Below are 42,131 nucleotides of genomic sequence, written 5' to 3'. Positions count from 1 at the left end.
TGGCCACGGTGGGGTTGATTTCCAAGGATATTCACTAGTAGAGTAAACTATTTCCCTTTCGTCTTTCTTTTCCCAAAGCCCCTTACCCCGCCCCAGCACATCACCGAGTATTTTCTCAACACTCCAAGTCACGGTGGTTGAGACAAGAGGGTTTGTATATTTAATGCTTATGAGCATGTTGAAAGCCGTCATTGTGGGTCTGATGTAATCCCAGTTGTGGAAATAGCCAAAATGAGTTCCTAGTGTTATACCTTTTTTCGGAGTTACTTCCCCCATATTATACTCCATGAGACATCATCAGTTGCACGCTTATACACCACCACCTTTTTAAACCTCCCATCGAAGAGCCGAGCATGGAGCTGTTTTACCGCGTGAGCTTTCAGGAAGTGGTGGCGGATGCGTTGATGCTCGTTGAGGAGCGCGAGCTGTCTTCGAAGCATGCCCTTGAGAGGGTCTTCAAGAAGGTGTCCGGCAGAGACAGGGACAAGGCGCGCGGCTTAGCTCACGCCTACGTCTTCGAGATAGAGAAGTGGAGAGCGAAGATAGACTTCATAATCAACTCCGTGCTTAAAGGCTCGACCGTTGAAGACTTAGACCCCTACCTCGCTAACCTCCTCCGCATCGGGACGTTTGAGATACACTTCCGGAAGGTTCCGCCGGCGGTGGCGACCGACTCAATAATCCGCGTCGTCAAGGAGCGCTTTGATTTCTCTCGCGCCAAATTTGTAAACGCTCTGATGCACTCGATAGAGAAGTTCGACGTCGATAAAGCGTTGAAGAAGTTGAAGGAGAAGGACAGAATCGAGTGGCTCTCAGTTAGGTTCTCCCACCCCCGCTGGTACGTGGAGTACGCCATCGACCTCCTCGGCTACGACGAGGCGGTAAGGCTCCTCCTCAGCAACAACAGGCCGCAGCGCTACTACGTCAGGGCCAACACGCTGAAGACGGACGTTGATTCCCTTAGGGACTACCTTGAGGAGAAGGGTGTTAGAACCGCCCTGACTCCCGTCCCGGACGTGCTTAAGGTGCTCGAATACAAAACTCCGGTCACGAGGCTTGACTGGTACAAGCAGGGGAAGTTCGTGATTCAGGACCTGGCGAGTGCCTACGTGGCCCATGTTTTGGCTCCCGAACCAGGTGAGAGGGTTCTTGACTTGGCCGCCGCCCCTGGCTCAAAGACCTTCCACGCGGCGGCGCTGATGGAGAACCGGGGCGAGATAGTTGCGGTGGATTATTCCTACGACCGCTTAATGAGAATGAAGGAGAAGATGAAGCTTTTGGGAATCAGAAACGTCAGGCTGGTCCACGCCGACGGCCAGAGCTTCAGGGACAAGGCCAAATTCGACAAAATAATCCTCGATGCCCCGTGCTCAAGCTCCGGAACCTACCGCCAGTTCCCCGAGGTGAAGTGGAGGTTTGAAGAGGAGAAGATCAAGCGCATAATCAGCGTGCAGAGGAACATGCTCCGCAACGCCTACGAGAACCTCCGCGACGGCGGCGAGATGACCTACTCGACCTGCTCGATCAGAATCGATGAGGACGAGGAGAACGTGCTCTTTGCAGTCAACAGGGTCGGGCTTGAACTGGTAGACTATCCCTTCGGCTGGGGTGATGGGGGCTTCCTTGAAATCGGCGATAGGGTCTTTCGCGCATGGACGCACAGACACGACTGCAACAGCTTCTTCATTGCAAAGATGAGGAGGGCGGATTAACCGCCCCCAAGCTCCTTCATGGCATCCAGGAGCATGTTAACCGCATCCCTTTCCATGACGTACGCCTTCCTCACCAAGTGAAGCCTCGGGTACGTTGGTATCGCTCCCCAGACCCGGAGCTTTATGTCGTCAAGGTTGTCCGTATGCCATGCCTCCATCATCATCCGGGTCGCGTTCTCGTGGAGTTCCTTTGCCAGGGCCAGGGTCTCGTTATCGACCCCGGCGGCGCTTGCGTTGGCGTAGACCCCATCGAAGTCGTCGTGAAGCCTGAAGAAGTACAGTGTCCACACCTGGGCGATGACCATCATGCGGTTGTATATGAAATAGGCAGGTGGAACATCGAACTTGAGGTCATCTATCAGAACCGCCGTGTCAACGATGCTGTCGCCCTCATCTCCGACCTCCAGAACCAGGGTTATCTTCTCGCCCTGGTACTGGGAGACATCAACCTTGGCCACGTATATCGAGCTCATTCTCCACAGCACAACGCCATCCTGTCCGTTGATGGACGTCAGATATGGCTCGATTGGGGTTATGTAGGGAATCGTGCCGTTGAGTATCGTGGCGGCGACCTTTTTGGTGCCATCCGGGAAGACCACGTAAGCGTAGAAAAAGTCGTTGTACGGGGAATAATCGTCCGAGACCATCCTCCAGCGGAAAGACAGCTCCTTGGCCCCGTAGGGTACTTCGAGGGTTATCTCAAGTCTGGCGACGTCGTATATGTCTTCCCCGGTTACCGGGTGCCCTCCCGGTATGGAGAGGCCGCCCACGTTTTCCACGTCATACGTGCTCCCCTGCGTGACGTACCTTGCATCGCCGGAGCTTAGGATCACATAGGAGTCTCCCTCAATCGGAAAGCCGAGAAGCGGCTTCGTGGTCACCAGGATCTGCTCCTCAACCCCCCTGAACTCAGCACCGACCAGCGAATTCTGGAAGTTGGAGTTTAGGATGGCCTTGGCCGCATTGGTCGCATCCCTCGTAATGACCGTCCCGTAGGTGGCCCCAACGTATCCCAGAGAGACAACACTACCCAAAACCAGCAGGAGGGCCAGGGCCACCAGAACTTGCCTTTTTTCCACTCTGACCTCACCCTATTTTGATGTACGCCCCACAACTATTTAAATATTTTCAAGAAATTTTGGCAATTATCCGAAAGAATCCCAAGATGATCACAGCGGCTTCCGTTTGACGGGTCCTCCAGGCTCTTCCTCCTCAAAGATCTCGGCGGTGAAGCGGTAGACCCTCGTATCCTTATCAAGCCAGCAGTCGGGCGGAAGACCAGCCTTCCAGCAGGTCTGGGACAAAAACTCCTCCTCGTCCCAGCCCCACTCTACCGGCACCTGTGGGAGCAGTAAGCCTGAGTAAATGCCCTTCTCGATTATCAGGCCGTCCCTGCCCACCTTTATCTTCATCGGTCTCTCCTCCGGCGGGCCCTCGATTAATTCTGGTGGCGTCAGGACGCTCACTTCAATAACCAAGTCGTTCAGTTCGCTCTCTCTCACGGGCGGGAAGCGCGGATCGTCGACGGCGGCGTATATCGCCGCCTTTATCGTGGCCTCAACTAGCGGGTAGATCGGTAGTGGAAATCCAATGCATCCCCTGAGTGCCATCTGCGGGGGAGCATGACGCCTGTTGATGGTCACAAAAACGCCCATCTTCTCCCACAGCTCGGGGGGCGTGTCCTCGGGCGGTTTTATCGTCCTGCCGTTTTTAACGTACTCCTCTATGGCTCTTCTCGCGAGCCTGACGAGGAACTCTCCCCACTCATCCCGGATTTTGTACATTCACCTCACCCATGACCTGTGTATTGGAGGATTGTTATTTATCTTTCCCGCAAAGCTTAAAAAATTGCCGAAAAAAGTTAAGTCGGGTGTCGAAGATGGTGATAGTTGAGTTCGTTATCGTGCCCCTCGGTGAGAAGAGTCTCAGCAGGTACGTCGCCGAGGTGGTAAAGCTTTTAGAGAGGAAAGGTGTTAAATACCAATTGACACCGATGGCAACTATAATGGAGGTTTCAACCGTAGGGGAGGCTTTCGAGATCATAGAGGAGGCTCACGAGCTCATGTTCAAACTGGGGGCGGAAAGGGTTTCAACCACGGTAAGAATCGACGACAGGCGCGACAAGCGGGTTCATATGGAGGACAAGGTGAAATCAGTCCTCGAAAAGGCCAGGGGTGGTTGAGATTAAGGCCCTGATTCTCGCTATAGACCGCGATGACGACTTCGGAGAAAAGGCGGGTGTTGAGGGGCCCGTCATAGGGAGAGACGCATGCGTTGATGCAGCCCTAAAGCTCAGTCTGGCCGATCCAGAGGACAGCGATGCCAACGTTGTTTATGCCGCGGTTAAGCTCTACGACAGCCTGAAAGAGAGCGGGGATTTTGATGACGTCCAAGTGGCCCTCATAACCGGCCATCCAAAGGTGGGAGTAAAAAGCGACCTAGAGCTGGCCAGACAGCTTGAGTTGGTTCTTGAGAGGTTTCCAGCCGACGGCGTGATCACCGTAACCGACGGGGCAGAGGACGAGCAGATATTTCCAATAATAACCTCAAAGGTCCCCATAATAAGCTCCCACAGGGTAGTTGTCAAGCAGAGCGAAGGCATAGAAACGACGTACTACATCATCTACCGCTACTTGAGGGAGATACTCAGCGACCCGGAGGTCGCAAAGGTAGTTCTTGGGATTCCGGGAATGATACTCCTGCTCTATGGTATCGCAAGGCTGATAGGGGTCTGGTATCCGGACAGCGTCAAGATAGTCTCCGCCACGATAACTGGGACAATACTCCTCCTCATAGGCGGGTACTTCTTTACCAAGGGCTTCCGGTTCAACCTCAGGGAGACCATCGCAAAGCAGTTCGTATTCATAATCTCGGTGGTTGCCGGCGTCCTCATAATCAGCGGCGGCGCCATAAACGCCTACTTCCGGCTTGAAGAGTACGCAAAGGAGATAATAGGTGGATGGCCCGGGACACCGCTCTTGGCGACTCTCATCTACATAAACGCCATAGGCGCCCCGTTGATAATAGGAATATCAGTGATGATAATGGGAAAAACCATACAGGCCTACCTCCGGAAGGACTACCACATCTGGTACTACGTCTCGGCCCTGCTCCTGATGCCCGCGCTGTGGATAACGATAGACCTGACTACGAGGTACGCAATGGCCATACTCACTATATCCGACATAGACGTCTTTGCAAAGCTCCTCATAGCTATCGCCGACGTTGCCGTGGCGATTCTGGTTGGGATATACATGAGAGGAAAAGTTAGGGGATGGGAGAGAGTTGAAGCTGGAGCAAGCGCTTGAAGAGTATGAGAAAAAGAGAAAGAGGGCCGAAAAAGAGGTCGAGAAGATAAGGAAGAAGTACAACAAACGCCTGGAAAAGAAAATACGGGAGGTTCTGAAGAAAATAGACGCGCTGGAGAAAAAAGAGGTTCCCAAAAAGGTCGACGATAATATCAGAAAAATAGTCACGGCGGAAAAGAAGAACTACGTCACCGCGCTGAGGAACGCGCTGAGCAGTATAGATGACATGGACGAGCTAGGAAAGCGCCTTCCAGATCTGGCCAAGCTCCACGTGGGGCACGGGAAGTACCTCCTGATAATATTCGAAAAGGACGTTTATGCCATAAACCGACTGCTGAAGGAGCTGAACGAGGATTACGTGAGCTACTACAACGAGTTGAGCAAAAAGGGCCTGCCAGACCTCAGGCTGAAGGAAATCCTCCGGGAAGAGGAGGAAACCCGGGAACACATACAGCAAATTGAACGGGAAAAGCAGGAGCTTGAAAGGAAACTAGAAGCAAAGAGAGAAGAACTTAATGAGCTCTACAGCAGACACGGGCTTCGGGAGCTTGAAGAGGACATAAAGAGCCTTTCTTCATCGCTCCGGAGTGCCGAGATGGAGGTTCGCTCAAAGGCGTCAAAGCTCCAGAAGCCCATAAAGAGGATGCGCCTCCACGAGCCGATAGCCGACGAGCTAATAAAGGACAGCGGGGTTGCCCTCAGAAAGCCAGACGAACTCATATCCCTGCTCCAGAGGATATACCCGAGGCTGGAGGGCAAGTACAAAAAAACCGCCCAGTGGCTGGTAGAGAACCTCAAGGAGAAGTCCGAGGCTATCAGACGGGATAAAGAAAGGCTCTCAGAGCTTGAGAAGAAAAGAGACGAAATCATAGCCCGAGGAGAAGCCAAAAAGAAGGAGATGTGGGAGCTTAAGCGCCTCATCGAAGAAAGGGAGGCGGAGATACGAAAGCTCAGACGCCAGCTGGAGCACCTTGAAAAGGAGCTGAAGGACGGCCTCGCGAAACTTGAGGAGATACTCGGGCAGAAGGTTGAGCGATAGGTTTATGAATTAGGCTTCCCTAATTCTTTCGGGTGGTGAGCATGTTTAAAGTTGACAGACTGCGCTTCGGAACGGCTGGAATACCCATCTCAACTCCAAAGCGCTCAACGCTGGACGGGATAGTCCATGTGAGAAACCTCGGCCTCGATGCCATGGAGCTTGAGTTCGTCCGGGGAGTCAACCTCAAGCCGGAGCTGGCGAAGAAGATAAAATACGTCGCCAGAAAGCACGATATTCTGCTGACCGCCCATGCTCCGTACTACATCAACCTCAACGCTGCGGAGAAAGCCAAGGTCGAGGCCAGCAAGAAGAGGATAATCCAGAGTGCGGAGAGACTCCACCAGGCCGGAGGCTGGAGCGTAGTCTTCCACGCCGGCTACTACCTCAAGCAGGACCCCGGCAAGGTTTACGAGAAAATACGGGGGGAGATTAAGGACATCGTAAAGAACCTTCAGGATCGGGGCATCGAGGTCTGGGTAAGACCCGAGCTTACCGGCAAGCCCACCCAGTTCGGAGACCTTAGGGAGCTCGTGAAGCTCAGCGAAGAGATTGAGATGGTTCTGCCAACGATAGACTTCGCCCACTGCCACGCCAGGAACGTGGGGAAGTTCAACACGGCGGAGGAGTGGCGCGAAATGCTGAGCTTTATGGAGGACAGGCTCGGCAGGGAGGCCCTAGACAACATGCACATCCACATAAGCGGCATAAACTACACATCGAAGGGCGAAAGGAACCACCTGAACCTTCAGGAGAGCGACATGAACTGGGAAGACCTCCTCAGGGTTCTAAAGGAGTTCAGGGTCAGGGGCGTGGTCATAAGCGAGAGCCCGAACATCGAGGGAGACGCAATCCTGATGAAAAAGAAATACGAGGAGATACGGGTTTAGGCCTTCTCAACCCTCCCGTATCTCTCCATGATTTCCACGAGCCTATCAACCGGAAGGGCGTACCTCACATGTCCGTTTCTCCCCTTCATCGTCTTCGCCTGGAGGAGAGAGTTTATTATCGCCTCCTCGGTGGCCTCGGCCGTCCCAACGAAGAGCCTGTTCAGGGCATCGTCGGAGAGGAAACCTATTGAGTGCACTTCCTTCCCCCGTGGGACCGTCTGTGCCGTCGAGAATGCCAGAACGATGTCGCCGCTGCCGTTGTACGCGTAGCCGCCGGTTCTGGCAAGGCCCACAACCGCCCTCTTTGCGAGCCTCCCCAGCTGGCGGGACGTCAGTGGGGCATCTGTCGCGACCACTATGGATATGCTCCCGCCGAGGGAAAGACCCCGCCCCGGATAGTCCCTCAGCTCGTGACCAACGGGAACCCCGGCAATGGTTAGGTCCTCCCTCTTGCCGAAATTGCTGAGAACCAGAGAGGCAACGGTGTATTCCTCACCCCCTATCTCAACAACCCTCGATGACGAGCCTATCCCACCCTTGAACTCGAAGGCGCTCATCCCTGTTCCGGCGCCAACGGAGCCCTCTTCGAAATCAAGCGAAGCCTTCTTGACCGCCTCGAAGACGTGCTCCTTCCTCACGGCGCATCTCTTGATGTCATTCAGGTAGCCGTCGTTGCACTCCATGACGAGGGGATTAACGGAGATGGCCGAGGGGTTCTGCTCGGCCCAGAGGTCTATAAGGGCATCCGCCACGGTGTAACCGCTTAGGGTGCTGGTCAGGGCCACGGGCGTCTCAATGTAACCCAGCTCCTCGACTTGGGTAAAGCCTATCGGCTTGGAGAAGCCGTTCATGACGAAGGTGGCTGAGAAAAGTCTCTCCTCGTAGGGATTTTTTACCGGTGGCAGGAGAACGGTAACCCCTGTTCTGATGTCTTCCCCCTCGATTATCGTTGAGTGGCCGACCTTGACCCCCAGGTCAGCGATGGAGTTCCTCTTTCCGCGGGCATAGCGGCCGATTTTTATCCCAAGTTCAGGAGCCTTCATGGTATCACCAACCCCCCTACGCCCTCTGGCTTTTAGGGTTTTGGAGGCAATTTTCATGCTGGATTAAAAATCCACCGAATATTTTCTGCTTCCAATTACTACTTATCAAAGTTTGTAGTGGTATAATTCGGTTATTACGAAGAAAAGTTTAAAATGTATAAACGTGCGTCCAATACGGTGATTCCATGGGCTGGCGTAGGTTTGCTACCTTTGTCTTGATTGTACTTTTCCTTGGAATGACAGTTAGTGGAGCTAGTGCGACTGCGAACCTCGTCAATCTACCCACCAACAGCACAGTGAAGCTTCCGTCAGGATTCAACCCAGAGGGAAAACCCGGAGACGAGGTACAGCCGCAAGTAGGCCCAATACTCATCTTTGTCGGGATGATTCTGCTGGATTTGCTCCTCAGCTGGGCGCTTGAGAAATACGTTTCTCCAGAAGCGGCAATGGTTTATGATGCGGTCTCACTCTTAATCCCGGACCCCGGAGATGGTCTCAAACTCGGCATCAAAGTCCTGGCCAAGCACGGAGATGAAATTACAAAGTATGCCATTGTAGTAGTTAAAAAGGACTGGTGGCATACCAAAGTCGTCAGAAAGATTACCGATGTAAGTGCCAGCAGTGCCAAGTGGGTAAAGAGCGCCCTCGGCGAGAAGTACATCAAGGAAATCGCGGAGAAATACGTCGTAAAGAAGAGTAAGAACTTCGATGATGTTGTTAATAGCCTCAAGCGAATCCAAAGCCTGGGGATAACCAGCGCAAAAGCCCGGAGACTAATCATTGACAGGGGCTGGGACGTTAAAAAGTTTGAAAGAATACTCAGCGACGCAAAAAGCGTTAAAAAAGGAGGGAGCAAACTAATTAAGAGAATCAATGCAGAGCTGAGAGATTATAAAGAAGGAAGAATAAAAAAGTTAGGTGGGCATCTTTATGAGGCAGAGGTCGTCAGTCACCTCAAGAGGAGCGGGTGGAGGATAAAGGAGGTAGAGAAGGACGCGATAACCTCAGTCGGAAAAACTGAGATTGACATAATCGCCGAAAAGAACGGGAAAGCAGTCTACATCGAGTGCAAGAGGAGTTTTGATGAGATAGATTTTGGACAAATAGCAAAACAGGCCGAATATGCCAAGAACCACGGGGTAATGACAATAAAAATTTATTATGCAAAGGGTCCGTCATATCCACCTACTTACACCCTCTGGAAGTTTAGGGAGATCAGTTCAAAATACAACGTTGATATAAGCTTGGTTTATCTCGGGTCAAACTTCAACTAACTTTTTTTGTTTTTCTCCAAACTACAGCAAGGAGGTGAGGACATGGGTGTTGATAACTACATTTACTTCGTGTTTGATGGAAAGCCGGAAGAGATTAAAGACTTCCTTAAAAAGGAGTTTGAAGTTGAGGTTCGAGATGAGGAGTTCGGTGATCCTCGAATGGACTACCTCAGGGAAAAGGGCCTCTTAGGAGAGGATTTTCAGTTAATCACTTCAGGCGAACTGCTCTTTGACCCACCGCTGAGGACTACGGAATGGGGGGCTATAATCAATGCAGACTTCTGGATTTATACCGTCAATGGCCACACAATCCTCGAAATTCATCCAGTTCTAAGAAGTAGGTGGGGGTTCGTCCTCAGCTCGGAAGTCATCAGGCTCTTAAAACAGTTCATGAAGGAGGAACCCCTCTTAATATGCGGTTACCGAGACGATGTAGAACTGACGGGACTCGGCTTCGAACACAACATGTCGTATCTGTTCATAAACTGGCTTCCAGAGGCAATTAAAACAGGAAAGCTCGAAACCCTACCCTCAGCCCTCACAGTAGTGAAGAAGGAATTCATGACGCTGGGGGAGGGCTTGTATGAGGTTCCGATCCCCTGGCGCCCTGGTGAGATGGGGTTCCTGTTCGTAGGAGGGTTGGATGGCTATGCTGTTATTTGGTTCTTCGGGATTGTGGACTTCGATGACCCGGAGGACGTTAAGGAGTCTCTAATGGAGCCCTGGGAAATGGCGTGGGACTTAGTAATACCGGTTAAACTACCGCTAGAGAATGCCAAGAGAGTGCAGAGCAACAGGTGGCAGGAGATGGTAAGAGAAATATTTAACGCCCACACCTCAGGGGATTATTCCCGACTCAAATGCATGGGAGATTAATCTCCTACACTCAGGGAGGGGGTGGTAATGGGGACTACGTATTATACACTTGCCGTGTTTGATAAGCCCTGGGAGGAAGTGCTTGATAAAGCTCTCTCACGAGTTCAAATACAACTGCACTACGAATTAAAAACCACTAAGCAGAGCACTGTTGACTGGTTCGAGGTCGAGACATACTCAAAGGAGAACATGATGCTCCTCTATACTGGAGTCTCCACCAGCAGGTGGCTGTTCGTCCTGAGCTCCGAACTTATGAAGTTCCTTAGAAAGCTGATGAGGGCTGGGACGGTTCTCATCTGTGGCTACACGGACGACAACGACCTCAGAAAGGCAGGCTTTGAAGAGAACAACCAGTTACTCTTCTACGAGTGGCCTAGTTGAGACCATAAAACGGGAAAGCTCGAAGTCCTTCCCTCTAGCGTTACTATTGTGGAGAAAGAACTCTTAGACTTGGGGGATAGTCTTTATACCTTCAAAAAGAGGAATCCGGAAGAATGAGACGCTGACGACTTAACGGAACTAAGCGGGCTCCTTACGTTAACAACTCTTGCCCCAATCTCTAAGCGGATGGAGGATGAGAAGCTACTCAAAAAGGCAGAGGAAATTCTCAAGGTGCAGATTACAGCAAGGAAGTGAGTTATGGGCGTTGATAACTATATTTACTTCGTGTTTGGGAAGGTTTTATTGTTAATCAACACTTATAAACCCCCAAAACCGAATTTTGCCCATGAGGATGGGGCCTTCGAAGCTCTTCCTGCTCATTCCGCTCATATTCCTGGTCATCTTCTTCTACGTCCCGTTAGTCAGTATTCTAAAAACCGGTCTCTGGGAAAACGGCTTCACACTCAAACACATCTCAGCGGTTCTGGCCAACGACTACCACAGACGCGTCATCCTCTTCACGATAGGACAGGCAATAGCTTCAACCCTCCTTACCCTGGCACTCGGCCTTCCCGGCGCGTACATATTCGCCAAGTACGACTTTCCGGGGAAGGGCACCATAAAGGCGGTTTTGACAGTCCCGTTCGTGATGCCCAGCGTGATGGTCGCGTTGGGCTACATACTCCTCTTCGGAAAGAGCGGCTTAATAACCGGCCTCCTCGGTCGCGATCTGGGCATAATCTACTCCTGGAAGGGCATCCTTCTGGCACACGCGTTCTACAACTTTCCGATAGTCATACGCATGGTCTCGTCGCTGTGGCAGCGTGTGAATCCCCACTACGAGGAGGCCGCGATGGCCCTGGGGGCGAGGGGCTGGACGCTCTTCCGCAAGGTCACGCTGCCGATGATATCCCCGGCGATTTTTGCCTCTGCAATGCTCACCTTCGTGTTCTGCTTCCTGAGCTTCTCTATTCCCCTCATAATCGGCGGCTACCAGTACGCCACGATAGAGGTGGACATCTTCACCTCGATAATGGTGCTCCTCGACTTCAAGACCGGCTCGGCTCTTGCCATAATCCAGATACTCCTCAGCATGGGCTTTATGTATCTCTACCTGAGGGCGCTCGACGCCTACGCCAAGCGCGAGGAGCAGCGCGTGTTTAGAAAGCCCCGCCCCTTCACGAGGCGCGACTGGCTGAGCCTCAAGGGACTGCTCGTTGGGATATACTCCCTGATTGTCTTCTTTTTCATAGTTTCTCCCCTCTTGGCGGTCATCTACGACTCCCTGCGCTTCAACGATGCCTGGAGCCTCGAATGGTACAGGAGAATATTCTCGACGGAGTACAACCCGATGTTCGGGGCAACAACGCTCGACGCCGTCAGGAACTCACTCACCTTCGGTCTGGCAACGATATTCCTCTCGGTTCTCGTGGCACTCCCCATAGCCTACGCCCTCCACCGCTGGAACTTCAAAGGCAAAAGGCTCTTCGATGTCCTGGTGATGCTTCCGCTGGCCAGCTCTGCCATAACCCTCGGTCTGGGCTACATAAGGGTCTTCCACACCACGCCCCTGTACTTCACCGCCTGGATAATCATAGCCGCCCACACCGTCATAGCATACCCCTTCGTGCTCCGCTCCGTTTCCACCTCCCTGAAGAAGATAAGGCCAAACCTCTGGGAGGCGGCGCTGAGCCTGGGAGCCAAGGAGTGGAGGGCATTCCTGAGGGTGGAGCTCCCGCTGGCTCTGGGAGGGGTCATCGTCGGCGCGATATTCGCCTTCGCCATAAGCATAGCGGAGCTGGGGGCGACCTACATGCTGGCCAAACCGGAGTACACCACGATGACTGTGGCTATATACAAGTTCCTCGGGGCGAGACAGTTCGGCTCGGCCTCCGCTCTGGCCGTTCTCCTTATGGCTGTCTCAACTCTGAGCTTCCTGGTAATCGAGAGGGTGGGTGAGGAGGTATGGTGAGGGTGGAACTGAAGGGAGTCCTCAAAGAGTGGGAGGATTTTCGGCTTGAGATAAGTGAGCTAGACGTCAAGGACGGCGAGTTTCTCACACTCCTCGGTCCGAGCGGCTGCGGAAAGACCACAACGCTCAGGATGATAGCGGGCTTTGAAAAGCCGGAGAGGGGTGAGATACTCTTCAACGGAAGGCAGGTGAACGATTTGCCGCCCTACGAGCGCGGGATAGGCATAGTCTTTCAGGACTACGCGCTGTTTCCACACATGACGGTCTTCAAGAACATCGCCTTCGGCCTTGAGATGAAGGGTCTTCCAAGGGGGGAGATAGAGAGAAGGGTGAAGTGGGCGCTTGAGCTGGTCGGTCTTGAGGGCCTCGAAAACCGCTACCCGGAACAGCTGAGCGGCGGCCAGCAGCAGCGCGTAGCCCTCGCGAGGGCCCTGGTCGTTGAGCCTGACGTCCTGCTCCTGGACGAACCCCTCAGCAACCTCGACGCCAAGATAAGGGAACGGCTGAGGGGGGAGATAAAGAGAATACAGCGCGAGCTGGGAATAACGACGATATACGTCACCCACGACCAGGAGGAGGCGATGGCGATAAGCGACAGGATAGCGGTGATGAACGTCGGTCACGTTGAGCAGGTGGGGAAACCTCTGGAGCTCTACTACCGCCCAAAGACCGAGTTCGTGGCGCGCTTTCTGGGTTTGAGCAACATACTGGAGCTTAAAGCCGAGAACGGTAGGGCCTGCCTCGGGGGGCTGTGCTTTGACGTCGGAAGGGAGGGGAGGGTGAGGGTCTTCTTCCGGCCCGAGAGTGTTCACATAAAACCCGGCGACACCGCGGAGGTTCTCGACTACGAGCTCCTCCCCGGAAGGATACGGCTGAGGCTCGGGATTGAGGGCAAAGTAATCCTCGCCGAGCGCTTCCTCGATGAGCTGCCCTTCAGCGTGGAAGGAATGCCGGAGCGCGTTGGCATCGAGGTGAGGAGCTTCTCGGTGCTCGAAGCAAAGTGAAGTGTGGTTTAAATCAACGCTATAACTCACCAAGCCCTGCAGGGCTGAACACGACCTGCACCCCGGCTAGGAATCGTGCTTGAAAGTTCACCGCAGTCTATGGCCAGGATTCCGGCCCTTTGCCTTCCCGTTCTTCAGATTGCCCGCACATTATCCCCTCCCCTATGTTTTAACATCTTTTTGTCAAAAAAACCTTTAAAAAACTAAGTTATTAGCAAAAATCAGTCAACTCAAGGGGTGAAGCTCATGGGATGGTTTGAGAACTACTTCGAGTTTGAGAGGCATGGGACGGACATGAAGACCGAGGTTCTCGCCGGAATGACGACCTTCATGACCATGGCCTACATCCTATTCGTAAACCCGGCGATACTCAGCGATGCCATGGGGAAGGAGGCCTTCAATTCACTCGTGGCAGTCACTGCCCTTGCCGCGGGCTTTGCGACTATTCTCATGGGCCTCTACGCCAAGAAGCCCTTCGCCCTTGCCCCGGGAATGGGACTGAACGCCTACTTCGCCTACAGCGTGGTCATCGGCATGGGCTACGACTGGCGCGTTGCCCTCGCGGCGGTCTTCGTTGAAGGTTTGATATTCATAGTCCTCAGCGTCACCAAGGTCAGGAGCGCGATAATCCACGCGATACCGCTCAGCCAGAAGTATGCCGTCGGGGCTGGAATAGGACTCTTCCTGACCTTCATAGGCCTCAACGACGTTGGTCTTCTCACGGCCTTCGTCACGGACACGGGGGTTCTCAAGTTCACCGGTCTCAACACCTCCGCCCTGGCCAGCAAGGAGATAATCCTGTTCTTTTTCGGGCTCTTCCTTGCGGGAGTTCTCATATCCCTCCGCATCAAAGGAGCGCTGCTGATATCGATCATAACCACCAGCATTATCGGCTGGATCACGGGCGCCGCCCCCTGGCCCGACCACCTATTCTCAACGCCAACCATAAGCTACACATTCATGCAGATGGACCTCCAAGGACTGCTCAACGTCGGGGCGATAGGAGTGGTCTTCGCCTTCTTCATGGTGGACTTCTTCGACACTCTGGGAACCGTTACCGGACTGAGCGCCAAGGCCGGCTTCCTGACCAGGGACGGGAAAGTCCCAGACGCCGAGAAGGTGCTCCTCACGGACGCGGTAGGAACTACCGTCGGGGCAGTCCTCGGAACGTCCACAGTCACGACCTACATCGAGAGCGCGGCCGGAATAGAGGAGGGCGGTAGAACCGGAATGACCGCACTCGTTACGGGCCTGCTCTTCCTCGGCATCGGCCTCTTCATAGCACCTCTCGCCCAGTCAATACCTGCCTTCGCAACGGCGCCGGCCCTCGTCATAGTCGGTTACTACATGCTCAGCGCCATCAAGGAAGTTGACTTCACCGACCACACCGAAGCTATTCCGGCTTTCCTCGTCCTCATAACGATACCCTACACCTACTCGATAGCCGACGGAATCGGTGCCGGTTTCATCAGCTACACGCTGCTGAAGCTCTTCAGCGGCCGCGGAAGGGAACTCCACCCGCTCATGTACATACTGGCAATAATATTCGTGGCCTACTTCGCCTACCTCGGAGGGGTCTTCTAAACCCCCTTTTACCTTATTCAGAAGAGCAAAAACTTATGGACGGAGAAATCACTCCGATTCCGCGTTCTCGGCCAGTTTCTCCTTGATGAACTGCTTCAGCACGTAGGGGCACTCATCCTGAATAAACTGCGCAAACTCCCGTATCCGCTTCACGGTTATCTCACTGACGTAGTGCTCGAACTGGCAGGCATCCCTCTCGGCTATCTCCGGGGGAATCCCGAGGATGTCTATGAAGAACTTCGTGAGGAGTAGGTGCTTCGAGTAGGTCCTCTCGGCGACCTTCCTGCCCTCCGAAGTCAGCAGAATCCTGTCGTACTTCTCGTATTCAACCAGCCCCTTTTCGTTGAGCTTCTTGAGTGCATCTACAACGCTTGGAGGCTTGACCCTCATCATTTTGGCTATGTCCTTGACCCTTATCACGCCCTTGTTCTTGTGGAGGATGTACATCGTCTCAAGATATTCCTCTTCCCTCTTGCTTATCTCCAACGCCCTCACCTGCCGTTAGGTTGGCCAAAAATGTTTAAGTAGTTTTCGCACGGGGCAAAGCTTATAAAATCTCCCCGCCGTTATCCCATCGGGCGTGGGCCGGTAGCTCAGCCTGGTTAGAGCGCGGGGCTTTTAACCCCGTGGCCGCGGGTTCGAATCCCGTCCGGCCCGCCAGAAAACAAACTTTTGCCCCGTAAAAGTTTGACCAAAGTTGGTAGCTCCTTCTTAAAGCTCGCTTCTAAAGTGGGATTTCTGTGAAATTTAACCTCCAGAGTGTTGGAATCCGTTAAGACACCCTCTCTTGTAGGGAGTTTGCTGTCAAATCGACGCCCTTCGGGCGTCACGGAAGAGAGGAACTCCTTGAGAGGGCAATAATGAGGGGAATTCAAATCCAAAACAGCTTGTAAAAAGGAATCCATTTGGACTTTGGTATCACTAAAAAGAACCACTTGATCAAACTTCGCTAACAAGCTTTTTGGAAAAGCTTGACCAAAAGAATCTCTTTCTCTTAGATAAGTGGATAGCACTGGTGTGCACGTTTCAGAACTCTACTGAAGTGTGGGTTTACTTCTAAAAGACTCCCCCAAACAGGTTTGCGTTTTATTCTGGCGCCCGAAGGGCGCCTTGAGGATGGCAAACGTTCGAGAAATGGCAGTTAATGAGTAAACCCCCTGAGGATTTGAGTTTTTCAAAAGGCACACGATCTTTCCGTCAACGCTTTGCGAAGCAAAGGGTTGTTAGAATGGCGCCCGGGTCGGGATTTGAACCCGAGTCACGGGAGTGACAGTCCCGTATGATGGGCCTGGCTACACCACCCGGGCGTTTGAGTGGCCGGCGGCGTCCCCGGCTTCCCGCCCCCTCCCGGAGGGCAGTACAACCGGGATCGCTGGCGGGCTTAACTTCCGGGGTCGAAACGAGACCGGGTGTGACCCCGCCGCTATGACCGCCGTACCGCTGTTAACCTTTCGGGTTGGGTTTATAAAGATTACGGTCGCTGGACAGTCCACATCAACCCCAAAGTTCCCACACAGTAGCCAAAGCTTTTTATATGAGCAGAACATAAATTAACAGCTGGACGCACTGGGAGGGTCAAGATGAACACCACACTGCTCATGCTGGGCCAGTTCTCCAGCCTCTCCGCCAAACTTGTTGTCTCGGCGGTACTCTTCACTGTCTACCTAAAATCCCGAAGAAGGTCCGCACTCATATGGGCGTTCGCATGGCTCGTTGCGGCTATGAGCATACTCTCCGATGCACTGGGCGTACTCCAGCTCATTTCCCTGACGGAGGCCACTTTTTCGTCCATGCTCTTCCTGGGGTCGCTGACTTTCCTCTCGGAGGAGATTGGAAAGAATATCAGGTACTCCATGCTATGGGCCGCACCACCCCTCGTTGCGGCCATGTACGGGATACTCCTTGGAAACGACTGGGATTCTGTTGTCGGAATACCTTACGGGGTTGCTGCGTTTTTCATCGCTCTCTCGGGCATCATGATTCTCACGACCATAAGCGAAGAGTTCACGAACGCCAGGAGGGCAGCGTTCACCCTCTGCCTGCTGGGACTCCACAAGATGGACTACGCGTTCCTCAGGGACGTGGCATGGTTTGCACCCATCGGGTTCACCCTCGGGGCTGTTCTAACGGTCCTCTCGGCGTACTTCATGGCGAAGATGGTTCTGTCCAGCGGGTTTACCCACCTGAAGGGAGGGACGGCGATATCCGTCAAACCAGGCATCGAGCTGGTCACCAGTAAGGATTACCATAGGGTCAAGGAAGAATTAAACGGCTATCCCGTTTTGGCGTTTATACGGGAACTCAGCGCCCCGGACAAGTGGAAGGCGTACTTCCTGACCAGCCTGCCCGGAAAAGACACGATCCCCCCAACGAGCCTTCCACGGGTGCTCGAACTGTCGGGGAGGTACCTCAGAGAGGCCGAGATGCAGGGCATTACTGGGGTCGTGGTGATAGACGGAATCGAGTATCTGATAGTCCACAACGGGATAACGGCGGTTACGAAGTTCCTCGGAACCCTCAGGGACCTTGTCATACTGAGGGACGGCCGGCTAATCGTCGTCGCCGATGAAAACGCGCTGGACAGGAAGGACTACCTGACGATCCGGCGCGTTCTCATGGGAGGGTAAACCCTATAAGAGAGGGCCCTAATTTTCAATGTGGTGGTAATAATGGGACTCCTTGAGGACAAAGCCCTTGTTGAAGCGGCCCTTTTCGTTTCTGGGAGGCCGCTCAGTGTGAAGGAGCTTTCAAGGGCACTGGGAATAAGGTCTCTGGACTACCTTGAGAAGCTGATAGAGCTTATAGCAGCCGAGTACGCGGAGAGAAAGAGCGCGATAGAGGTTGTGAAGGTTCTGGGGGATAAGTACGTCATGCAGGTAAAGCAGGAATACAGCCAGCGCGTCGTCCACCTCATGCCAAGACCAGACCTTAGAACCGGCGAGCTGAAGACCCTCGCACTGATAGCCTACCTCCAGCCGATAGAACAGAGCAAGGTGGTGAAGCTCAGGGGCAGCCAGGCATACGAACACATAAGAAAACTCCTTGAAATGGGCCTTATCTATGCCGAACCCTACGAGAGGACGAAGCTTCTTGGGACGACACCAAAGTTCGCCGAACTCTACGGCTTCCCCGAGAACGACCCCAACATTATAAAGGAAGCCTTTAGAAAGGTCGTCCACGCGGAGTACAGCGACCTGATAGCCAAGCTCGACGGCAGGGGAGGGGAGGCGGAGGGTCCAGCCGAGCCGGAGGGAGAGGTCGCTGCGGAAGGCGAGGAGTAATCTCCTGACCCTCAGCCACCTCATTTCCCCTCAAGAGATGAAATTACGCCTCTTTTCTGAAAACTCGGCCTCCGGAGAGAGTTTGGAGAAAGGTTTAAATAGTCCGAGCTATCATTACCATTAAGGTGAGTGTTATGGGAGTGCTGACAAAGGAGCAGATTATCGAGATGATCGAGGGGCAGAAAGGCCTCTCAAGAGATGAAATCGAGAAAAGGATATCCGAGATAGCCTCACGCGAGGGAATCTCTGAACACGCCGCCGCGCTCATGCTTGCAGAGGAGCTCGGCGTGAATCTTGAGGGCAAGGAGGAGCTTCTTCACATAGCCGACCTCGTTCCCGGGATGACCGGGGTCAACGTTGTTGTGAGGGTTCTGAGGAAATACCCACCCAGGGAGTACCAGAAGAGGGACGGCTCCACCGGACAGGTGGCCAACGTAATAATCTACGACGCCACCGGAAAGACGAGGCTTGTTCTGTGGGACGGCCTCGTAACCAAGTACTACAACGAGCTCAACCCGGGAGATGTCATCAAGATCATAGACCCCAGCGTCAGAGAGGGCAGAAGTGGAGTCGAGCTCCACGCCAACTTCAGAACGAGGATAATTCTCAACCCAGAAGACCCGCGCGTGGAGGAAATCCCACCAATAGAGGAAGTCAGAAGCTACAACTACCAGAGGAGGAAGATCGGCGAGCTGATGGGCGGGGAGCGCTTCGTTGAAGTTCGTGGAACGATTGCGAGGCTCTACCGCGTCACAGTTTACGACGCCTGCCCCCAGTGCAGGAGAAAAGTTGACTACGACCCCGCAACGAACGCCTGGATATGCCCGGAGCACGGAGAGGTTCAGCCGGTGAAGATAACGATAATCGACTTCGGCCTTGACGACTCCACGGGATACATAAGGACAACCCTCTTTGGGGACGAAGCCGCCGAGCTGGTGGGCAAGGATCCCGATGAGATAGCCGAAAAGCTCAGGGAGCTCGTCGAGAGCGGTCTGACGCTGAGGGAAGCAGGGAGAAAGCTGGCGGAGTATGAGTACTACTACCTGCTCGGCAGGGAGATAATAGTCCGGGGGAGCGTCGTGGACGACAAGTTCCTGGGCCTCATACTGAAGGCATTCGGCTGGGACGAGGTCGATCCAAAGCGCGAGATTGCCAGGGTTAGGGCCGAGCTGAGGGAGGTCCTCAAGGAGTTCATGTGAGGTGTTGAAAATGGAGGAAGTTAAGTTCAGACGCAGGAAGCCCGCCGTTGAAAGGAAGATTGGAGAGATAAGGGAGGACGACACGAGGGTTTCTCTCATCGGGAAGGCCTTCAAGGTTGACAAGATGGACTACACCTTCTGGATCGACGACGGAACCGGCGTCATACTCATCGAGAGCGAGGAGAACGTCCTTCCAGAGAACGGCCAGATAGTGAGGGTCATCGGCAGGGTCATCCGGAACGAGGAGGGGGTGCACATCTACGGTGAGGTCGTCCAGGACTTCAGCGGTGCAGACCTCCAGGCGCTGGAAGAGATCAGGGAGCTTGAGAGGAAGGTTCTGCCCAAAGTCGAGGGCATCATAGAGTTCTTCGGAGGTGAGGAGCTATGAAGAAGCGCCTCCCAGCGAGCAGGGTCTACATCAAGGACATCATAGACGGCTACTACGTCAAGAGCGAGGGCGACTTTGAGCCGAACTATCTGATAACGAGGGACGCCAGAAAGGTGTACCGTGTCAAGGTCGTTGCCACCGTTGTCAGGGAACCCATAATGAGCGAGGACGAGACCTATGGAAGGTTCCAGATCGACGACGGCACCGGAACCCTGTGGGTCTTCGGTTTCAGGGAGAACACCCGCTTCATAAACCTCGTGAAGAAGGGCGACCTGGTTCAGATAATCGGAAAGGTGGCGGAATGGCGCGACGACAAGCAGATACTCGTCGAGGGCATAGCGAAGGTCGAGCCGAACATGTGGATACTCCACCGCTTCGAGACGCTGAAGGAGAAGGCCGAGCACGCCAAGAAGGCAAAGATAGCCTTCGAGATATACGACCGCTACGGGATAACCGCCAAGGCCAAGGTCATAGCCAAAAACAAAGGAGTGAGCGAGGACATGCTCATGACCATAGACGAGCTCTACACCATGATGCTCGAACAGAGGAGCACCGAGGAGGCACTCTTTGAGGAAGAAATCACGGAGGAAGAGCCCAAAGCAGAGAACCCCGAGCTTGAAAAGGCTAAGAAGGCCGTCCTCGACTTGCTCCGTGAGAAGGGAAAAGCTCTATCCCACAAGTTCATAGTCAAGAAGCTCTCGAAGGAAATCGATGAGGAACTTATCGAGGAGGCGATAACACAGCTCCTGGCAGAGGGAGAGATATACGAGCCCGAGATCGGCTATTACGAGCCGCTTTAAGGGCATTCCTGCCCTACTTTTTCCTGAAAAAAGAGAAAAGCTCAGTACTGCTCCCGCATAGTTCTTATGACCGGGTCATATATCAGCGTCGAGGTTATGCTGTCCACCATGCGGAAGAACTCGTCCTTCCCCTTCTCAAGGGGCATGTTCTCGACACCGATCAGTTCACACCTTGAGCCGAGTATCCACTTCCCGAGCACTATTTTCTCTCTGCCGCCTTTCCGGGCGTCTATTCTCGCGAGCCCGTAGGGTATGTCCGCAGTCCACCAGTTGGCCTTGAAGGTAACGCGCCAGCCGGATCCTTCCACGATTTCAATGAGCTTTTCAAGGGTTTTGGCGGGCCCGTACGGAGTCTTAAATGTAATGACCGTCCAGAGTTCTTCAGATTCAAGGTTTCTCACGAGTTCATCTTTAAACTCCATAAATCCCACCTCCTCACACTATCGCGGCTATTATAAACGCCATAACGGCGAGGAAGATGCTCGCCTTGAGGAGCTTCTGCGCCCTGTGTGCCGATTCCCTGTCCTGGTTCTTAAGTATAATGTATGCCGCGTAGAGTATGATCAGGTCAACCGGCACCATTGCGTAGTAACCGAGGCCGACACCGGCTCTCACCGGCAGAAACGAGGCCACAACTGTCAGGAGGGCGAAGAGGGCCCCGACGTAAGCTGCCCTTTTCTCGCCCCATATTATGGGGAGCGTTCTGGCACCCTTGGCAACGTCGCCCTCGACGTCCTCTATGTCCTTTATTACCTCCCTGGCAACGTTCACCAGAAAGGCGCAGAGAGCGAGGTAGCCGGCCAGGCCGATGTGCTCAACGGCGAGAGCACCGTAGAGCGGAGTCGCGCCGGTGAGGCCTGCGACAACGATGTTCCCTATGAACGGAAGCGGCTTGAGCCTCCAAGCGTAGAGAACCATCGCGGCGTAGGCGATAACTGCCAGTATGAACGCCTGAATGTTTATGAAATGAGCGAGAACCAATCCCACCGCGAGCAGGAGCAACGAATAGTAGAGGGCGGTCTTTCTACCCATCGCGCCTCGGGGAAGGGGCCTCTCTGGGCGGTTGATTTTATCTATCTCGTAGTCGAAGTAGTCGTTTATCGTGTTGCCCCCGGCACAGCCAAGCGTAACGACGAGAAACACCAGAACCGCGGTGAGCGGGTCCGGGAAGTGCCCTACGGCAACTATTGAACCTAGGACACCCACTATTCCGGCCAAGATGCAGTTGTGGGGCCTGGTTATCTCCACGAAGGCTTTGAGTTCCATTAGGGACACCTAATTCGATTAGGTCATTGCCTTAAAAATCTTTGCTAGAGCTCCTCCCGCCGGAGGAGGCCAAGCTCCTCACCCGTTTCAAGCACCATTATCCGGCCAAAACGGATCTCAACCGCTTTATCAACTTCATGGGCCGGAAGGGGCGTCAAAACCTGCGCCTTCATCTCACCGAAGTTTATCCATTTCAACACCCCAACCCCAAGGCAGAGCCCTTCCCCATCGATGAAGCCCACAAGAAGGTTGCTCAGCCTTTCAAAATCGACCGCATGGATGACCTGGCGACCGTACCCTCTGATTCCACCCTCAGCCTCCGCCTTGACAACAACGTAGCGCTCTTCCTTCCAGCCGGCTATGACAAGCCACCGGAAGAGCTCCGACAGCAGTTCCCTCTCCTCCAAGGTCAGGGGCCTGCCCCTGAAGAGCTCCGTCCCAGTGGGAATCGTCTTCGAAAGGTCAACCTCCACCTGTGAAGCATTTGAGAAGTATGTCCTCCATTTCTCCCTTCTGACCTCCCTGCGCTCGCCCCTCGAATGTTCCCTCGCCTTCTCACTGATGGAAAGGCTCACAGTTTTCCCGTAGGGGGAGAGGATCTTCCGGAGGTAGGAGAGCTCGCCGTTCCTTTCGAGGAAGACAATTAGAGCGGGCCTCACGAGCTCGGCCTTAAGGCGCTTCATCTCAATTCCCTGGCCGGTGACGAAACCCGTCGTGTCTATGAGGACAACGTCAGCCCTTTCGGCGGCCATATCAGCCAGCCTCTTGACTCCGGCCGCCATCTCTCCAGTATAGCTTCCGGGGGTTATGGTGCCTATGAAGTAATGGGCATGTGCCTGAAGTTCACCGATCGACTCGAAAGGCCTCTCGGGAAAGGCAATGCTCACGGTAGCTGGAGGGAGGATGCCCTTCTGACCGACATCGCTGTCAACAACCGCAACCCTGAGACCCTCATCAATGAGATGGTTGGCCAGAAAAGTCAGCAAAGTTGTCTTTCCGCTGTCGGTCGGGCCTATCAGCATAACTTTTGCAGGTTTCTCCAGGTTCATTATCCGTTCAAGGAGCTCAAACCTATCGGGCGGAACGTCCTCCGTGTAGGTCGCTTTGTTCATGTGAGTTTCTAGGAGGCTGGAATTAAAAAGCTAACTTTTAGAAAGACTTATAAGAGTGGTAGTGGCCATAATTTATGGACTATGAAAAGTTGACATAAGACTTAAAAATAGTTGGTTTAATAAAGTTGTAAACGCTAATCTTGCAAAAGAGGAGGTTTCGGAAATGGAAGAGAGGTCGACCCTTACTCCGAGGCAGATAAGGTTGCTCAGGAAGTTCTACGAGGAAGGAAAGACAATTGAGGTGCACACCGTTGAAAAGACTCAGGACGAGCTCGCGGAGGAACTTGGAATCACAAGACAGGCCCTTAGCAATCATCTCAAGGTGCTTAAAGAGCTCGGCTACATAAGAACCGGAAGGGGCTTTATAGACCTCACAGACAAGGCCCTTGATCTTCTCGGTGAGAAGAAGGGCGACGTCTTCATCTTCGTAAAGATAGAGCCCACAAAGAGGAAGCACGTCTATGACCACATAAAGGAACTCAGAATAAAGAAGATATACCGCGTTACCGGTGACATCGACCTCATCATAGAGGCCGACAAGACCAAGCTCGACGAGATACTCGAGGAGATAGCCTCACTCGACGGTGTCAAGGAGACCATCACCCACATCGTCCTTGAGGTCCTCTGATCTGGCAGAGGGCTTTTTCCTGCCCTCTTTGAGCTTCTTCTCCATAAGCTTTCTCAGCTCCACCAGGTTCTTTCCGAACTTCGCCGAAATGGGCACAAACGTCTCGGGTATCTCCTTGTAGGGGACGCCGAACTTCTCCGCCAGGAAGTCTATGGTCCTCTGGAGGTTCTTTATCTTGTCCATCTTGTTGACCGCGACTATCACGGGGATCTCCAGCTCCCGGAGGAAGGAATAGAACTCCACGTCTATCGGTATCTCCCCGCGCTTCTCCCAGCGCTCTATTATCTCCGGAGCGGCTTTACCGTCAACCACCAGAACTGCCAGCTCGATGTCATCGGCGTTGTTCTCTATGAAGTGCACTATCTCGTCCTTGATCCTCTCCTGCTTCGCCTTTGGGACGCCGCTCATGAACCCAAAGCCCGGCATGTCCACTACCAGCTTCCCGCGCCAGTTTATCTCCACGGGCCTCCTCGTGACCCCAGGCCTCTTACCCCTCTTGACCCATTTCCCCGTCAGGCGGAAGATGAGCGTGCTCTTGCCAACGTTCGAACGTCCCACGAATATTATCATCCCTCTCACCGTAAGCGATGAAGCTTTTTCGCCTTATAAGCGTTGGCGGAAAAGTTAAGTAGGCAAAGGGATAAGTCTCAACGGTGGTGTTTTATGGTAGAGGGTGGAGAAGCTAAAGCCAACCAGCTCATCAACAAATTCGTCATCTCCCTGACGGACGGGAAGATACTGGGCTTTGTGACCGACATAAACGTCGAAGTTGAGGGCGACCAGTTCTACTTTATCCTCAAGATGAAGGAAGTCGAGAACCTTGGGAAGGGCCAGAGCATGTTCTCAAGCGAGAGGAAGCTCAAGATAAGGCCGAGCGATATAGTCAACGTCGGTCCTGACGTTATAATCCTCGGGAACGGCAAGGTTCCTCCCCTCAGGGAGATAGAGAGGCTCAACCAGATCGCCGAGGAGTACAACGCCCTGGTCAGGGAGCTTGAGGCCAAAGAGAGGCTCATCGAGAAGCTCAAGGAGGAGAACTACGAGCTGACAAAGAAGCTTGACGAGATACAGAGGGAACTGAGAAAGCTCCAGGTGATGAAGGAGGACTTCGAGCACCTCAAGGAACAGCTGGTAAGGCAGGAAGGACAGCTTGAAATGGCCAAGGACTACATAAGACTCCTCGAAGGACTCAGGCACGACATAGACAAGATAAAGGACGACGTGGATAAGCTGATCCAGACACAGCTGGAAGAGGTCGTTAGGGCAATAATCAACGAGGAGCTGAACGCAAGGGGATTAAAGAAGACCAGCTTTATTTAACCGCCGAAGAGCTGCGGGCCGAACGCGTGGAGAAGTATCTCAATGGCCACCAGGATGAGCGTAACCGCTATGACGCCCCTGGGGCTTATCTTTATTGCCCTCGTGTCCTCGTCGAAGAACCTCATGAGACCGGCACCGGTCGGCGGAAGCGTTGTCCTTTCTTTTGCCATCATCTCACCCCTCAAGGAATGGCTACCTGCACCAAGGTATAAAAAAGTTTTGATTGGGACATCCACCCGAGTGTTGTGGAATTTTATAAAGCTTTTTCTGGGTAAATAACAAGTTAATTCTGTCACAACCTTTATATACAATAAGGTCGATGTCCGCACAGCAGGTTCTATCTGGGTGAACCAAAACGGAGCGCCCGGAAACCAGCGACACTTCTCACCCAGCGGCGCTCCCTCTGACAAGAACGTATGAAGTTTTGTCCATATGTGGGGGTGTTCCCGTGCCGATGTACCACATAACCCACCGCTGGTCCGGGGAGGAGGACGTTGTAGCAGCGAAGGAGGCCGCAGATTTCTTCACCAAGGTCAGTCTCCCGGAGGGGTTCGAGTTCGTTGCCTCATACAACTTCAACGGCGGCTCTCATACCATCTGGAGGGCACCGAGCAGGGAAGAGCTTGAGAGATTCCTTGAAACCATCGACGCTCCAACCTTTAAGAAAAGCATGGAGATAACGGAGGTCGTCCAGAGCTATCCGCCGACGGTGGAGTACACGGTTAGGTTATGGTACTGGCTCCACAGCCTGGGGAAAAAGTGAGCTCCGACGGGGGAAACTTTTTAAACACCAAACCACAGCGCTCACTGGATAAGGGGTTTACCCAATGAATCCCGCTAATGACACAGGAGGTGGGAGGAAATGGCGACCTTTAAGCTCGTTATATCTAACCCTAAGACCGGCATAGCCAGGCAGGTTGAGATAAGCGGCGAAGAGGCCGAGAAGCTCATAGGAAAGCGCATAGGAGAAGAGATACCGGCGAGCGAGCTCGGGCTCAACCTCACCGCGATATTCGGCGAGGAGATACCGGGCAACGTCAAGCTCAGGATAACCGGTGGAACCGACAAGGACGGCTTTGCCATGAGGCCCGACGTCCACGGCCCGAGGAGGGTCAAGATACTCGTTTCGAAGGGCCCGGGCTTCAGGCCAAAGGAGAAGGGCGAGAGGAGGAAGAAGACCGTCAGGGGCAACACCATCAGCCCCGAGATCGTCCAGATCAACATGAAGCTCGTCTTCTGAGCTTCCTCCTTTCCCCAAACTTATCGCTTTTCTGTCCGTCTCAAGTTCTCCTTATTGAGGTAACCTTAATAAACCGGCCAACGCTCTAAATTTAGGGGTGAGAGAAGATGGCAAAGAAGAAGGAGTTTAGGCAGGCCGAGGTTAACATCGGAATGGTCGGTCACGTTGATCACGGTAAAACGACCCTCACAAAGGCTCTAACCGGAATCTGGACTGACACCCACAGCGAGGAGCTGAGAAGGGGAATTACAATCAAGATAGGCTTTGCCGATGCGGAGATAAGGAAGTGTCCGAGCTGCGGCAGGTACTCCAACTCGCCGGTCTGCCCGTACTGTGGAGCGGAGACCGAGTTCGAGAGGCGCGTTTCTTTCATTGACGCCCCCGGCCACGAGGCGCTAATGACCACCATGCTCGCCGGTGCTTCCCTCATGGACGGTGCCGTCCTCGTCATAGCGGCCAACGAGGGAGTCATGCCCCAGACCAGGGAGCACCTGATGGCCCTTCAGATAGTCGGCAACAGGAACATCGTCATAGCCCTTAACAAGATCGAGCTCGTCGACAGGGAGAAGGTCATCGAGCGCTACCACGAGATAAAGGAGTTCGTCAAGGGGACGGTAGCTGAGAACGCCCCGATAATCCCGATTTCAGCCCTGCACGGGGCCAACGTTGACGTCCTGCTCCACGCCATAGAGGAGTTTATACCGACGCCGGAACACGACCTCAACAAGCCTCCAAAGATGCTGGTTCTGAGGAGCTTTGATGTCAACAAGCCGGGAACAAAGCCGGAAAAGCTCGTCGGCGGTGTTATAGGTGGCTCGATAATCCAGGGCAAGCTCAAGGTCGGCGACGAGATAGAGATAAGGCCCGGCGTTCCCTACGAAGACCACGGAAGGATAAAGTACGAGCCGATAACCACCGAGATAGTCTCCCTCCAGGCGGGCGGGAGGTTCGTCGATGAGGCTTACCCCGGCGGACTCGTCGGAGTGGGAACCAAGCTCGACCCGTTCCTAACCAAGGGCGACCTTATGGCCGGAAACGTCGTCGGAAAGCCCGGCCAGCTGCCACCGGTCTGGGACGACATAACCCTCGAAGTCCACCTCCTTGAGAGGGTCGTCGGAACCGAGGAGGAGCTTAAGGTTGAGCCGATAAAGAGGCGCGAGGTTCTCCTCCTCAACGTTGGGACGGCCAGGACGATGGGCCTCGTCACCGGGCTTGGAAAGGACGAGGTCGAGCTCAAGCTCCAGATACCGATATGTGCGGAAGTCGGCGACAGGGTCGCCATCAGCAGGCAGGTCGGCTCAAGGTGGCGCCTCATTGGCTACGGCTTCATAAGGGAGTGATCCCTCTTCTTTTCCATTGACTTCCGGTGAGGCAGATGCCAGAGAGGCGGGAATGGCTGGTAGTTCCTGACACGAACTTCCTCCTCGTCCCTGGGCAGTTCGGCGTGGACATAATCTCCGAGCTGAGCAGGGTTCTCGATGTGAGGTTTAAAATCGCGGTCCCCAACGTCGTCCTTCAGGAGCTGGATGTCATAGAGAGAAAGGCCAGGGGAAAGGACCTGATGGCCATAAGGATGGCCAAGAAGCTTGCAGAAAGGTTCGAGGTCATCGACATAGGGGAGTTCGGGAGGAGGCCTATAGACGACCAGATTTTTGACTTTGCGGTGAAAAACGAGCACGTGGTTGTGTGCACCAACGACAAGGGGCTAAAGAAGAGATTGAGGGAGAGGGGAATTCCCGTCGTCTACCTCCGCTCAAGAAAGATCCTTGAGCTTGAGGGAATGCTGGGGTGAAAACCCTTAAAACCCCCTCTTCTCCACGTCCTTGGGTGAGAAAGATGTATACGGAAGAAGAACTGCTGGGTGAGATTAGGGAACTCCTCGGGGACGAGGAGCTCTACGAACTCTACGAGAGAACTTTCAGGGGGTACCACTACTACTTTGAGACCACCAACTACATCGTCCTGAACGTCTACGGCTTCAACGACCACGGGCCGATCCACGTCCTCCTCACGACCAGACGCGCGCTGGAGCTTCTGAACATCATCAGGAAGTTCGGGATTCAGACGACGGCGGAGAAGCTCGGCAAGCCCTTCCGCTGGAGCAAGTTTATAGTCGCCTTTGGAGCGCTGTTCCACGACACCGGGAACATGATCCACAGGGTAAACCACTACGAGTTCAGCGTTTTCCTCGCGGAGCCAATAATAGAGAAGCTAGTGGGGGAGTTCGGAACCGACGACCCGCTCCTCCTCAAGGCGCTCACACTGAACGCCGTCTACACCCACGACGAACACGTCCCATGCACAACGATCGAAGGGAGCCTCGTGACCATAGCCGACGGCTGTGACATGGAGGCCGGAAGGAGCAGGCTGGTGCACAAGAAGGACAAGGTTGACATCCACGCAGTTTCAGCTCTGGCCATCGAAAAGGTCGAGATCAGAGAGGGGAACGAGGAGCAGCCGATACTCATCGAGATATGGATGAAGCACCCCGCAGGAATCTTTCAGGTGGACGAGATACTGACGAAAAAGGTCAAGAGCTCACTCCTCAGCGGGAAGGTGAAGCTGAGGATACACACCGGCACCGAAGTGGTGGAGAAGGTTATTTAACCCCCCACCGTTTCTTTATCTATGCTCGATGAAGCATACCGCGATCTAAAGTACCTCCTCAACAGGGGGTACAGAAAGGTGTATGCCCTCGAATTCGTGGCCAACCACTACCGGCTCACCGGAAGAGAGCGCCATCTCCTGGCGAGGTGTATCTTTTCCGACGAGTGGACTGAAAAAGTCTCGAAAAAGCTCCTCACTCCGGGAGAGCTCAGGGGCAGGGTTCTTGGAATAGACGGCTTCAACGTCCTGATAACGCTTGAATCACTCCTTGAGGGGCAGGCGATACTCTGCGAGGACGGGCTCGTGAGGGATCTAAAGTACCAGGGAAAATACAGGCTCAAAGAAGAGACCAGGAATCTGCTCCACTGGATAGCCAGGGCCCTCCTTGAGCTGAAGGTTTCGGAGGCGGTTTTCTTCTACGGCAGAAGCGTTCCCAAAAGCGGCCTCGTCAAAAAGCTCACCGAAGGGGCACTTGCTAGCGAGGGCGTGGCCGGAGAGGTCAGACTCGTCAGGAGCCCCGACTTCGAGCTCAAGACTTACGAGGCCGTTGCAACTGCCGACGTCGGCATCATCGAGAAGGTTCCCTTCGTTTTTGACCTGGCGGCCTACACGGGCCTTCGGCTGGGGCGGAAAGCAGAGCCATTCTTCAGACTTCTCAAATCCCCACCCCCCGTGAGGTAGGGTCGTATATCCAACTGCTTCAGTTTTGTTTGAAGTCTTAGAAAGTTTTTAATATGACGAGTGACAAGAATATAACATGGCCATGTCTCTACGACCCGCTTCGTTTTTTTGCGGGTTCGGAGGGGTTTAGATGAAACGTGCCATAACGGCTGTGCTGGTACTGCTACTCCTCGGGATGGTCGTCGCGAGCGGCTGTCTCGGGGGAGGTGGGGAGACCTCAACCACTTCCGCGTCCCCAACAACCACTCCCGGAACTTCTGCCGAGGTTACATCATCCCCCTCAACCTCCACCACTTCAGTTCCCTCTGAGACGACCTCCTCTCCTGTGACGGAAACCCAAACCACCGTGACCGAGACCACCTCCACCACCGAGACCGAAACACAGACCCCCACCGAGGAAGCCTACTGGGAGAACCCGTGGGAGTACGCCCCGATAAACATCAAGGGCGAAACATACTGGATAACCTATTACAGGTACCGCTACAAGGTTCAGCCCGACCAGAACTCACCGGTTTATGAGTACATCATAGAGAAGAGCGTTGATAAGGCCACCGTCAATGTTTGTGGCATGGATCTTATGGGGAACAAGAAGGATCTCGGCGAGCAACAGGTTTACGCATACAAGACCGTTGTGAATCCCGTCAAGGCCGCGGGGCTTGATGACACCCTCACCATAACGGTCTGGTACCTCTCCAACATGAGCGATGCGTTCATATACCCGTGGGACGTTCTGTGGTTCTCTTACATATCCCCAACCGGAGCTGGAGACAACGTTTTTGTCGGCATTCAGTTCGATTACAAGGGACAGAGCTTCAGGGTGATGAACCCCGCCCCGTTCCAGAGTGGCCTCTTCCCGTGCTTTGAGGGGGACATGAACCTGCCCGATACGGTAAACGAAGACCTTGGATACCTCTACATGGGCTGGGTTGCCCTCGTCCATCTGGGATTCTGGTACGAATGGAGCAATGTTAACGTCCTGGTTCCACAGTCAGGCGTCTGGAGCGACGGAATGGGACACACCTGGACATGGAGCACAAGTCCTGACGGCGTTACAAGCTACTCCGGCTTCACCTTCAAGCTGGTCAACTACCAGTGGAAGTACGAAGGTACGGTGGAGGGCGTCAAGCTTCAGGGAGAAGGAAAGTTCTCTCCGGACCTTCCCCTGGTAATTGAGAGCGAGGGCTACTACTCCTACAAGGACACTAACACAGGCCAGACGACGGTTATTTACGGCTACCTAAAGCTGGAAGACCTGAAGCTGGAGAAAAACCTGCCCTGAGTCTTTTCTACCCCCTTTCTTTTAACCCGGGTATGCCAATGTTTAAATATTTCCCCGTTGTATTTTGTATAGGACAACTTGGAGTTGGACAATATGAACGTTAGTACCAAGACTGTTTTTGCAATTCTTGTCGTTCTTTTGGTTTTTACAAGCGTGAGCGGATGTCTGGGAGGAGGCGGGAGCACGACAACTCCCGCGACCTCGACCCAAGGGGAATACACGAGCAGGGGCGAGTCCACCGAAACGTACAGCGAAAGCGGGACAGGGGAGGAAACAACCACCGCCACATCGGAGTACGCCACCTGGGCCAACCCCTGGGATGCATCCAAGCCCGTCCGCATAGGGGACGGTCTTTACAAGATAACGTATCTCAAGTACAACATCAAGGTCAGGCAGGCCGAGGGGGCACCGGTTTATGAATACGAAGTCGAGAAGAGACGCGGCCCCGGCAAGGTTACAGTTTACGGAACCGAATGGGACATGCAGACGGGGGAGGCCAAGAAGGTCGAACTGGGCGAGTACGATGCCTACGAGTACTACGGAAAGCTGATACCAATAAACGCAGAGCAGCTCGATGCACCTGTGGAGTACTGGCTGTGGGGAACCCAGCCACTGGAGTTCTACGAGGGATTTTTCCTGTTTCCTATAGCACAGACCTTTGGAATGGGCTACCCCGAGGTCATCGGATTCAAGATTAAGTACAAGGACAACGTCTACGAGGTTTACAACCCGAGTGCCGTTGGAAAGGACGACTATGACTTCTATATGAGCGAGGGCTTCAGTCTCGCCGACATTCCGGACACCGACCTTACGTACACGGCATTTTTCTCAATGACGACGTTCGGCTTCTGGGGAGTGCTGGAGGAAGAAAACCTGATGACTTCAACCGAGGGAAGCTACGGCTTCATGAACTACCAGTACAAGTACAAGATAGAGCCCCAGGGAACCACCAGCATAGGCGGAAAAAACTTCAAGACGGTCAGGGTTGAGTGGTCCTATATCGTTGGAGACGCCAGGGGCAATGGGTGGGCGATAATAGCACCAAACCTGCCGGTCCCTCTGGAAGCGGAAGGCATCTTTGTGGCGGAGGGGACAAACATATATTCCTATATGAAACTTGAGGACATCGGGTTTGAGGAGGAGTGAATTCCTTCTCCCAAATTTTAGACAACTTTAAATTTTCTTAGTCCTTACTTTCTTCCATGTTTGGAGAGCACGAGCTAAAGACACAGTTTATCAAGATCGCTGACAAAAAAATCCATCTCGTGGAGCGGCCGGGAGACACCGTCCTCTACCGGCGGGACGACGTCAGGGTTCTCATAAAGAAAGGCAACGGGGGCCTGTGGGTTCTTCCCGCCCCGGCAGAGGGGTACGGTGTGGACTTCCTGATGATAAAGCTCACGGAGAAGATGGCCATCCCCCCCAAAGAGAGGGTTACGGGTTACCTGTCGGCCCCGATAGACATCTCAGTAAGAAGCGGCAACGCTGAGATAGACCGCTTCGTCGTTGGACGGGAGAAGTACGCGCTTTACGGCAGGATAACGTCCGGGGTCATCGCCAGATACCACACCAGCGAGTTCCACACGGAAGTCCCCGAAGCAACTGGCGTTGTAAAGCTCGTTATAAACAACCCGACGGAAAAATGGAAGCTGGTCGAAAGGGTGGTGATTCCAATAAAGGGCAGCACGATGTTCTATTCTAAAGAGAGGGCCTACTACCCCCTGGTCGTGCTCACAACGAAGGAGCCCTACGAGGTCAACAACACGGGGAATCCCCCTGACGGGACGCTCACGGCCACCCACAGGGCGGAGCCCGTACCCAACTTCCGGATGAGGTGGTAGGTATGGCCAACGTTACACTGCCCTGGCTGCCCCCGGTGTCGGTTGAGCTGACGGTTGTAAGTGCCGTCAAGGCGGTGGCAATACTCGTGGGCGCGGTTCTGGCCGGCAGAATCATCAGAAAGCTCATCATCAGGAAGTCCAAGGAGACCTCTCTGACATGGATAATAAACCAGGACACTGCGGACATACTCTTCAGGATGTTCGTCCTCGGGGGAGCAATCTGGGCACTCTACGTCCTCGGAATCATGAAATACACCCTCGGCCCCACCACCGTGGGGAACCTCGCCTTTGCCGCAGGGTTCTTCTACTTCACGTACCTGATAGCGAAGAAGTCAAGGGACTATATGATAGAGGGTTCCGGGGGGGAGCCGGGGCCCGACGTTGTTATCCGGGCCAAGCTGTTCTACTACATCGTCATAACAGTTGCGTTCTTCACGGCACTGAGCTTTGCCGGGGTCAGCGGTCAGCTGGGCACCCTCCTAGCGGCGGCGGGAATAACGGGCATTATCCTTGGTTTCTCCGCCCAGACCGTCGTTTCAAACTTTGTTTCCGGGGTCTTCATGTACTTCGACAAGCCACTGCAGATAGGCGACGCCGTTAAAGTCGGGGAGGCCACTGGGATTGTTGAGGACATAAGGATACTCTCCACCAGGATACGGTCGTGGGACGGGACGCTGATCAGGATACCCAACGAGAAGCTCTTCAACAGCAACATCGTGAACCTGATGCGGTACCCCGCCAGGAGGGTGGACGTGCAGGTCGGGATAGCGTACAGTGCCGACGCCGACCGGGCGGTGGAGATAATCAGGGAGGTGCTGGACGCCATTCCCTTTGTGCTCGCGGAGCCGGAGCCCGCGGTGTACGTAAGCGAGCTCTCCGACAGCGCCGTCATGATATCCATCAGGGCATGGGCGCCCAGCGAGAAGTGGTTCGATGTGAGAACCCGGATAGTGCTCGATGTCAAAAAGGCCCTCGACGAGGCGGGCATAGAGATACCGTTCCCGCAGAGGGTCAACTGGTTCGCCAACGAACTCAGGGTCAAAATAGAGGAAGAAAAAACGTAAAGACTCATCTCCATCTTTTTCTTCCCAGCAGAACCAGCAGCGGGAGCAGAACTGCCACTCCAACGCCACACGTCCCGCCTGACTGGGTTGTTGATGTTCCCCGCTCCGGGGAGGACGTCGATGAAGCCGACGAGGAGGTCGCCGGACTCGTCGTCTCCTCTGGTGCCGGTGGGGATGTGGAGGACTGTGTGGGAGATGGGGCCTCTCCGACAATCACGCTTATCCTCTTTACGCCCTCTCCGCCCTTCTCGTCCCTTACGGTTAGCGTTACCGTGTAGTTGCCGGGGCTGGAGAATACGTGGGTAGGTTCAGCCTCATTGGAAGTACTGCCGTCACCAAAGTCCCAGCTCCAGCTCACGATGTTCCCGTCGGAATCGTAGGACTTGTCCACGAAACTGACCTCTTCACCGGCCCTCGGCTCCTTCGGCAGGAAGGTGAAGTCCGCCATTGGTGGAAGGTTTCTCGGCAGAACAACCAGATCCATGCTGTAGCTGTTCCTCATGCCATCACTGTCCATCACGGTGAGGGAAACTGTGTAGGTACCCGGGGCCCCATAAACGTGGACTGGATTTCTTTCCTTTGATGCAGTGCCATCACCGAAGTCCCACTCCCAGCTCACCACGTTCCCATCTGGATCACTGGAACTCTCCTCAAAGCTGACTTCCACTCCTGCACGGACTTCGGCGGGGGAGTAGGTAAAGGACACGCTCGGCCTCTCGTTGTGCTGGACGTTCACCGTGGCGCTGCATGTGGAGTTGGCGTTCCACCTGTCGTAGACGGTAAGCTTGACGGGATAACTTCCGGGATCAGCATACGTGTGGAGAACCTCCGTTGAGTTGCCGGTCAGCTCAGTTCCATCTCCGAAGTCAATCCTCCATGATAGGGGGTCGTTGTTGGGGTCGCTCAGGAACAGTTCGAAAGTCACGTCGAGCGGCTGTTTTCCGGAGACGGGCACTGGGGATACAGAGCACTCCGGGGGCTTGTTTGAGGTGTACATACCGTAGAGGTTCTGGAGTCTGGTGAACTTGCTGTACCACGGTGGAATAAACGGCATGTGGGCAACCTCGCTAACGTTCACCATAAACGGGCTCAGCTGCCGGGTTCTGTAATAGTCTCCCATTCCTGACAAGTAGAAGTCGAGAACGAGGTGCCCGTCAGTGCCGTCCCTGTAGATAACACCAGTGGCAGTGTACCGCTTTTCCGGCTCCTCGATGCGGCCGTTGTAGTTTATCACTATCTCGGTCTCGTTTGAGAACTCCACCCTGTGGGTGGTGATGGTCTGATCCATGTAGTTGCCCTCGAAGTTCATGCTCATTTTCACACCCGGCGCGATATAGTCCTCCGCCTTGACGTTCACAGAAACGGTGGTGGTGAATGTGTTGGTATTTCCCTTCCAGTCAAGCTGCTTCATGTAGAGCCTGTACCTGCTGCCGACCTTCCCGGCCTCGATGGTGACCGTTCCGAGAAGGTTAGACGCCTCAAAGCCCTCCAGCTCTTCAATTCTGGTCGGGTATGTCGTTATGTCCCCTATCACATGAACTTTTGAATCGTACTCCGCAAAGGTTATCGTTGGTGGGCCTTTGGGAACGCTCACCATTACGTACTGCCGCTCGCCGTTTATCACTGCCAGCTCAGGCGGAGATATTATGGGGAACTCGTAGACGTCATAGTACGAGGTAACATATATCGCCCCGTCCACGCCGTCAGCAGTGAGCGTGAGTTCCTCTTTACGGGTGAAGCTCTGTCCGGTGACCGTTTCTGTCCTGGACTGAAGGGTGGTCTTCAGGTTGAACTCGGCAGCGGCAAAATTCTCGACGCCAAACGTAAAGCCGAGGCCCATTGTAAACTTCATATCCACGACGGAGGTTACTGATGCCGTGACGGTTTCCGTTGTCGTCCCCTTGTACTGGGAGTAGAAGACCCCTGTCTCTTCCTTTGGGATTACGTCGTAGTCTATCGGAGGAGAGTTTATGACGACCAGTACCTTCCTGGTCACCTCCATTGTTCCCTTTTTCGGGGGCCCAACCCGTATCGAGTTGCCGTCAACGTCCCCCACTGCCAGACCGGCACCGCGTTCAAAGTGCGTCCTCAAGCCGTTTCCGTTGAGGACGTCTCCCCACATGTTGTACACCTTGACGACTCCCGTCTGTGACGCCCAGACTATCTCATCGACTCCGTCGGCATTGACATCTCCGGCTGCAATCCTGTCACCGCTCCGATATGGGATTGTGAAGTAGGCAATCTCCTGCTGTTTATACTGTCCCATCTCCTTTTTGAAGGCAAAAACGTGGATTCCAGTGGATTCCCCGTCGTTTCCTCTATCCTGGGTGGCCACTATGAGCTCGTCAACGCCGTCGAGGTTAACATCGCCGGTTGCTATCTCATCCCTTCCGGTGAGGTCGAAGTAGTCATCGGTCGAGAAGCGCCCCTTCACGTTGGCGTCCATATCGTATATCGTGATGAGGTTCTCGCTGTGGTCCGCGTGAACCACCTCGTCGATGCCGTCTCCGTCAAAGTCCCCCGCCCCTATGGCATCGCCGTCACTGAAGTCTTTAACCTGAAACCTCTTCTCCGTCTCCAGGGTCTCCGAGAGGGCGTTTATCCAGTCGCTGCTCTTGTCGGCGAATATAACCTCGTCCTTTCCGTCCCCGTCAACGTCCCCAGTAGCTAAGTCGTCGCCACCCTGCCAGTCTCCAAAACCCCTCCTTGCCAGTTCCACACCCTCCTTCGTGAACACGTGAATGTAATCCGGGTCTGTCTCCCCGTGTATTATCTCAGCCTTTCCGTCCCCGTTGATGTCTCCCGCCGTTATCTCGTCCCAGATTTCGTAGTCTTTTCCAAAGCTGTAGAGCAGGTGTCCGCTCGCGTTTTCGTAAATCAGAAACTTGTCAGCCCTGTCACCGATGATTATTTCCTCGTCTTTTATGAGCATTCCATCCTTCCAGAACGGTATTTCCTCTCCGGCACCACCCAGTGCGTAGTCTACGTCAGGCAGCCATGAAAAAAGAACCAAGAACACGCAGAGGAGAGCGGCTCTCCTCATAACCCCACCTCCATTTCGCGTGAGCTTACGAAAAACCCCAGAATAGGGCTTCGTAAACTCAACTGTATTAAAACCTTGAAAATAGAAAAGTTTTTCTTAGATTTATATCAAGACGTTAAGCCTACTATCATTATGAACATTGCGTTAAACCCCCATATTATGCAAGTCCCCTCTGTTAATTGTTGTATGAGCTTGTATTCAAACATGTTGGATTACTGCCCCTTTTCTATCAGCGCATAGAAAAATCCTATCGTTTTATGCCTGTGGGGCCACGCCCTCATAGTCCCCGGCAGAAAGCCCCCATCGTAGGGGCCCTCCAGGGGCACGAGCCTCGCGTCGGGGTGTCCCTTCAGGAACCACTCCACAACTCCTTCGTTCTCCTCACGGAACATCGAGCATGTGGAGTAGAGCATCCTGCCGCCGGGCCTGAGAAGCCTCCAGGCGCTCTCGATTAACTTCCTCTGGAGCTTCACCACCCGGGGAATGTTCTTCTCACGCAGACGCCACCTCAGCTCGGGGTTTTTCGCTATCGTCCCGTCGCTCGTGCACGGGGCGTCGAGCATCACCCTATCTGCGATCTCCTCCCCCAGCATAGCAGGGGCCCTTCTCCCGTCAGCCCTTATCGTCTCGGCTATCTCCACACCAGTGCGTCTGAGCACCTCGTTCATGCGCTTTATTCTGGCCTTATCCACGTCGAAGGCGTAGATTTTACCCTCGTTGTTCATCAACTCGGCCATGTGACTCGTCTTCCCGCCAGGGGCTGCCGCGAGATCCACCACAGTCTCTCCAGGCTTTGGGGAGAGGACGAGCGAGGCCACCGCCGCTGCCTCCTCCTGGGCTATGGCGTAGCCCTTGTTGAGGAGCCATTCCGGGTTGAACGGATCAAGAATCCTGATGATCGTTTCCACTCTCGTGCTCCTCTCGAAGCGGACGTCCTTTTTCATCAGATAGTCCTCAACTTCCCCAACGCTGCTCTTCAGGAGGTTGACCCTGATGCTCGTCGGAAGGGTCTCGTTGAGCGCCCTCAGGAGGTCTTCCGCCTCGTCCCCTACCAGTTCCCTCACCTTCCCTATGAACCACTCGGGAAAGAGGTAGTCCCACTTGAGGCGCTTCTCCTCGGTATCGATAACCGGAACGTATTCGAGAACCCTTGGCAGGAGGTCGTAGTAGTAATAACCAACGTAGGGGTGAGTCTTCCTGGACAGAAACTGGGCGAGCCCTTTAAGGTGCTGCCTCGTCCTCTCGCTTGGGTCGCGGAAGACCGCCACCTCGATGGCCACCCTCAGTGTCGCCCTCAGCCACGGATCGAGTATCAGCGGGGAGACCCCAACAAGCTCCTCGATGACCTCGTCTATAAGCCCGAGTCTCCGCTGGATGGAGTAGAATATCCCCGTCAGCTTGGAGTTCTCCCAGCCGTCGATTTTGTACCTGGCAAAGGCCCTTCTCTTCGCCCCCTGGCTCGGCTTAACTTCTTCTCCGAGCTTGATTGCCTCTATGAGCGCGTAGAGCTGTCTGTCGCTGAGCTTGAGCTTTCCCAAATCGTCTCCCCCCTGTCAGCTGGATTCACGCAGTTTTGAACCTTTCCATTATCCTGACAGTGACCTTACGTATCTCATCCTCGTCCGAGTTAATAAGGTTCTCAAGAATGGGCAGAAAGGTTTCCCTGTCTATTTCAGGGCGTATTCCCCACATTGTTATCGCGTCGAGAACCATGAGGGCAAAAAACCTGAGCTCAGGGTTTGAAAGGGCGCCCTTCAGGAACTCCAGCACCCTGGACACCGCGTCCTCATCCCAGGTGTATACGAAGTAATAGCTGAAGAACTCCAGCGCGGGGACTGGGCTCTCCGCAAGCAGGGAGAGCATTCTCTCAAGGATGTCCCTCCTGCCTCCTTTTGAAGCAAGGATAGCGAGGATTTTTGCCCCTTTGTTTCTCTCCCAGGGGTTTCCGGAACTCACGACGTCAAAGAGCGCGGGGATAAGGGGATACAGCAGTTCAAACTCCCCGTTGTTCATCCTGCCAGCAAGCCTTGAGAGTGTCCAAATGGCGTTCGACCTCTTTCCGGGGTCTCCAGAACGAATGGTGTCCTCAATCTCCCGAACGGAATCCGGCCGTGAGCGGAGGATATTAAACAGCCCCTCCGCGTCCCCATCTTCCAGCACCCTCTCAAGGGGCGGCAGTGAACCCCCGTCGGAAACCTCATTTACAGTGACCTCCACGGATTTTTCGTGCCGTCCCTGTGGGGCCGGAGGCGAGAACTCCACGACTCCCGCGGGGCCGCCGCTTGGACCGCCAACGACCTGAAACCTGGGTGTGAAATCCTCAACCCCCTCCCTCTCCAGGGTCTTTGAGAGCCATTTCAGGAGGAACTCATCGCCGATTGAGATGGCCAGATCCCTTGCCATGGCGTACTCCCCGTTCAACACGAGCCTGTGAAGGACGTTTTTAGCCTCATCTGGTCTGGAGCGGTAGTAATTATAGAGCGCTTCCTCCACTCTACGTGTTACTTTTTTCGCCTTTGACCTCATAAAGAAGTCATCGCTCCGGGCGGCAACCCTCTTAACCCTCGAAAGAACCCTGGGGAGCACCTTGATCGCATCATCAGGGACATCCCCCTGAAGTGCCTCGGAGAGCACGTCAAGGACGAAATCCACCAGAATGTCGTCGTCACTCAAGAGGAGCTCCGATGCCTCCTCCAAGAGCGTTTCAAAGCTTTTGGTGTCTCCCGTAAACACGAAGATGTTGAGCAGAAGCCTCAGCCCCATACCCCTGAGACGAGGGTTGTCCTGGGAGAGCAGCCAAGTGACCTTGGAACGAACCGCCGGGGAAGGATGAGCAACTGTGAGTTTTGTGACCAGTTCCGCCATCTCAAGTGATGCAAACTCCATCTCCGGGTCTTTCACCAGCTCAACCAGTATGTCCACAAGCTCCAGGAACTCTTCCTTCCTCAGGGGAAAGCCCTCCGCCAGCGCAGAGAGAACCTTCAGGGATTTCGTTACGAGGCGGGGCTCTTTTGACTTTAGTGAGGAGATCACAGCATCAAAGCCGTTGTTTATCACAAGAAGCCTCGTCTCCTCGTTTCCTTTCTTCAGAACTTCGTAGAGGGCAAGCAGTGCTCGGACCTTTGTATTCACATCGTCTTCCCTAACTAAATCCAGAAGCATTAGAAGAACGTCGCTGTCCTCCAGGGCCAGCCTAACGGCCTCCTTTATCTGCCACGAGAGCACCATTTCGCGCAGTTCATCCTTGGACGGAATAACCCTTTCGAACGGCACAATATGTAGTATAACCAACTTGACATATATCGCTTTCGCTTTCTGATCATCTGAAGTTAGGGCGTCCTGGACGGCATGAGCAGCTCCATCAGCGTTGGATCAAGACCATCATCCTCCCTCGCCCACAGGCTCAGGAGGAGTGAAGCTCCTCCGAGTATCAACGCCAGGTTAAGAGCCTCCTCAACGCGCTTTTCAAGAAGAAGCTCTTTTATCACCCCCAACGCTTCCTCCTTTCTGGAGCGGTAATACGAAAACAGCACCTTCTCCACTTCGGTTCTCACGTTGGAGGCTCTGGAGCGAATGAGAATATTCTCGGCGCCGTTTTCAATGTTTTTAAGAACATTCAAGAAACTCACGAGGCGCCTCATCATGTCGGCGGAGAGATGGAATGCAAGAACTTCCTCCAGAAAGTCCAATCCTGCCTCAATGAGCAGGACGTTATTACTGGTCAGGAGGTCGGTGATGCACTCCAGCACCGCCTCACTCCTTCCGTCGAGATTTCCGGAGTTGAGGAAGAGGCGCATGCCAAGACCCCGCACGTACATGTTGTCCGCATTGAGAAGCCCGTCTATCCTGGCCCTGCTTCTCCAGCTCAACGGGGGCATCTGGAGTTTGCGGAACAGATCGAGGAGCGACAGATATATGAAAGTGTCCCCTCTTTCCGCCACAGGAACCGAGGCGTCTATCAGCGTCAGAAGCTTTATCTCGTCTATCTGCATCCCATCGAGAAGCCTGAGGAGAACCTCCAGCGTTCTTGACACGATCCTGCTGTCCTTGTCCCCCAGAAGGGCCACTAAACGGTTGAAGCCGTTTCTCAGCACCGCGGACTTTGTCTTACCATCAGGATCCTTGAGGAGTTCCCCAAGGGCTGTAAGTGCCCGCAGACGAGTGGTGGTGTCCTCATCTTCCAGAAGTCGGAGGAGAGATGTGACCACGTATTCGTCTCCGTTGGCGATATCTATTACATCCATCGCCCGCCAGGACATTACTAGTTCCCTAATTTGATCCATGGGCTCCACCCCTCATTCTACCCACGAGATATTGAACTTCATCCAATATATTGTTTTCGCTTTACACACGTTGGAACCGATACACATCGACGGAGATCCTCTCCAGCTTCTTCCGGTGGAAGAAGAACTGTGCTGGAATCTCAAAAGGAAGAGTTACTCTATGTGTTATCGAAAAATTGAAGTCTCTAACAAACGCCTCGATGAAGCGTCTGACATCCGGCTTGGCCAGGTGGATGGAGTAAACAACGTCGCTTACCTCAAAGGCCTTTATCAGAAACGGCCTGTCCGCGTGAGGGTTCTGGCTCCCAAACGGGGGGTTCATAACGACGGTGTCCACACTGCCGGAGAACTCCGAGACGTCGGAGTGCACCACCTCGACACAGTCCGCAAGGCCAAGGGACTCCAGGTTGCCGAGAAGAACATCGATGGCATTGCGATCGATTTCAACAGCGTAGACCCTCTCCGCCCCAAGGATACAGGCACCGACTGTTAACACCCCCGTTCCAGCGCCGAGGTCCGCCACGACCCTATCTTCGATGTCCCCCCTGGAGTGGGCCAGCCAGAGGAGTTCCGCCGCAACGTTTCCCGGCGTCCTGTACTGTTCAAGTTCGGGTTTCGGGTTTCTAAATCCCTCCAGCCTTGAGAGGGTAATGGCCAGATGCTTTTTCCTCAACCTCTCACCCCGTGAAGAGCCATTCCTACGGGTTCGTCGATCTCACGCTTCCCACCGAGTATCTCATCGAAGGCGTAGTCCTCGCGGAGGCCCAGCACTATCTCCACCTCTGTCGGTGTCAGCACCGGCTTCCTCCAGTTCTCGTAGTCGTCTATCGGAACCCTTGGGCAGGCAACGACGACGTAGGCGTCGAAATCGAAGCCCTCCAAGGCAGGATAGTTTATGTGGTTCATCGCTATCAGCCGGGCATACTTCCCGTGTTCGCGGAGGAGTTTAACGATTCTCCTGGCCTCGGCCAAGCGGAGCTGGCCCTTCTTGGTGCTGGTTATGACGCCGAATTTTTGAG

The 42,131-nt window shown here is 54.0% G+C and carries 44 protein-coding genes, 2 tRNA genes and 1 rRNA gene; 29 read left to right on the top strand and 18 right to left on the bottom strand.

Annotation, left to right across the window (positions count from 1 at the left end):
• On the bottom strand, window positions 1–276 hold a 276-nt coding region (locus tag F7C11_RS04725), incomplete at its 3' end, for a hypothetical protein (RefSeq protein WP_297091446.1).
• Between the two features lie 77 nt (window positions 277–353).
• On the opposite strand from F7C11_RS04725, the gene F7C11_RS04720 reads away from it, so the two are divergent.
• Window positions 354–1,712 (top strand): RsmB/NOP family class I SAM-dependent RNA methyltransferase, encoded by a 1,359-nt coding sequence (locus tag F7C11_RS04720; RefSeq protein WP_297091444.1) that lies wholly within the window; start codon window positions 354–356, stop codon window positions 1,710–1,712.
• Here F7C11_RS04720 and F7C11_RS04715 read toward each other — a convergent pair.
• A complete protein-coding gene (locus F7C11_RS04715; RefSeq protein ID WP_297091442.1) occupies window positions 1,709–2,791 on the bottom strand; it encodes a hypothetical protein in 1,083 nt (360 codons plus the stop codon). The genes F7C11_RS04720 and F7C11_RS04715 overlap by 4 nt on opposite strands.
• Window positions 2,792–2,881: 90 nt before the next feature.
• The gene (locus F7C11_RS04710; RefSeq protein WP_297091440.1) at window positions 2,882–3,496 is read right to left on the bottom strand and encodes a TIGR00296 family protein; all 615 of its coding nucleotides are present in this window, start codon (window positions 3,494–3,496) and stop codon (window positions 2,882–2,884) included.
• Between the two features lie 95 nt (window positions 3,497–3,591).
• On the opposite strand from F7C11_RS04710, the gene F7C11_RS04705 reads away from it, so the two are divergent.
• Genes F7C11_RS04705 through F7C11_RS04690 form a run of 4 tightly spaced genes read left to right on the top strand, consistent with a single transcriptional unit; the run spans window position 3,592 to window position 6,946 of the window.
• Window positions 3,592–3,894 (top strand): MTH1187 family thiamine-binding protein, encoded by a 303-nt coding sequence (locus F7C11_RS04705; RefSeq protein WP_297091460.1) that lies wholly within the window; start codon window positions 3,592–3,594, stop codon window positions 3,892–3,894.
• Window positions 3,887–5,020 carry a DUF373 family protein gene (locus F7C11_RS04700; protein WP_297091438.1) on the top strand — a complete coding sequence of 378 codons (1,134 nt, stop codon included), beginning with the start codon at window positions 3,887–3,889 and terminating at the stop codon, window positions 5,018–5,020. Before F7C11_RS04705 ends, F7C11_RS04700 begins: the two co-directional genes overlap by 8 nt.
• Window positions 4,998–6,059, top strand: a complete 1,062-nt coding sequence (locus F7C11_RS04695) for a hypothetical protein (RefSeq protein ID WP_297091436.1) — start codon at window positions 4,998–5,000, stop codon at window positions 6,057–6,059. Before F7C11_RS04700 ends, F7C11_RS04695 begins: the two co-directional genes overlap by 23 nt.
• Window positions 6,060–6,100: 41 nt before the next feature.
• A complete protein-coding gene (locus F7C11_RS04690; protein WP_297091458.1) occupies window positions 6,101–6,946 on the top strand; it encodes a deoxyribonuclease IV in 846 nt (281 codons plus the stop codon).
• Here F7C11_RS04690 and F7C11_RS04685 read toward each other — a convergent pair.
• Window positions 6,943–7,989, bottom strand: coding sequence for a P1 family peptidase (locus F7C11_RS04685; protein ID WP_297091434.1), 1,047 nt, complete (start codon window positions 7,987–7,989; stop codon window positions 6,943–6,945). The two genes, F7C11_RS04690 and F7C11_RS04685, sit on opposite strands and share 4 nt — an antisense overlap.
• Window positions 7,990–8,174: 185 nt before the next feature.
• Between F7C11_RS04685 and F7C11_RS04680 the strand changes: the two genes are divergently transcribed.
• The 6 genes from F7C11_RS04680 to F7C11_RS04655 all read left to right on the top strand — a co-directional run bounded on the left by F7C11_RS04680 (window position 8,175) and on the right by F7C11_RS04655 (window position 15,080).
• On the top strand, window positions 8,175–9,263 hold the full coding sequence (locus tag F7C11_RS04680) for a hypothetical protein (protein ID WP_297091432.1): 1,089 nt from the start codon (window positions 8,175–8,177) through the stop codon (window positions 9,261–9,263).
• A gap of 42 nt (window positions 9,264–9,305) precedes the next feature.
• Entirely contained in the window at window positions 9,306–10,139 is an 834-nt protein-coding gene (locus F7C11_RS04675) for a hypothetical protein (RefSeq protein WP_297091430.1), read from the top strand.
• A 21-nt stretch (window positions 10,140–10,160) separates the two neighbouring features.
• Window positions 10,161–10,520 carry a hypothetical protein gene (locus F7C11_RS04670; RefSeq protein ID WP_297091428.1) on the top strand — a complete coding sequence of 120 codons (360 nt, stop codon included), beginning with the start codon at window positions 10,161–10,163 and terminating at the stop codon, window positions 10,518–10,520.
• Between the two features lie 346 nt (window positions 10,521–10,866).
• Window positions 10,867–12,492, top strand: coding sequence for an iron ABC transporter permease (locus tag F7C11_RS04665; protein WP_297091426.1), 1,626 nt, complete (start codon window positions 10,867–10,869; stop codon window positions 12,490–12,492).
• The gene (locus tag F7C11_RS04660; protein ID WP_297091425.1) at window positions 12,486–13,496 is read left to right on the top strand and encodes an ABC transporter ATP-binding protein; all 1,011 of its coding nucleotides are present in this window, start codon (window positions 12,486–12,488) and stop codon (window positions 13,494–13,496) included. Before F7C11_RS04665 ends, F7C11_RS04660 begins: the two co-directional genes overlap by 7 nt.
• Window positions 13,497–13,742: 246 nt before the next feature.
• A complete protein-coding gene (locus F7C11_RS04655; RefSeq protein ID WP_297091423.1) occupies window positions 13,743–15,080 on the top strand; it encodes an NCS2 family permease in 1,338 nt (445 codons plus the stop codon).
• Between the two features lie 48 nt (window positions 15,081–15,128).
• Here F7C11_RS04655 and F7C11_RS04650 read toward each other — a convergent pair whose 3' ends face one another.
• Complete coding sequence (locus F7C11_RS04650) at window positions 15,129–15,566, bottom strand: metal-dependent transcriptional regulator (RefSeq protein ID WP_297091456.1); 438 nt, start codon at window positions 15,564–15,566, stop codon at window positions 15,129–15,131.
• Window positions 15,567–15,662: 96 nt separating this feature from the next.
• Here F7C11_RS04650 and F7C11_RS04645 point away from each other — a divergent pair.
• Window positions 15,663–15,740 (top strand) — tRNA-Lys (locus F7C11_RS04645).
• Between the two features lie 569 nt (window positions 15,741–16,309).
• Here F7C11_RS04645 and F7C11_RS04640 read toward each other — a convergent pair.
• Together F7C11_RS04640 and rrf are read right to left on the bottom strand one after the other, a co-directional pair.
• Window positions 16,310–16,387, bottom strand: a tRNA-Asp gene (locus tag F7C11_RS04640).
• Window positions 16,388–16,395: 8 nt separating this feature from the next.
• A 5S ribosomal RNA gene (rrf, locus tag F7C11_RS04635) occupies window positions 16,396–16,517 on the bottom strand.
• Window positions 16,518–16,660: 143 nt separating this feature from the next.
• Between rrf and F7C11_RS04630 the strand changes: the two genes are divergently transcribed.
• From F7C11_RS04630 to F7C11_RS04610, 5 genes are all read left to right on the top strand, one after another.
• The gene (locus F7C11_RS04630) at window positions 16,661–17,707 is read left to right on the top strand and encodes a DUF835 domain-containing protein (RefSeq protein ID WP_297091421.1); all 1,047 of its coding nucleotides are present in this window, start codon (window positions 16,661–16,663) and stop codon (window positions 17,705–17,707) included.
• Window positions 17,708–17,749: 42 nt separating this feature from the next.
• Window positions 17,750–18,361: an SMC-Scp complex subunit ScpB gene (gene scpB / locus F7C11_RS04625; protein WP_297091454.1), complete on the top strand. Its 612-nt coding sequence runs from the start codon at window positions 17,750–17,752 to the stop codon at window positions 18,359–18,361.
• A gap of 134 nt (window positions 18,362–18,495) precedes the next feature.
• Complete coding sequence (locus F7C11_RS04620) at window positions 18,496–19,560, top strand: OB-fold nucleic acid binding domain-containing protein (RefSeq protein WP_297091452.1); 1,065 nt, start codon at window positions 18,496–18,498, stop codon at window positions 19,558–19,560.
• Between the two features lie 10 nt (window positions 19,561–19,570).
• The gene (locus tag F7C11_RS04615) at window positions 19,571–19,948 is read left to right on the top strand and encodes a replication protein RepA (protein ID WP_297091419.1); all 378 of its coding nucleotides are present in this window, start codon (window positions 19,571–19,573) and stop codon (window positions 19,946–19,948) included.
• Window positions 19,945–20,748 carry an OB-fold nucleic acid binding domain-containing protein gene (locus tag F7C11_RS04610; protein WP_297091417.1) on the top strand — a complete coding sequence of 268 codons (804 nt, stop codon included), beginning with the start codon at window positions 19,945–19,947 and terminating at the stop codon, window positions 20,746–20,748. The genes F7C11_RS04615 and F7C11_RS04610 overlap by 4 nt, the downstream gene beginning before the upstream one ends.
• 41 nt (window positions 20,749–20,789) lie before the next feature.
• Here F7C11_RS04610 and F7C11_RS04605 read toward each other — a convergent pair whose 3' ends face one another.
• Genes F7C11_RS04605 through F7C11_RS04595 form a run of 3 tightly spaced genes read right to left on the bottom strand, consistent with a single transcriptional unit; the run spans window position 20,790 to window position 23,126 of the window.
• The gene (locus tag F7C11_RS04605; RefSeq protein WP_297091415.1) at window positions 20,790–21,170 is read right to left on the bottom strand and encodes a ribonucleoside-triphosphate reductase; all 381 of its coding nucleotides are present in this window, start codon (window positions 21,168–21,170) and stop codon (window positions 20,790–20,792) included.
• 13 nt (window positions 21,171–21,183) lie between these two features.
• Complete coding sequence (locus tag F7C11_RS04600; RefSeq protein ID WP_297091450.1) at window positions 21,184–22,014, bottom strand: geranylgeranylglycerol-phosphate geranylgeranyltransferase; 831 nt, start codon at window positions 22,012–22,014, stop codon at window positions 21,184–21,186.
• Between the two features lie 44 nt (window positions 22,015–22,058).
• Window positions 22,059–23,126, bottom strand: a complete 1,068-nt coding sequence (locus F7C11_RS04595) for a Clp1/GlmU family protein (protein WP_297091413.1) — start codon at window positions 23,124–23,126, stop codon at window positions 22,059–22,061.
• 163 nt (window positions 23,127–23,289) lie between these two features.
• Here F7C11_RS04595 and F7C11_RS04590 point away from each other — a divergent pair, with 163 nt between their 5' ends.
• Complete coding sequence (locus F7C11_RS04590; protein WP_297091412.1) at window positions 23,290–23,754, top strand: Lrp/AsnC family transcriptional regulator; 465 nt, start codon at window positions 23,290–23,292, stop codon at window positions 23,752–23,754.
• Here the strand turns inward: F7C11_RS04590 and engB are convergent.
• Complete coding sequence (gene engB, locus F7C11_RS04585) at window positions 23,701–24,324, bottom strand: GTP-binding protein EngB (RefSeq protein WP_297091448.1); 624 nt, start codon at window positions 24,322–24,324, stop codon at window positions 23,701–23,703. The genes F7C11_RS04590 and engB overlap by 54 nt on opposite strands.
• A 93-nt stretch (window positions 24,325–24,417) precedes the next feature.
• On the opposite strand from engB, the gene F7C11_RS04580 reads away from it, so the two are divergent.
• Window positions 24,418–25,074: a hypothetical protein gene (locus F7C11_RS04580; protein ID WP_297091410.1), complete on the top strand. Its 657-nt coding sequence runs from the start codon at window positions 24,418–24,420 to the stop codon at window positions 25,072–25,074.
• On the opposite strand, the gene F7C11_RS04575 is transcribed toward F7C11_RS04580, so the two are convergent.
• Window positions 25,071–25,244, bottom strand: coding sequence for a preprotein translocase subunit Sec61beta (locus F7C11_RS04575; RefSeq protein ID WP_297091408.1), 174 nt, complete (start codon window positions 25,242–25,244; stop codon window positions 25,071–25,073). The genes F7C11_RS04580 and F7C11_RS04575 overlap by 4 nt on opposite strands.
• A gap of 278 nt (window positions 25,245–25,522) precedes the next feature.
• Between F7C11_RS04575 and F7C11_RS04570 the strand changes: the two genes are divergently transcribed.
• From F7C11_RS04570 to F7C11_RS04525, 10 genes are all read left to right on the top strand, one after another.
• Window positions 25,523–25,837: a hypothetical protein gene (locus F7C11_RS04570; RefSeq protein WP_297091406.1), complete on the top strand. Its 315-nt coding sequence runs from the start codon at window positions 25,523–25,525 to the stop codon at window positions 25,835–25,837.
• Between the two features lie 99 nt (window positions 25,838–25,936).
• Window positions 25,937–26,314, top strand: a complete 378-nt coding sequence (locus F7C11_RS04565) for a 30S ribosomal protein S6e (RefSeq protein WP_297091404.1) — start codon at window positions 25,937–25,939, stop codon at window positions 26,312–26,314.
• A gap of 107 nt (window positions 26,315–26,421) precedes the next feature.
• A complete protein-coding gene (gene eif2g, locus F7C11_RS04560; protein ID WP_297091401.1) occupies window positions 26,422–27,654 on the top strand; it encodes a translation initiation factor IF-2 subunit gamma in 1,233 nt (410 codons plus the stop codon).
• 35 nt (window positions 27,655–27,689) lie between these two features.
• Window positions 27,690–28,106, top strand: a complete 417-nt coding sequence (locus F7C11_RS04555; RefSeq protein WP_297091400.1) for a PIN domain-containing protein — start codon at window positions 27,690–27,692, stop codon at window positions 28,104–28,106.
• Window positions 28,107–28,150: 44 nt separating this feature from the next.
• A complete protein-coding gene (locus F7C11_RS04550) occupies window positions 28,151–28,921 on the top strand; it encodes a metal-dependent phosphohydrolase (RefSeq protein WP_297091447.1) in 771 nt (256 codons plus the stop codon).
• A gap of 21 nt (window positions 28,922–28,942) precedes the next feature.
• On the top strand, window positions 28,943–29,602 hold the full coding sequence (locus F7C11_RS04545) for a DUF434 domain-containing protein (protein WP_297091398.1): 660 nt from the start codon (window positions 28,943–28,945) through the stop codon (window positions 29,600–29,602).
• Window positions 29,603–29,732: 130 nt separating this feature from the next.
• Window positions 29,733–30,881 (top strand): hypothetical protein, encoded by a 1,149-nt coding sequence (locus tag F7C11_RS04540; protein WP_297091397.1) that lies wholly within the window; start codon window positions 29,733–29,735, stop codon window positions 30,879–30,881.
• A 93-nt stretch (window positions 30,882–30,974) separates the two neighbouring features.
• Window positions 30,975–32,027, top strand: a complete 1,053-nt coding sequence (locus F7C11_RS04535) for a hypothetical protein (protein WP_297091395.1) — start codon at window positions 30,975–30,977, stop codon at window positions 32,025–32,027.
• A gap of 56 nt (window positions 32,028–32,083) precedes the next feature.
• Window positions 32,084–32,722, top strand: coding sequence for a DUF432 domain-containing protein (locus F7C11_RS04530; RefSeq protein WP_297091394.1), 639 nt, complete (start codon window positions 32,084–32,086; stop codon window positions 32,720–32,722).
• Window positions 32,723–32,724: 2 nt separating this feature from the next.
• Window positions 32,725–33,786, top strand: coding sequence for a mechanosensitive ion channel family protein (locus F7C11_RS04525; protein WP_297091392.1), 1,062 nt, complete (start codon window positions 32,725–32,727; stop codon window positions 33,784–33,786).
• Window positions 33,787–33,790: 4 nt separating this feature from the next.
• Here F7C11_RS04525 and F7C11_RS04520 read toward each other — a convergent pair whose 3' ends face one another.
• From F7C11_RS04520 to F7C11_RS04495, 6 genes are all read right to left on the bottom strand, one after another.
• On the bottom strand, window positions 33,791–36,829 hold the full coding sequence (locus F7C11_RS04520; RefSeq protein ID WP_297091390.1) for a PKD domain-containing protein: 3,039 nt from the start codon (window positions 36,827–36,829) through the stop codon (window positions 33,791–33,793).
• A 212-nt stretch (window positions 36,830–37,041) separates the two neighbouring features.
• A complete protein-coding gene (locus tag F7C11_RS04515) occupies window positions 37,042–38,367 on the bottom strand; it encodes an RsmB/NOP family class I SAM-dependent RNA methyltransferase (RefSeq protein ID WP_297091388.1) in 1,326 nt (441 codons plus the stop codon).
• Window positions 38,368–38,392: 25 nt separating this feature from the next.
• Window positions 38,393–40,102 (bottom strand): hypothetical protein, encoded by a 1,710-nt coding sequence (locus tag F7C11_RS04510; protein ID WP_297091386.1) that lies wholly within the window; start codon window positions 40,100–40,102, stop codon window positions 38,393–38,395.
• 56 nt (window positions 40,103–40,158) lie between these two features.
• A complete protein-coding gene (locus F7C11_RS04505; protein WP_297091384.1) occupies window positions 40,159–41,112 on the bottom strand; it encodes a hypothetical protein in 954 nt (317 codons plus the stop codon).
• A 61-nt stretch (window positions 41,113–41,173) separates the two neighbouring features.
• Window positions 41,174–41,785, bottom strand: coding sequence for an METTL5 family protein (locus tag F7C11_RS04500; RefSeq protein ID WP_297091382.1), 612 nt, complete (start codon window positions 41,783–41,785; stop codon window positions 41,174–41,176).
• Window positions 41,782–42,131: diphthamide synthesis protein (locus F7C11_RS04495; protein WP_297091380.1), on the bottom strand; the 350-nt coding region annotated here is incomplete at its 5' end. The genes F7C11_RS04500 and F7C11_RS04495, both read right to left, overlap by 4 nt.

This window comes from Thermococcus sp., from assembly GCF_015521605.1.
Taxonomy (GTDB): Archaea; Methanobacteriota_B; Thermococci; order Thermococcales; family Thermococcaceae; genus Thermococcus.
Note: the sequence above shows the minus strand (reverse complement) of the source record. Positions and strands in the feature narration are given on the sequence as shown.

What these genes read in the sequence shown, in the direction of transcription:
- F7C11_RS04720 (WP_297091444.1), top strand. Translation starts at nt 354, where the DNA reads ATGGAGCTGTTTTACCGCGTGAGCTTTCAGGAAGTGGTGGCGGATGCG.
- F7C11_RS04710 (WP_297091440.1), bottom strand. Translation starts at nt 3,496, where the DNA reads ATGTACAAAATCCGGGATGAGTGGGGAGAGTTCCTCGTCAGGCTCGCG.
- F7C11_RS04705 (WP_297091460.1), top strand. Translation starts at nt 3,592, where the DNA reads ATGGTGATAGTTGAGTTCGTTATCGTGCCCCTCGGTGAGAAGAGTCTC.
- F7C11_RS04690 (WP_297091458.1), top strand. Translation starts at nt 6,101, where the DNA reads ATGTTTAAAGTTGACAGACTGCGCTTCGGAACGGCTGGAATACCCATC.
- F7C11_RS04685 (WP_297091434.1), bottom strand. Translation starts at nt 7,989, where the DNA reads ATGAAGGCTCCTGAACTTGGGATAAAAATCGGCCGCTATGCCCGCGGA.
- F7C11_RS04680 (WP_297091432.1), top strand. Translation starts at nt 8,175, where the DNA reads ATGGGCTGGCGTAGGTTTGCTACCTTTGTCTTGATTGTACTTTTCCTT.
- F7C11_RS04675 (WP_297091430.1), top strand. Translation starts at nt 9,306, where the DNA reads ATGGGTGTTGATAACTACATTTACTTCGTGTTTGATGGAAAGCCGGAA.
- F7C11_RS04665 (WP_297091426.1), top strand. Translation starts at nt 10,867, where the DNA reads ATGAGGATGGGGCCTTCGAAGCTCTTCCTGCTCATTCCGCTCATATTC.
- F7C11_RS04660 (WP_297091425.1), top strand. Translation starts at nt 12,486, where the DNA reads ATGGTGAGGGTGGAACTGAAGGGAGTCCTCAAAGAGTGGGAGGATTTT.
- F7C11_RS04655 (WP_297091423.1), top strand. Translation starts at nt 13,743, where the DNA reads ATGGGATGGTTTGAGAACTACTTCGAGTTTGAGAGGCATGGGACGGAC.
- F7C11_RS04630 (WP_297091421.1), top strand. Translation starts at nt 16,661, where the DNA reads ATGAACACCACACTGCTCATGCTGGGCCAGTTCTCCAGCCTCTCCGCC.
- scpB (WP_297091454.1), top strand. Translation starts at nt 17,750, where the DNA reads ATGGGACTCCTTGAGGACAAAGCCCTTGTTGAAGCGGCCCTTTTCGTT.
- F7C11_RS04620 (WP_297091452.1), top strand. Translation starts at nt 18,496, where the DNA reads ATGGGAGTGCTGACAAAGGAGCAGATTATCGAGATGATCGAGGGGCAG.
- F7C11_RS04615 (WP_297091419.1), top strand. Translation starts at nt 19,571, where the DNA reads ATGGAGGAAGTTAAGTTCAGACGCAGGAAGCCCGCCGTTGAAAGGAAG.
- F7C11_RS04610 (WP_297091417.1), top strand. Translation starts at nt 19,945, where the DNA reads ATGAAGAAGCGCCTCCCAGCGAGCAGGGTCTACATCAAGGACATCATA.
- F7C11_RS04605 (WP_297091415.1), bottom strand. Translation starts at nt 21,170, where the DNA reads ATGGAGTTTAAAGATGAACTCGTGAGAAACCTTGAATCTGAAGAACTC.
- F7C11_RS04600 (WP_297091450.1), bottom strand. Translation starts at nt 22,014, where the DNA reads ATGGAACTCAAAGCCTTCGTGGAGATAACCAGGCCCCACAACTGCATC.
- F7C11_RS04595 (WP_297091413.1), bottom strand. Translation starts at nt 23,126, where the DNA reads ATGAACAAAGCGACCTACACGGAGGACGTTCCGCCCGATAGGTTTGAG.
- F7C11_RS04590 (WP_297091412.1), top strand. Translation starts at nt 23,290, where the DNA reads ATGGAAGAGAGGTCGACCCTTACTCCGAGGCAGATAAGGTTGCTCAGG.
- engB (WP_297091448.1), bottom strand. Translation starts at nt 24,324, where the DNA reads ATGATAATATTCGTGGGACGTTCGAACGTTGGCAAGAGCACGCTCATC.
- F7C11_RS04580 (WP_297091410.1), top strand. Translation starts at nt 24,418, where the DNA reads ATGGTAGAGGGTGGAGAAGCTAAAGCCAACCAGCTCATCAACAAATTC.
- F7C11_RS04575 (WP_297091408.1), bottom strand. Translation starts at nt 25,244, where the DNA reads ATGGCAAAAGAAAGGACAACGCTTCCGCCGACCGGTGCCGGTCTCATG.
- F7C11_RS04565 (WP_297091404.1), top strand. Translation starts at nt 25,937, where the DNA reads ATGGCGACCTTTAAGCTCGTTATATCTAACCCTAAGACCGGCATAGCC.
- eif2g (WP_297091401.1), top strand. Translation starts at nt 26,422, where the DNA reads ATGGCAAAGAAGAAGGAGTTTAGGCAGGCCGAGGTTAACATCGGAATG.
- F7C11_RS04555 (WP_297091400.1), top strand. Translation starts at nt 27,690, where the DNA reads ATGCCAGAGAGGCGGGAATGGCTGGTAGTTCCTGACACGAACTTCCTC.
- F7C11_RS04550 (WP_297091447.1), top strand. Translation starts at nt 28,151, where the DNA reads ATGTATACGGAAGAAGAACTGCTGGGTGAGATTAGGGAACTCCTCGGG.
- F7C11_RS04545 (WP_297091398.1), top strand. Translation starts at nt 28,943, where the DNA reads ATGCTCGATGAAGCATACCGCGATCTAAAGTACCTCCTCAACAGGGGG.
- F7C11_RS04540 (WP_297091397.1), top strand. Translation starts at nt 29,733, where the DNA reads ATGAAACGTGCCATAACGGCTGTGCTGGTACTGCTACTCCTCGGGATG.
- F7C11_RS04535 (WP_297091395.1), top strand. Translation starts at nt 30,975, where the DNA reads ATGAACGTTAGTACCAAGACTGTTTTTGCAATTCTTGTCGTTCTTTTG.
- F7C11_RS04530 (WP_297091394.1), top strand. Translation starts at nt 32,084, where the DNA reads ATGTTTGGAGAGCACGAGCTAAAGACACAGTTTATCAAGATCGCTGAC.
- F7C11_RS04525 (WP_297091392.1), top strand. Translation starts at nt 32,725, where the DNA reads ATGGCCAACGTTACACTGCCCTGGCTGCCCCCGGTGTCGGTTGAGCTG.
- F7C11_RS04520 (WP_297091390.1), bottom strand. Translation starts at nt 36,829, where the DNA reads ATGAGGAGAGCCGCTCTCCTCTGCGTGTTCTTGGTTCTTTTTTCATGG.
- F7C11_RS04505 (WP_297091384.1), bottom strand. Translation starts at nt 41,112, where the DNA reads ATGGATCAAATTAGGGAACTAGTAATGTCCTGGCGGGCGATGGATGTA.